The organism is Shewanella sp. 0m-6, assembly GCF_052977325.1.
In genome coordinates this window covers 1-44,575 of the sequence record NZ_JBRIMD010000032.1, presented here as the reverse complement: position 1 = coordinate 44,575, position 44,575 = coordinate 1, and the positions used below count along the sequence as shown (strand labels likewise).

General features: G+C 45.7%; 33 protein-coding genes and 1 tRNA gene. 14 read left to right on the top strand and 20 right to left on the bottom strand.

The features are described from left to right. Positions 1-130 precede the first annotated feature (130 nt). Positions 131-1,927, bottom strand: coding sequence for an AMP-dependent synthetase/ligase (locus tag ACVBJC_RS18095; protein WP_447162258.1), 1,797 nt, complete (start codon positions 1,925-1,927; stop codon positions 131-133). A gap of 492 nt (positions 1,928-2,419) precedes the next feature. Here ACVBJC_RS18095 and ACVBJC_RS18090 point away from each other — a divergent pair, with 492 nt between their 5' ends. From ACVBJC_RS18090 to ACVBJC_RS18070, 5 genes are all read left to right on the top strand, one after another. Further along, the gene (locus ACVBJC_RS18090; RefSeq protein ID WP_447162259.1) at positions 2,420-4,027 is read left to right on the top strand and encodes an alpha/beta hydrolase; all 1,608 of its coding nucleotides are present in this window, start codon (positions 2,420-2,422) and stop codon (positions 4,025-4,027) included. Positions 4,028-4,037: 10 nt separating this feature from the next. Next, complete coding sequence (locus ACVBJC_RS18085) at positions 4,038-4,772, top strand: ABC transporter ATP-binding protein (RefSeq protein ID WP_447162260.1); 735 nt, start codon at positions 4,038-4,040, stop codon at positions 4,770-4,772. A 24-nt stretch (positions 4,773-4,796) separates the two neighbouring features. Next, positions 4,797-5,933, top strand: a complete 1,137-nt coding sequence (locus ACVBJC_RS18080) for an ABC transporter permease (protein ID WP_447162261.1) — start codon at positions 4,797-4,799, stop codon at positions 5,931-5,933. 85 nt (positions 5,934-6,018) lie between these two features. Next, positions 6,019-6,270, top strand: a complete 252-nt coding sequence (locus ACVBJC_RS18075) for a superinfection immunity protein (RefSeq protein ID WP_447162262.1) — start codon at positions 6,019-6,021, stop codon at positions 6,268-6,270. Between the two features lie 43 nt (positions 6,271-6,313). Next, on the top strand, positions 6,314-6,544 hold the full coding sequence (locus ACVBJC_RS18070) for a hypothetical protein (RefSeq protein WP_447162263.1): 231 nt from the start codon (positions 6,314-6,316) through the stop codon (positions 6,542-6,544). Positions 6,545-6,632: 88 nt separating this feature from the next. On the opposite strand, the gene ACVBJC_RS18065 is transcribed toward ACVBJC_RS18070, so the two are convergent. Then, a complete protein-coding gene (locus ACVBJC_RS18065; RefSeq protein WP_447162264.1) occupies positions 6,633-7,640 on the bottom strand; it encodes a GlxA family transcriptional regulator in 1,008 nt (335 codons plus the stop codon). Between the two features lie 144 nt (positions 7,641-7,784). Here ACVBJC_RS18065 and ACVBJC_RS18060 point away from each other — a divergent pair, with 144 nt between their 5' ends. After that, entirely contained in the window at positions 7,785-8,078 is a 294-nt protein-coding gene (locus tag ACVBJC_RS18060; protein ID WP_447162265.1) for a hypothetical protein, read from the top strand. A 78-nt stretch (positions 8,079-8,156) separates the two neighbouring features. On the opposite strand, the gene ACVBJC_RS18055 is transcribed toward ACVBJC_RS18060, so the two are convergent. After that, positions 8,157-9,815: a methyl-accepting chemotaxis protein gene (locus ACVBJC_RS18055; protein WP_447162266.1), complete on the bottom strand. Its 1,659-nt coding sequence runs from the start codon at positions 9,813-9,815 to the stop codon at positions 8,157-8,159. Between the two features lie 301 nt (positions 9,816-10,116). Further along, positions 10,117-10,650 carry a molybdopterin adenylyltransferase gene (mog, locus tag ACVBJC_RS18050; RefSeq protein ID WP_439268080.1) on the bottom strand — a complete coding sequence of 178 codons (534 nt, stop codon included), beginning with the start codon at positions 10,648-10,650 and terminating at the stop codon, positions 10,117-10,119. A gap of 345 nt (positions 10,651-10,995) precedes the next feature. On the opposite strand from mog, the gene ACVBJC_RS18045 reads away from it, so the two are divergent. Then, positions 10,996-12,321: a BamA/TamA family outer membrane protein gene (locus tag ACVBJC_RS18045; RefSeq protein ID WP_447162267.1), complete on the top strand. Its 1,326-nt coding sequence runs from the start codon at positions 10,996-10,998 to the stop codon at positions 12,319-12,321. Between the two features lie 23 nt (positions 12,322-12,344). Further along, positions 12,345-13,271, top strand: coding sequence for a hypothetical protein (locus tag ACVBJC_RS18040; RefSeq protein ID WP_447162268.1), 927 nt, complete (start codon positions 12,345-12,347; stop codon positions 13,269-13,271). A gap of 61 nt (positions 13,272-13,332) precedes the next feature. Here ACVBJC_RS18040 and ACVBJC_RS18035 read toward each other — a convergent pair whose 3' ends face one another. Next, positions 13,333-13,803 carry an NlpC/P60 family protein gene (locus ACVBJC_RS18035; protein WP_447162269.1) on the bottom strand — a complete coding sequence of 157 codons (471 nt, stop codon included), beginning with the start codon at positions 13,801-13,803 and terminating at the stop codon, positions 13,333-13,335. Positions 13,804-13,965: 162 nt separating this feature from the next. Between ACVBJC_RS18035 and ACVBJC_RS18030 the strand changes: the two genes are divergently transcribed. After that, the gene (locus ACVBJC_RS18030; protein ID WP_447162270.1) at positions 13,966-14,127 is read left to right on the top strand and encodes a hypothetical protein; all 162 of its coding nucleotides are present in this window, start codon (positions 13,966-13,968) and stop codon (positions 14,125-14,127) included. Positions 14,128-14,514: 387 nt separating this feature from the next. Here the strand turns inward: ACVBJC_RS18030 and ACVBJC_RS18025 are convergent, their stop codons facing one another. The 9 genes from ACVBJC_RS18025 to ACVBJC_RS17985 all read right to left on the bottom strand — a co-directional run bounded on the left by ACVBJC_RS18025 (position 14,515) and on the right by ACVBJC_RS17985 (position 35,608). Continuing rightward, the gene (locus tag ACVBJC_RS18025; protein WP_447162271.1) at positions 14,515-15,660 is read right to left on the bottom strand and encodes an ABC transporter permease; all 1,146 of its coding nucleotides are present in this window, start codon (positions 15,658-15,660) and stop codon (positions 14,515-14,517) included. Beyond that, positions 15,657-16,580 carry an ATP-binding cassette domain-containing protein gene (locus ACVBJC_RS18020; protein WP_447162272.1) on the bottom strand — a complete coding sequence of 308 codons (924 nt, stop codon included), beginning with the start codon at positions 16,578-16,580 and terminating at the stop codon, positions 15,657-15,659. Before ACVBJC_RS18020 ends, ACVBJC_RS18025 begins: the two co-directional genes overlap by 4 nt. Beyond that, a complete protein-coding gene (locus ACVBJC_RS18015; RefSeq protein WP_447162273.1) occupies positions 16,577-17,527 on the bottom strand; it encodes an HlyD family secretion protein in 951 nt (316 codons plus the stop codon). The genes ACVBJC_RS18020 and ACVBJC_RS18015 overlap by 4 nt, the downstream gene beginning before the upstream one ends. Positions 17,528-17,696: 169 nt before the next feature. After that, positions 17,697-18,287, bottom strand: coding sequence for an OmpA family protein (locus tag ACVBJC_RS18010; protein ID WP_447162274.1), 591 nt, complete (start codon positions 18,285-18,287; stop codon positions 17,697-17,699). Between the two features lies 1 nt (position 18,288). After that, entirely contained in the window at positions 18,289-19,584 is a 1,296-nt protein-coding gene (locus ACVBJC_RS18005) for a TolC family outer membrane protein (protein WP_447162275.1), read from the bottom strand. Between the two features lie 12 nt (positions 19,585-19,596). Further along, positions 19,597-20,910 carry an HlyD family type I secretion periplasmic adaptor subunit gene (locus ACVBJC_RS18000; protein WP_447162276.1) on the bottom strand — a complete coding sequence of 438 codons (1,314 nt, stop codon included), beginning with the start codon at positions 20,908-20,910 and terminating at the stop codon, positions 19,597-19,599. After that, on the bottom strand, positions 20,907-23,030 hold the full coding sequence (locus ACVBJC_RS17995; RefSeq protein WP_447162277.1) for a type I secretion system permease/ATPase: 2,124 nt from the start codon (positions 23,028-23,030) through the stop codon (positions 20,907-20,909). The genes ACVBJC_RS18000 and ACVBJC_RS17995 overlap by 4 nt, the downstream gene beginning before the upstream one ends. Then, the gene (locus ACVBJC_RS17990; protein ID WP_447162278.1) at positions 23,027-33,943 is read right to left on the bottom strand and encodes a T1SS-143 repeat domain-containing protein; all 10,917 of its coding nucleotides are present in this window, start codon (positions 33,941-33,943) and stop codon (positions 23,027-23,029) included. Before ACVBJC_RS17990 ends, ACVBJC_RS17995 begins: the two co-directional genes overlap by 4 nt. A 480-nt stretch (positions 33,944-34,423) precedes the next feature. Continuing rightward, positions 34,424-35,608, bottom strand: coding sequence for an NAD(P)/FAD-dependent oxidoreductase (locus tag ACVBJC_RS17985; RefSeq protein WP_447162279.1), 1,185 nt, complete (start codon positions 35,606-35,608; stop codon positions 34,424-34,426). Between the two features lie 96 nt (positions 35,609-35,704). Here ACVBJC_RS17985 and ACVBJC_RS17980 point away from each other — a divergent pair, with 96 nt between their 5' ends. Next, entirely contained in the window at positions 35,705-35,893 is a 189-nt protein-coding gene (locus ACVBJC_RS17980) for a hypothetical protein (RefSeq protein ID WP_447162280.1), read from the top strand. An 83-nt stretch (positions 35,894-35,976) separates the two neighbouring features. Here ACVBJC_RS17980 and gpsA read toward each other — a convergent pair whose 3' ends face one another. The 3 genes from gpsA to ACVBJC_RS17965 form a co-directional block, all read right to left on the bottom strand. Continuing rightward, positions 35,977-36,996 carry an NAD(P)H-dependent glycerol-3-phosphate dehydrogenase gene (gpsA, locus tag ACVBJC_RS17975; protein WP_447162281.1) on the bottom strand — a complete coding sequence of 340 codons (1,020 nt, stop codon included), beginning with the start codon at positions 36,994-36,996 and terminating at the stop codon, positions 35,977-35,979. A gap of 4 nt (positions 36,997-37,000) precedes the next feature. Beyond that, positions 37,001-37,486, bottom strand: coding sequence for a protein-export chaperone SecB (secB, locus tag ACVBJC_RS17970; RefSeq protein ID WP_012157402.1), 486 nt, complete (start codon positions 37,484-37,486; stop codon positions 37,001-37,003). A 230-nt stretch (positions 37,487-37,716) separates the two neighbouring features. Next, on the bottom strand, positions 37,717-38,151 hold the full coding sequence (locus tag ACVBJC_RS17965; protein WP_447162282.1) for a rhodanese-like domain-containing protein: 435 nt from the start codon (positions 38,149-38,151) through the stop codon (positions 37,717-37,719). 241 nt (positions 38,152-38,392) lie between these two features. Between ACVBJC_RS17965 and gpmM the strand changes: the two genes are divergently transcribed. Genes gpmM through ACVBJC_RS17945 form a run of 4 tightly spaced genes read left to right on the top strand, consistent with a single transcriptional unit; the run spans position 38,393 to position 43,076 of the window. Then, positions 38,393-39,937 (top strand): 2,3-bisphosphoglycerate-independent phosphoglycerate mutase, encoded by a 1,545-nt coding sequence (gene gpmM / locus ACVBJC_RS17960; protein WP_447162283.1) that lies wholly within the window; start codon positions 38,393-38,395, stop codon positions 39,935-39,937. A 10-nt stretch (positions 39,938-39,947) separates the two neighbouring features. Then, positions 39,948-41,081 (top strand): murein hydrolase activator EnvC family protein, encoded by a 1,134-nt coding sequence (locus ACVBJC_RS17955; RefSeq protein ID WP_447162284.1) that lies wholly within the window; start codon positions 39,948-39,950, stop codon positions 41,079-41,081. Positions 41,082-41,114: 33 nt separating this feature from the next. Further along, positions 41,115-42,320 (top strand): S41 family peptidase, encoded by a 1,206-nt coding sequence (locus tag ACVBJC_RS17950; RefSeq protein ID WP_447162285.1) that lies wholly within the window; start codon positions 41,115-41,117, stop codon positions 42,318-42,320. A 6-nt stretch (positions 42,321-42,326) separates the two neighbouring features. Further along, complete coding sequence (locus ACVBJC_RS17945; protein ID WP_447162286.1) at positions 42,327-43,076, top strand: divergent polysaccharide deacetylase family protein; 750 nt, start codon at positions 42,327-42,329, stop codon at positions 43,074-43,076. On the opposite strand, the gene ACVBJC_RS17940 is transcribed toward ACVBJC_RS17945, so the two are convergent. The 3 genes from ACVBJC_RS17940 to ACVBJC_RS17930 all read right to left on the bottom strand — a co-directional run bounded on the left by ACVBJC_RS17940 (position 43,062) and on the right by ACVBJC_RS17930 (position 44,409). Continuing rightward, positions 43,062-43,511, bottom strand: coding sequence for an Rrf2 family transcriptional regulator (locus tag ACVBJC_RS17940; protein WP_447162287.1), 450 nt, complete (start codon positions 43,509-43,511; stop codon positions 43,062-43,064). The two genes, ACVBJC_RS17945 and ACVBJC_RS17940, sit on opposite strands and share 15 nt — an antisense overlap. A gap of 51 nt (positions 43,512-43,562) precedes the next feature. Further along, positions 43,563-43,814 carry a YkgJ family cysteine cluster protein gene (locus ACVBJC_RS17935; RefSeq protein WP_447162288.1) on the bottom strand — a complete coding sequence of 84 codons (252 nt, stop codon included), beginning with the start codon at positions 43,812-43,814 and terminating at the stop codon, positions 43,563-43,565. A 504-nt stretch (positions 43,815-44,318) separates the two neighbouring features. Continuing rightward, positions 44,319-44,409 (bottom strand) — tRNA-Asp (locus ACVBJC_RS17930). Positions 44,410-44,575 lie beyond the last annotated feature (166 nt).

Below are 44,575 nucleotides of genomic sequence, written 5' to 3'. Positions count from 1 at the left end.
TGTTGGCATAAATGTTCCAGACATAAATACCAACACTATCCGTCCATGGGTGTTGGCATAAATGTTCCAGACATAAAAAAGGCACGCTAATGCGTGCCTTTTCACTTAATGACGATGACTTAAGCCCGTATTAACGGCTGTACATCTTGTCGATTTCACGTGCGTATTTGTGATAAATCACTTTACGACGTAGCTTCATGGTTGGGGTAATTAAGCCCGCTTCCATCGAGAATGCATCGGGTAACAAGGTAAACTTCTTAATCTTTTCAAAGCCAGCTAGCTCGCTTTGTAATGTCTTAAGACGCTGCTCAAAATGCTCAACCACGTGACTATGACGCAATAGATCCAGCTGTGACTCGTAATTTACGCCTTTCTCTTTTGCCCAAGCCTCTAACGACTCAAATGCTGGCACAATTAACGCGGTTACGTAGTTGCGCGCATCGGCAACAATCGCTACCTGCTCGATGAATGGGCAACAACCTACTTTGCCTTCAACACGTTGCGGCGCAATATACTTACCGTTTGAAGTTTTCATGAGCTCTTTAATGCGGTCAGTGATAAACAAGTTACCGTTTTCATCGATACGACCCGCATCACCAGTTTTCAACCAGCCATCTTCAAATGTTTCGGCTGTTTCTTCTGGACGGTTGTAGTAACCACGCATCACAGTGTCGCCGCGTACTAAAATTTCGTTATCTTTACCGAGTTTAATCTCAACTTCTGGCAGTACCTGGCCGTTAGAACCGGGAACGCGGTTAGCCAAGGTATTACAGGTCGCCGTTGCCGTCGTTTCTGTCATGCCGTAACCACATAGCACAGGTACATCGATGCTTTGGAAGAAAGCACTGACGTTTGGATCTAGTGCTGCGCCGCCACAAGGCATAAACTTAAGACGACCACCTAACACCTGCTTTAACTTACTGAAAACCAGCTTATCGGCTAATTTCCATTGCAAGCTTAAGCCCAACGATGCTTTATGGCGACCTTGGCCCACTTCAGACTGTTTATGACCAACAGACATTGCCCAGGTAAACATTTTTTGGCGCATTTCAGGTGCTTTAATCACCTTATCTTGTACGGCGCTATACACTTTTTCTAAGAAGCGCGGCACCACACATAATGTGTGCGGACGAACTTGAACAATCGCCTCTTTTACCGCCATTGGATTAGACAGGTATACGTTACGGCCACCACGACACAATACATAGAAGCTCCAACCGCGCTCAAATACATGGCTAAGCGGTAAGAATGCTAACGACACATCACCAGGAGTAAAAGGTAATAATGTGTCATGCTGACGCACCATAGAGGCAATGTTGCGGTAATCAAGCATTACGCCTTTAGGGTCGCCCGTTGTGCCTGAGGTGTAGATTAACGTCAGTAGATCATCTAAATTCTTGTCGTTCAAACGCTTTTCAAGTTCGGCGTCTGCTGCCACATCAAGTTCACGCGCAAGCAGTTCATCCAAATAAAAATGGTTTTGCTTATCTTGTAACTCAACTGATTGGTCGAAAACCACCACACTTGTCAGGCTATCGCATTGGGCGGCTAGCTCACATGCCATTGCATACTGCGCCGCATCACCCACAAAAATCAGCTTTGCTGCTGCGTCGTTAACAATGTAAGCCGCTTGCTCCATTGTGCTGGTTGGGTAGATAGGCACAACGACAGCTTTGGCTTTGAGTAAGCCCAAATCGGCACAGGTCCACTGCGGGCAGTTCTGCGACAAAATAACTGCGCGGTCATGGGATTCAATACCAAACTGAATTAACACCCGTGCAATTTTAGAGGTGATGGTATCGAATTGAGTCCAACTCACTTGATGCCAAGGCGCTGCAGTTTCGAATCCTTCGAGCGCAATAGCGTCGCCAAGTGATTGGCTCTGTTGCTGTATTAATCGTACTACGTGATATTGCTCGAGCGACATAAAATAACTACCTTTTAGCTTACAAGTGTTCCGCTTTTCGGCAAGTCTACTAGAAGACGCTCTAAACACTAAGAGTTTTTGCTCTATTTTTGTTAACTCAAACACAAAAAAAGACCGTCCTGCGATGTGAGCGGCCTTTATTTAACAGCAAGTCTTTTAAGCTAAGCATCTAAATTAAAACAAAAATAATTTATTAACACCTGTAGCGATATTGTGCTATTCCCAGCGCAAGCAAATAGATTAAACTTTAACCATCTTGGTTGGTCGCTCGATTATCAGTGCTGTTTTAACATTAACACCGCAGTAGATCTCCCCGCCATAACCGTTGTTTTGCAAACCAAAGCGTCTACATGATTTGTAGCCCATTAACTCCCGTACTTGTTCAGTTAGAGCATTGAACTGAACAAAAGTAGTTAGCCACTGCATAAAGACATTGATACATTAACAAGGCTCTTATTTAGATACGCTAAATTGCAAAAAGGAATCAGTATCATGCTTCATGGAATGTACTCTCAAATTCGCGCTCGAGTAGCCCCCGCGCTATGGCATAAAAAACCTTTAGCTACGGCTATCTTACTCGGTGCTGGACTACTCATTCCTTCAGCTCAAGCGGACACATCAGCCAACACTGCACAACTAAAACCTAACAATCAACAAGCTTGCTATGTCGACGGATTATCGGAGCAGATGCAATGCGGCTCTATCTCGGTTCCTGAGAATTACGCCAAGCCAGATGGCAAACAGATCCAAATTCATTACGTGGTGATGCCAGCCATCAAGCCTGGTAGCAAGAACCAAGCCTTGCTCGCAATCGCTGGCGGGCCAGGGCAATCAGCCATCGAAAATGCCCGCGGTTTCGATCGCATGCTGACCAAGGTACGCCAAACCGAAGATGTCATCCTTATCGACCAGCGCGGCACCGGTCAGTCGAGCCCACTGCAATGTATTGGCGATGGCTTTGAAAGTGCTCTGGCGGTTAATGAAAGTGATTTTGATACCCGGGTTGAAACCCAAAAATGCCTAGATAGCCTTGATGCCGATGTCACTCAATACGGCAGCCTTAGCGCACTTAAAGATTTTGAAGCGGTTAGACAGCACTTAGGTTATCAAAAACTGCACCTATACGGCGTGTCTTACGGCACGCGTATGGCACAGCTGTATATGCGTCACTATCCGACAAGCCTAGCAACGGTCACCCTAGATGGTGTAGTGCCAATGCAGCAAAGTGTGCTCGCTATTGGCGATGCCATTGCCCGTGCATTCAATCTGCTTATCGAAGATTGCGCCAACAACAGTCTTTGTCATGCACAATTCCCTGAGCTTAGTGCCGATCTTGAAAAGGTCGATGCTGAGCTAACACAAGCGCCAAAAATAAGCCAAGTGCCCGACCCTCTTACCGGTGAAATGACCCAACTGACCCTCACTCGCGGTAAGTTTAAAGGCGCGTTGCGGATGGCGCTTTACAATCCCAGCACCCGCTCACTCATGCCCCATGCGATTCATCAAGCGGCTAAGGGTAACTATCAACCCATCACAGGACTCTATGCCATGGGCATAGACAATGCGGGTATCGCCATGGGCATGCATGCTTCTGTGGTATGTGGCGAAGATTGGCAACGCCTGACGCCTGAACTGCGCGAAAAAACAAACCAGAGCTACTTTGGTAAAGAGATGCTAAAAACTTTTGCCGACTCCTGCGCAGTGTGGAATATGCCTGCGGTCGATGCCAGCTTTAGCGACCCCATAGCCAGTGATATCCCAACCCTATTGCTCTCGGGTGAGTTAGACCCCGCTACGCCACCAAGCTGGGGAGCGCTTGCCATGGAAAAACTGACCAATGCTAAACACTTTATCGCCCCTTATGCGACACACGGCGTGGCATACCAGTCTTGTGGTAATGACCTTATTGCAGAGCTCGTTGAGCAAGGCTCTGTAGCAGAGCTAGATGCTAAGTGCTTACAGGAAGATATTCGCCGCAACTTCTATCTCAATGCCAGCACAGTAGAAGCCATTCCTAGTGACAGTACTAAGCAAAAAGATGAAAAAATAGACGAACAAACAATTAAACAAGCAGACAAACAAACAGCCCTGAATAAGTAAGGAAGCCACCATGATCAAAGTATCAAATTTATCAAAACGCATCGGAGATGTGCAGGCGCTAAATGATTTAAGCTTTTCAGCGCTAGATGGCCAGATCACTGGTCTACTCGGCCCAAATGGCGCGGGGAAAACCACCTGTTTACGCACCGTGTTTGGCCTTTTAAAGCCTGATAACGGCAATGCAGAAATTGATGGTATCGATATCGCGGTATCACCCGTTGCCGCCAAACAGCAATTGGGTTTATTTCCTGACCCATTTGGTTTGTATGAGCGCTTAACCCCGCGGGAATATATTAGCTACTTTGCCGAACTTAACGGCCTGTCTCGTAAAGAAGCAAAGCTAGCCACCAGCAAGGTTATCGATAGATTACACCTTGCTGATATCGCCGATAGACAGTGCAAAGGTTTTTCTCAGGGCCAAAGAATGAAAACGGCATTGGCACAAGCCATTGTCCACCAGCCAACCAATATCATTCTCGATGAACCCACTCGTGGCCTTGATGTTATGAGTACCCGTGTACTGCGCGACATCTTGCGTGATCTAAAAAACCAAGGCCATTGCGTGCTGTTTTCAAGCCATGTGATGCAAGAAGTCGCCGCACTTTGTGACCAGGTGATAGTGATGGCCGAAGGCCGAGTGGTTGCCATTGGTAGCCCAGAAGCATTGTGCCAGCAAACCGGTAAGGACTCGCTCGAAGATGCCTTTATTCAATTGATTGGTACTGATGAAGGCATAGCCGCTTAATACTGGCGATAAAAGGATTTCTCAATGAGTAACAAAATTATTTCAATGGTTCGCAAAGAGCTGATCGACGCGGCTCGCGATAAACGCTCGGTAATGGCAGGGCTTTATTACGCGATTGGCGCACCGCTGCTTATGTGCGGTATGTTTTTTCTGTTAATTGGTCAGCTGACTAGCCCTGAAGATCTTAATATAAAAATGACCAACGCACAGGGTGCACCGGATCTGGTTAAATTTCTATCGAGCCGTGGGATCTCTCAAGGTGATAACGAAGACACTAAGGACATTCAGCTCATCATCAGTGATGACTATGCAGCCAATATGGCCAAAGGGCTTAGCGCTGAGGTAACACTGGTTGCCGATGCGTCAAATGAAAAACTGCAGATCTCGATTCGTCGATTAGAAAAGAGCTTACAAGAATATAGTGGTGAAATGGGCAGCCTTCGCCTTATCGCCCGCGGTATCGATCCTAGAGTAATGCAACCCATTAAGCTCAATGTTGAAGATGAAGCCACGCCAGATTCAAAGGCCGGCATGATCTTAGGCCTAGCCACCATGACCATGATCTACGCGGTATTTATCTCAGGCATGAATTTGGCTATCGACACCAGTGCAGGAGAGCGTGAACGTAATTCATTAGCACTGCTACTCAGTCACCCAGTCTCTACCTGGGAAATTGTTATCGCCAAAATTATTGCGGTGACGATTTTTGCGATGGTGGGCTTAGTCCTCACGCTCATCGTCTCTAAATTCGCTTACGCCTTTGTACCTTGGCAAGAGTTAGGTTTTGCCGTCAGCTTAAACATTAACTTTATTCTGATGATGATTGTTGTTGGTGCGCCAGTCGCAATTATGGCAGCTTGTTTACAGCTATTTGTGTCCTTTATGGCTAAGAGCTTTAAGGAGGCGCAGTCGTACATCACTATCGTGTTGATGGTGCCTATGATGTTAGCCATGGCAGCTAGCTACAATATTGCACCAGAAACAATTCAGTGGTTACCGGTTTCAGGCCAGCTACAGGCACTAATTGAGTTTATTAAAGGCCGCGAGCTACCAATGATGCAGCTAGCAGTGTCATCCGCTCTAACCTTGGCTATCGCCCTAGGTCTTGCTGTAGGTATGCAAAAGTCGCTCAAGAGCGAGAAGATTGTATTTGGTTTATAACGAGCAATACGTAACTATCGGAGGGAGCACTCCTCCGATAGTTGCACTCATTTAGATAACTCTCTTATGGAATAAGGAAATAAAAATGGAATTTATCGACAACATCTTAGCCAGTGATAACTATGCTTTTATGGCCATGCTTGCTGTTGCAGTCATCGCTATCTGGTTTCTGCCCGCCATGCTGGCATTAGTATTTAACCGCAAACACTTCAAACTTATTTTACTCGCCTGTATCCCTGCGGGCTTTTCACTGATTGCATGGGGCGGGGTAATGGTGTGGGCGGTTACAGGAAAAGTCGTTGATAAATATGCGAATCGAACTAATGCTCAAAGCTAATGCTCAATAAAAGATTATAGATAACTGAATAAGGAGTACCACTATGGATCTACCCATGATCGTGTTAATTGTCGCTATCGTTGCTATCGCCACCGCAGGTGAGGCCTTTAAGTATTACCTGAAGTCTCGTAAGATCACTGGCTCAGAGATCACCAATAATGAGCTTGAGTTACTGCGTAAGCAAAACAGGCATTTAGAACAGCGAATAGAAGTACTTGAGAAAATCGTCACCGATAATAGCTATGATCTAAAGTCGACGATCAATTCACTGTAACCGGTAACATAAATATAGTCAGGTTCACACACTCATAGTGTTGATGGAATAAGCTTAACGCTCATTCAATTGCGACCAGCAATTACCATTAGCAGCAGTCATGAGTATTGAATTTCTGCCGATAGGCCCTAGGCGACAAACTGGTTGTTTGAATAAATAGCTTTCTAAATGAGCTAACATCCTCATAGCCAACCTGCTCTACTATCTGCTCAATCGCAAGCTCCGTTGTTTCTAATAATCGTTTAGCTTCATCCACCCTAAGCCGTTGAATATAACTGGCTGGTGTTTGATTAATAGCTTTTTTAAACCGCCTAATCAAGGTGCGTTTACCAACGGCAAATTTGTCAGCTATCTCATCAAGTAATAAGTTTTTATTAAGGTGCAACTGCATCCAGTCTTGAATACGATTAACCAACTCATCTTTATGCTGTAGATCTGCATCAAGGGTCATAAAAGCTTGTTGAGAGGTTCGGTTAGGATCGATCAATAAGACCTTGGCCATCTGAGTCGCAATTTGCTCTCCAGCCAGCCTTTGTATCAACTGCAAAGCTAAGCTCAGATTGGCACTGGTTGCCCCCGCCGTATAGAACTGCCCATCATTAAGCACTACATGCTCACTGCATAATTTCACACGAGGAAAGCTGCGTTTAAACAATTCAGCCAACCACCATACACATGTCGCCCTCTTATCATCGAGCAAGCCTGAAGCTGCTAGCATCAAGGTGCCTGAGCAGTAAGCGCCAATAGGTTTACCTGTATGAGAAAAGTCTCTCAACGTTGCAATATGAGGTTCAAAATCTGTTAGGTAGGCAGTAAGCTGTTGCCGGTTAGTGATCGTTGCCGAAGCCACAACTAAGGCATCGGCATGACTTAGATAATGCTCGGCATCCTCATGGGCTATGACAGGAAGCTTTACGTTATAATCACTTATTATTGGCTCACCATCAGGCGACATCACCGCACACTCAAACAATGCCTCATCAGCATCTGGATGAGTCACTTTCCAATAAGTATTACAAAAGCTGAAAACATCCATAAAACTAAGAATGCCACCAGCCACCGCATTATCGGCAGCTAATACAACTATTCGTTTCATAACCCTTCAACCTGTCACTTATCACCTTAATTCTGTCAATAATGACACTTAAAAGTGATTTGTCTAGTTTTTATACTGACAGTTATTGAAAGCTGTAGTCGCAGGAGCGCTGTTATGAAAAGCAATATGAATATGGATCAGAGAATGAGTAGAATGTTAAGCAAGCGAGTTACCGTTTCGTCAAACGACACCACCAAAAGCAATAACATGCTAAGTGATAGAGCAACTAGATATAAATCAGCAAGCAAAAAAGCACTCAAATATAAGCCGATTAGTCATAAAGTGTTAAGCCTGAGCTACTTACTCCCAAGCTGGGGCTTGTTGCTTTGGCTTAATTTCAGCACCGAACCGAACTTGTTTGCCCACTTCATTGCAATCCCTAGCCTACTGCTGCTAACGGGCTACAGCGCTTATATTATTGCCCGTAAAGGTGGCTAATATCGACAGTGCAGGTAATCATTTACCTACCCACGCCAGTAGGCCCCTCAGAAAAGAGAGACCGATACTGGATGACAGTTAGATTTTAAACTCTTGTACCAACACAGACAGGCGTTTAGCCATATGGGCTAAGTTTTCACTCTCCTGAGAGCTAATATTCGTGCCATTGGCAGTTTGCTCTGCCGCGTGGCTGATATTAACGATATTAGTATTTATCTCTTCAGATACCGTACTTTGCTCCTCGGCTGCTGTGGCAATTTGAGTATTCATATCGGTAATGGTCGCAATCGCACTGACGATACTTTGTAGTGCCTCACCCGCACCGCGGGCATGACTTACGCTATCATCGACATATTGACGACTATCGGACATCGCACTCGCTGCAAGCTTAGCGCCGCCTTGTAGCTTCTCTATCATGGCCTGGATCTCTTCTGTCGACTCTTGAGTACGACTCGCCAAGGTTCTCACTTCATCAGCAACGACCGCAAAGCCTCGCCCTTGCTCACCCGCTCTCGCCGCCTCAATCGCAGCATTGAGCGCTAACAAATTAGTTTGCTCGGCAATGCCTTTAATCACATCCAAAATAGAGCCGATTTGATGGCTATCATGCTCTAAATCTTTCACCACTTGCGATGCGCGCTCGATACCCACAGCTAAGCTCTCAATCGCCTCAACCGTACTATTCACAACGGCTAAGCCCGCCTGAGACTGGCCATCAGTTTGCGCCGCGGCATCAGCAGCATCATTGGCATTTTTAGCCACTTCAACCACGGTTGCCGTCATCTCATTCATGGCCGTTGCTACCATCTCTAGTTCGTCACGCTGAGTTTGTACCGAGTTAGCTGCATCAGCAGTTATCTCCGCCATACCTTGAGAGGATTCAGCGAGCGCTGATGAGGTCTCTGCCACCCCTTGTAAACTCGTTTGGAACTTATCTAGCATTAAGTTAAAAGAGCGAGATAGTTGACCGAGTTCATCTTGGGAAGTGATTTTAATTCGGCGAGTAAGATCCGACTCGGCCTCGATTGACGTAATAGAGAATTTCATATCTTCAATAGAACGCAAAATAGCACGCGAAACAAACAACAGAATGAGCCCTGCAATACCAAAACAACCTAGAGTGAAACCAATTAATTGCAATCGCATATTCGACATAGACGTCAATGCGGCATTTTGTATGTGATTGCGTGCATTTTCTACTGAGTCCGCTAAAGATTTAAAGGTCGTTCTGGCCTTATTCGCAAATGGACTTGCCCCTTTACGGTACTCTTGCCAAGCAACTTGTAATCGCTCTGGTGTGCGCTCAACAGATTGCAATGCCAACATACGTGCACGACCATCTTCAAGAAATGCCTCTGTAGCTTGCTTAGAGTTTTGAGCTAATTGACTGAGCTCTTGCCTATCTTCAGTGCTGCTCATTTTACTTAATGAAGATTCTAGATTTTCAAAATGACGGTAGATATCTTGAATACGGGTTTCAAGCAAATTGTAATTCTTATTGAAATCATCGCCGAGCATAATGCTACGAGATAAGCGAGAGACGTAATTCATATCGCGATTAATAGACAAGATGAACTCTTGGCTCTTAACTCCAGCTTGATCGTACTCATTAAATCGCTGTTCAACTTCTGCAGTACTGACTACCACATCAGTAAAAATTACAGCACCAGTTAACCCAAAGACCAGCATTACAGCCATCAATTTTCGTTTAATAGTCCACGAAACGAACACGCCCATCTTCACAACTCCTTATGATTTATCGCGCGCAGGCGAAATTAACTCCAGAGTAATGCAACTAAACTCAACTGACTGACCAAAAAACAGCCAAAGAAGCTAAAAGTTTGTGAAAAGATGTAAAAACCATGATAAGTCATAGCTCTACAAGTACGAATGATTAATAAAGATCTGTGTGATTAGTAGAAAGATGCTATATGCGTGTAGATAGTTGAGAGGGTAATGAGAATGCAGTTGGAATAGTAGGGGCGTGCATCGAAACACGCTCACTTAGCCCTACTTCCAACTAACCAGTGGCCTTGCTTTACTTAGCTTTAGGTCTGAACGGCTTAATAACCGACTCGTCACACTCTAAGAAAGGACCGTCCATTAGGTCGATGCAGTATGGAATCGCTGGGAACACGGCATCCAAACACTCGCGAATCGACTTTGGCTTACCCGGTAAGTTAACAATAAGCGAGTCACCACGTAGGCCTGCTGTTTGACGCGATAAAATGGCTGTTGGTACAAACTTAAGCGACTCGGCGCGCATTAGCTCACCAAAACCAGGCATCATACGATCACACACAGCTTCAGTCGCTTCAGGAGTCACATCGCGCTTAGCAGGTCCTGTGCCACCAGTGGTGACAATAAGGCTACAGTTTTGCTCATCAGCCATCTTAATCAGCGTCGCTGAAATCACATCTTGTTCATCAGGGATCACTTCATAAACAGGTTCCCACTCAGACGTGAGGTATTCGTTAAGAACATCGATAATTGCCTTACCAGAGATATCTTCATAGATCCCCGCACTGGCTCTATCACTTACCGTAACAATACCGATTTTAGCTTTGCTCATTCTCTGTTCCTTCAATCTGATCTTAGATAAACTTGGCTTAGTTTATCGTGAACGTTAGCGTCTCTATAGTCTGGCGTTAAAGTAGCACAAAGTTAACTAATTAAACTCGAAAAATATTGGGTTAAATGCAAAAACTGCGACGTCATGATTTATTGGCCATTCACCCTCCAACACCCCATGTCCGCTCACAATAGCAACACAATGAAAACCATTTACTGCAAACGAGATATGGGTCGCAATCTTTTTGATATTCCGCCCTGAGTAATACTTGTTTTCGATAAATTCTACCGTACTCTTGCGCCTACTCGAATTCAGCTGAATTCACACCATGTCAGGGGACACTATTTGAACACCACACAAGGCTTATTGCGCGCCTGTCTAGCGTTAGCAACTATCCTTCTTTGCAATCTCGCCAATGCCACTCAAACCCAGCTAGATCTACCGACTAAAAATAGCGAACTGCCATTTTTTCACAGTCAGGATGAAGCCGAGCAGCGCAGCCAAGCTTATGAACAAGCCATGGACGACCTCAACCATCAAGCTGATGAGTGCCAAAACGATCTAGCATGCGATGAAATCGACAAAGCACAAACCGATCTTGATTATGCCAAGCGTAGCCATATCGCTAAAAACGGCTTAGCCATGTTCGATGTTTTAGGTGGACCCGCATTCACACCGGAAAACGGCTTAATGCTCGCCCTCGGCGGTCTGTATTCCTTCAAAACTGAGCGAGAACAGAGTGACTTGCAGCGCTCAAGCGTGTCACTTTTTGGTATTGCCAATAAAGGCGATGGCGACCTCGGCTACAGCTTACGCTCAAGACAAAATCTGTTTTTTGATAACGATGATATTCGCTACAACGGACTATTTGTATTGGCCAGCCAAAGTGAAAACTTCTGGGGAGTGGGTTATGACGCAGGCAAACAGCAATCAGCATCTGACGATACCCTACTGAATAAAACTTCACTGACCTATCATGCCAACTTAGACTTTAAGAGCGATTACGGCTTTTACTTTGGCCCGGCGCTGCGAGTCAATTACTTCGAGCCAGACCAAAATAGCTCGCCGCCAACAGCAATTGCTGATGACAATTTTCAACAATTCAAAGATAAGCCTTTGTCGGTAGGCTTGGGTTTTTCAATCAATTATGACAGCCGTGATGTCACAGTAAACGCTTGGCAGGGTCAGTACCTGAATGTTGAATATATCAACTACAACTCTGGCTTTGGTAGCGATAACCAATATCAAAAAATCTTACTCGATCATCGCTATTACCTCACTGTAGCGTTAGGGCGAGTGCTGGCTTTTTACAATGCTTATCAGTGGAGTGAAGGCGATGTGCCTTACTATGATCTGCCATCTCTAGGTGGACAGTCTTCGCTACGTGGCCTCTACCAAGGGCGATACCGCGATAAGTCTGCTATCGAACACACCCTTGAATATCGCCACACCTTCTTGCGTGACAACGGCGAACTGTCAGCGCATGGCGCCACCCTTTGGGCGGGCGTAGGCTCCATTGCAGGAACAGACACCCAGCTATACGAAAAACTGCTATATAGCTATGGCTTTGGCTACCGCTATGAATTGCAACCTAGGATGAACGTACGTGTCGATCTCGGCTTTAGCGATGATGACAGCGGTTTCTACCTTACCTTTACCGAAGCCTTTTAAATAGATTTCTGAGATTGATAAAAATGAACAAACACCTTGTTATTGTGATGCTACTTAATGCCATCACCTTTAATGTGTGGGCCAACAGCGACACCACAGACATTGAACGCCAGCAGCCCGCGCACTGGAGCCATTTGCCTATCTGGGGCGATAAAGCTCGTGAGTTAGGTTATGAACTGCCCATCCCTGTCGGCTTCAATATCTACTACAACAAGCAGTCAGTTGCTTATGACGCCAAAGACAACTTCAACCTTGGCCTCGCAGGCAGCGGCTGGCTGAACAAGCTCAACGCCAATGTTGTGATCCCCGCTGACGATGTGATTATTACCGGGGAAGACGAAAGCATTCAGCTTAGAGCCGATGCCTGGGTACTGCCATTTCTTAACGTATATGGCCTTGCTGGTTATACCAAGGGGCACAAAAACATTCTGGCGGACTTAAGCAACGCCCAAGGTTTAGGTAATGGCGGCATCGATATGGTGCTACCTATCCCTATCGAATATACGGCTTATAACTTAGGTTTAGGTGCGGTGCTGGCAGGGCAAGCCGAAGTGATCCCGGGTATGCATCCGTTTATCTTTACCAGTGTGGCCGCCTTTACCAACTCTTGGACCACCACCACCGACAGCACGATTCAAACCTATATCGGCTCAGTGCGTATGGGGCAAAGATACGATGTCGGCGGCGATAAGCTCGCCTTCTTAGTCGGTTACAACTACCAGATGATTAACCAAAAAATTGGTGGAAGTTACGACTTCAACGTCCCGTTACTCGGCAGGCCTGGCGGGATTAACATAGATTATGACGTCCACCTAGTCAGCTCTGAAAGTCACAATATGTCGCTCAGTATGGTGTACGATTTTGGCCCTAAGGATGAGTGGAACGTGTTTATTGAATACGGATTTTTAAACTGGGATCAATTACTACTTTCTGTGGGACGTCGCTTCTAAAGCGCTAGATCTAAGCTTCCAAAGTGCTAGCTCATGCTGGTTAGCGCTTTGGAATAATCGATCACGGCCTTCTCGATAACCAATATTTTTGCTTCCAGTAACTGTTATTTAAACTAGAGATCATCACTCCCTGACTCGTGGACGCATGTAAGAATTGCGAGTCACCTATATAAATCCCCACATGGCGTGTACTCCAGCCCGTTTTGAAAAAAACCAGATCCCCCACACGCAACTGACTCTTACTGACGCTTTTACCGATATCTTTCTGCTTTTCTGTGGTTCTAGGTAGTTGCACGCCAAAGCGGCTCTGATATGTCTGCACCACAAATCCAGAGCAATCTATGCCCTTCTTACTCATACCACCTAAGCGATAAGGCACACCTTTCCATTCTCGATGCATTTGTATTAATTGGTTTTTTATCTGTTTTTCACTCGATAGCTGCTGAGCTTTACCCGAGGAGGCAGATTGAGGAGGAGCACTTGAGCAGGCACTTAATATCGCTGCTAACAATACAATTAATAAGGTTCTCATCTTGATCCAATTATTTAAACAATCATTTGAATAATAACTTAGTCATATAAATATAAAATTAAATTCTAACCAATACCCAATAATTTATTTATTAAAACTTTCAAATTGTTATTTTTAAACTATACATAGAGATACGCGCTAAATAACCCAGAGGATTTGATGATGGAAAAACACTTGTTTAACAAATATGTTCAAAATGAATTTATTCACTCTAAAACCAACGAAAAGGGTTCCGCTCTTGTCGAGGCGATGCTTGTCGAAGAAAGCATTCCTTCAGACGAACAGGAGGATGAAACCTCAAGCTACATTCTTGGCTACAACTGAACATAGCGCCGTGCTGAATGTCATTACCACTCATACTCTGGTGACTCTCGCGGCGACATTCCTTATTCCTGCAAATATCACCTCAAATTTCAATTTTAAAAGCCTCTGTATTAAAAGCTACCTTTCGTATTTGATTGCTATTTTTAGCCTAAAACATAATTAATATTTAAAAACAGCAGTCTCTCACATTAATTACCCCGCCAACTGTAAAACTAACAATAAACTCATTATCGAGACTAACAGTCAAAAATCACGTTCAAAACTAACTCTTAAAACTAGCGCTTAAAATAAGTAATCACGCTTTATTCACACATAGGCGAAAATTAACCGCTAATATGCATAGGTGGTAAATATCCATTCATACACATATTTAGCTTAAAGCTATTATTAGCCTAAATTCTTTTTAAACCTCATCGATGCAATAATCAGCCCTATCACGGTAAAAATCGCCAACCAAGTCACGTCATAAGTCATATCGATAATTTCAACATCTCGCAGTACCACGCCCCGAATAAGTCGCATAAAGTGGGTCGCCGGCAGCGCTTCAGCAATATACTGCGCCGCCACAGGCATGCCCTCATAAGGGAACATAAATCCGGATAAAAGAATCGACGGCAGAAGCACAAAAATGGTCATCTGCATCGATTGCAGCTGACTCTTAGCAATCGTCGAGATGACCAAGCCTAAGGTTAAGCTTGCCATAATAAACAGTAACGTAGCACTTGCTAGCTGTAATAGGCTGCCATTCATTGGCACATTAAAAATACTGTAACCTAGCCCGAGAATAATAATGACCTGCAAGATGCCAATAAACATGTAGGGAATGATTTTACCCAGCATCAGCTCTATAGGACGAATAGGTGTGGTGATCAACATCTCTAGATTGCCCCGTTCACGCTCGCGTACGATGGCGGCTGAAGTGAACATTATCATGGTCATCGTCAGAATGACCCCCACCAGCCCAGGTACAATATTCACCGCAGTGCGCTGCTCAGGGTTATAAAACAGCGCGACCTCAAAGGTTGGCGTTGTACGATTGGCCGGCTGCCCAAGCAGTTCGGTTAAGGGCATTGCACGCAAGCCCTTTATTGCAGCAGCGACCATGGTATCGGAGCCATCGACAATCCATTGTGCCACAGGGCGGCTGGTTTCCTCATCGCTTGAGGGCGGCGTGCCAAAGCCTACCGTTCGGTGACGCACTAAGCGTTGGCTAACATCGCTGGGGATCACTAATACTGCACGCACTTCACCCCGAGCAATTGCGGCCTGAGCGCTGTCTATATCATAAAAATGCTGAGTAAACTCCACCACTTGGGTAGCTCGTACGGTTTGAATTAACACACGACTTAAGGCGGTTTGACTGTGATCGACCACACCAACAGGGATATCACGAATATTGGTATTAATGGCGTAACCAAATAGCATCAACTGAATAAGTGGGATCATCACCACCATACCAAAGGTCATTCGGTCGCGTTTGAGCTGAGTCAGCTCTTTCATCACAATCGCCTGTAACCGATACAGGGTCTTCATTGGCGCCCCTGCCCCGTACAGGTAACAAATACATCTTCAAGACTAGGCCTGACAATATTCACAGCACTTAAAGAAAGTGAGCTCTGCTCAGACAATAAACCGATAGGGTCACTGCAGCTATCTTTAACTAAGACTCTTAATCTAGAGCCTAATTGCGCGGCGCTTATCACCTCTGGAAGCGCCATTAGCACTTGCTTTAACTGTCTCAAGTCGCTCGACTCAACCTCTACTACCTGTGCGCCCATATTGTGCATCAGCTCGTCGGGCGAGCCATCCGCGCGTTTCACGCCCGCTTCTAAGATCGCGAGCTTATGACAGCGCTCAGCTTCGTCCATATAGTGAGTCGACACCAAAATAGTAGTGCCCTGTTCACACAGATCGAACAGCTTCTCCCAAAAATCACGCCGATTCTCAGGATCGACTGCTGAGGTCGGCTCATCGAGGAACAGTAACTCCGGTTTATGCATGGTTGCAGCGGCTAAACCCAACCGCTGCTTTTGCCCGCCGCTCATGCTGCCAGCAAGTTGATCGACTTTTTCATTTAAGCCATAGGTATGCAGCAACTCTTGAATACGTGCGGTTTGCTCACGACGGGATAGGCCGTATATTTTGGCAATAAATTTCAGATTTTCTTTAACAGTTAGATCATCGTATAGAGAAAATTTCTGGGTCATATAGCCAATTTTTAACCGTAACTTTTCAGCATCTTGTGGCAACTTCAGCCCTAGCACTTCAATCTCACCGGAGGTCGGTAATAACAAGCCCGTTAACATGCGAATAGCCGTGGTCTTACCGCAACCATTGGGGCCTAGAAAGCCGTAGATCTGGCCTTTTTCAACCTCAAAATCAAGATTTTGAATCGCCTTTAAACTGCCAAAGTCACGGCACAGCTGAGTCGTTTTGATGACCGATATGCTCATGGCATCTCGACCTGAGCAGGAACACCACTGGGTAATAAGGCCGAGCTATCAGGAAGTTGTACCTCTGCAAGGTACATCAGCCGTGAGCGCTCTTCTTGGTTTAACGCATAGTAAGGAGTAAAGGCAGGCTCGTTAGCAATCCAGCGTACACGCCCCTCAATGGGATCATCAACACCATCAACATGGACTAATAGGCTGTCATTGATATTGATTTTGACTCGATATGGCTCGGGTACATAAATGCGAGCAAAAGGGGCTTTACCGGCTAACACCACAGCCAGTGGGCTCCCTAAAGTGACACGCTCGCCTAAGTTCCACGGCAGGTTATCAAGAATACCGTCACGGGTCGCCCTGATGGTTAAGTCTGATAGCTTTTTTTGCTCACCCAGTAATACGGCCTCAGCAGCTGCTAAATTTGCCTCGGCAGAACGAATATCTTCGACTCGCGAGCCTGCAAGCAGTTCTCGCAGATGCTCCTGTGCATTCTCAAGATTGGCATTACCTAAATCCCGATTTGCCAGTGCGCGGTCAAGGTTGGATTGACTGGCTAAGTTATCTTTTGCCATGCTAGCAATTCGGCGGTAATTGGCTTCACTCTCTTGCTGCGTTGCTTGCGCGCCAGACACATTCGCTCTAGCGGCTGCAATCTCCTCCTCACGGGCACCTTTAAGTAGCTTCTGATAGTTTGCATTGGCTTGTGCCACATCGGCAAGCGCCTTAGAGACCTGAGCTTTTTGTAATGTATCATCTAGCTGCACCAGCACAGCCCCTTTACTCACCATGCTGCCTTGCGCCACCGGAAGTGCCACGACCACTTCATTGGCTGTCGCCGTTAAGGCGATACGTTGCCGCTCAAGGCTGCCAAGCGCTACATTTTTGGCGCCGTTGTCACACGCCGTCAGCGTCAACAGCAAAGAAATCATCATCAGTATGCGCACAATTACCATCCTTAAGAATCTGCACCAAACTTAATACTTACCCATCCAAGATACGCGGAATTGATGACTAATCAAGTCATGTTAGTTGTGATTATTTAACTCTTTTTTATGCGGCTGTAGATAGCAAAAAAGAGCACCTAAGTGCTCTTTTTTGCCGTTATCGATGCCGGATTGAGTTTCACTTTGCGCGCTCAGATGTATAGATATTCCACATCTGAGCAGTCCCCGACTCTTGCCATGTCGCCACAGCAACGAGTCGATGCTCTCGCCCAGCAACAGTTTGAGGTATGTGGTTTTGCTTAAAATAGACCTCTTCTTTTATCGCACTGGCCGGAAAACCTTGCTCAATCGCAAGTTGGGTAATGTAATCCACTCGTCGTTTCGCCAGTGCGTGGTTATATTCTTCACTGCCTTCAACACTGGTATCACCGACTAAATAGAGCGATGGTGACTGCTTTTGAGCCAAACGAGCAATAATACCGCGCCATTTATTCGCCTGCGCACGGCTTAACGTGTCTTTATCAAAGCCAAACATAATGACTCTAACGTCTTCTTTTTCCGTCATAGTCGGGCTCGGGCAGCCTTCATTATTGATGACCGAACCTTTATCTGTAGCGGCACATTTATCACGAGCGTTGATTACGCCGTCTAAATCACTATCGAGCAGATCTCGGGTTTGCGGCTCAACATTAAAGGGCGCAGCGGTATCAGCGCAACCTTGAACTAAGAGTAAGCTCACTAACAATAATTGGGTCAGTAAAGTGCGCATATTACTTATCCTCCGTCCAAGCTTCTGGCGTGTCGACACGGAATGACTCCATTAAATAGCCTGTGGCATTAATAAGGCGATATGCGGCGATGTTGTAGTTGTAGTGCGCGGTAATGTAATGCTTACGCGCTAAAAAGACTTCTATTTGAGCATCTAACACATCAAGCAGTGAGCGGCGACCCAGCTCAAACTGCTTGGTATAACCCCGCTCAGCCTTTACCGATTGGTCGACATTTTCACGATAAAATCCCCGTTGTTGACCAATAAAATCGTACGCGTTCCATGCAAGACGAGTCCCCTCTTCGACCTGCTTTTGGGTATTCTTACGGATAGCCAAAGATTGTTGATAACGCCATGACGCGGCTTCAGTTCGGTCGGTAGTCGCCCCCCCGCTAAACAGGTCATAACTGAGCATCAGCATGGCCCTAGCATCTTCATCTGGACCTTCAATACCACCAATATTATCGTTTTTGTTTGCTTGCAACTCTAAGGATAATGTAGGCCAAAAGTCACTTTTCTCGCGCTCATACTGAGCATTAGCCGCTTGCGTGTCTAGCGTTGCAGCATCGATTTCAGGATGATTTTCTATCGCTAACCGAATCGCATCTGGCAAGCTAGTAGGCACAAAATCAAAATCGGGTTGCGGGTCGTGCAGATCTTTAGGCATTTGGCCAACTAAATCATAGTAACGTGCCTGCTTATCCATTTGATTATTACGTGCAGAAAGATAACCCGATTGACTGGTGGCTAAACGCGATCGCACTTGCGCAACATCAGAGTCACTACTGAGCCCCTTATCTTTGCGTGATTCGATGTTTTTTAGTATTTTTTGGTGATCGGTAATATTGCGCTCTGTCAGTTCAACAATTTTGTTCGCCATCAATAGCTCAAGGTAAACCCGACTAACCTCTAGGCTCAAATTTTCCGCATCAGAAAGCAACCCTAGACGCTCGGCTTCTTTCTCAAAATTGAGCCTGTCGATCTCCGATGTAGTACGAAAACCATCAAAAATGAGTTGTGATACACGCAGCCCAATTTCAGTTCGATCCAGTTCGGTATCGATACGTTGGCCACTGTTGTAACGCACGTTTTCATAACCTACGCCACCGTATAACTTCACTTGCGGTAAGTACTCTCCTACTGCGGCACGCTTATACCTTATCGCAGCTTCAAAGCTGGCATATTTTTCTAGAATCGTCGGGTGGTGATTGATCGCCTCTGCCACGGATTCCTCAAGCGTCAGCGCATTTACCTGGGCTGATAATGTTAGTATTGGTATGAGTATCAGTCGTCGCATCGTATCCTTACCTTATGGTTCGCGAAGTGCATTCGCTTTAGCGCGTAATAGTGGTTTGAGCCAATAATTTAGAACGGTTTTTTCACCCGTTAATATATCGGTACTGGCTTGCATTCCCGATATAATTGGCCAGCCATTAAGTACATTTTCTTCCGTTTTAATATGAGCTTCAAAATAAGTGGTGCCATCATCTAACTGCTGTGCATCAGAGCTGACGTATATCACCTCACCTTTGAGGCCGCCATAAATCACAAAATCATAAGCGGTAAACTTAACCGTAGCCTTAAGACCTGTATGCACAAAGGCGATATCTTTTGGGGCGATGCGAGTTTCAATAATGAGTGCTCCATCTTGAGGGACCACCCCCATAATCGACTCGCCCGGCTCTACTACCGCACCTATTGAGCGTACTAATATATTGGTTATATTGCCATTTATAGGCGAAACGATTTTAGTTCTGGCTAAACGGTCAGCCAGTGTTTTAATGCTCTCTGTTAGGGCATTGAGCTCATTCATTACCTCGTTGCGCTCAGCTTCTGCGCGCCCCAAAAAGTCTAAACCTACGGTCAAGTATTCTGCTTCAGCCTGATGCTGGGCAGCTTGTAACTGCCTGCTGTTGGCCCTCGATGCAGACAACTCCCCTTTGAGCCTTATCTCATCACGCTCTAGCTTTAGCAGCTCTAACTCGGCGACGGCTCCTTCGCTTACAGCTTCGCGCGTCATAACGATTTCCTGCTTCACCAACTTAAGCCCGCTTAGTTGAGCTTGAGTGGTAATTTGCACCTCTTCTATGGCCTGCACTTTTTGTTCAATCATCTGCGCCGATTGCTCTAATTGCGATGACAACTGAGACAACCTAGAACGGAATACCGCTTTCGAGCGAGAACTTACAGCAACATCGAGTGCGCTGATCGGTTGTCGATTAATCTGCACCTTATCGCGCCAATTACTGGCCGCATCATAGATCACAACACTGTCGATCTCTGCATCTAACCGCGCCTTTTGTCGCTGCAGTGCTGCCGCTTGCATATTGGCCTCATCGAAGGCCGAGGCAAAACGTAGCTCATCTAAAATCAATAACGGCTCCCCTGCGGTTACTGACTGGCCCTCTTTAACCAACACCTGCTTTAAGATACCGCCATCTAAGCTTTCAATCTGCTGCACAGCCAATGTTGGTACCACCATACCCTCACCCACTATGACCTCTTCGAGCTTAGCGAAGGAGGCCCAAATTAAGGTCGTGATAATAAGTGCGACCACCAGCAAAATTAATTGGTTGGCTCGCTTAGCACCTTCAAGATGTTTTATATGGAGACGGCCACTCATTTAACCTCTCCTTTTTGACGAACATTGACGGCCTTAATGCGGCTCTTGCCACGTTGGCGCATCTCTGCAGGCGTTTGCTCCTGGATGATTCTGCCTTTATCCACCACTAAAATACGGTCACACAGACCCAGCAACTTAGGGTTATGGGAGGCGATAACCATCGAGCGTTCTGTAACTTGCGACAGACAGGCAATAATTTGATTCTCTGAACGCTCATCCATCGCGCTGGTTGGCTCATCTAATAGCAGTAGCTTAGGCTGGCGCAGTAACACTCGGCCTAAGGCTATCGCTTGACGCTGCCCTCCCGAGAGCTGACGACCAAACTCGCCCACTTGGCTATCGAGCCCGCTGCCAAGTCGATCCATTAGCTTATCGATACCTGAACTGACAATCGTGTTGGCCAATAGGTTTTCATCCACTTTCTTTAAACCGAACAATAGGTTGTCCAGCACTGTGCCGTAAATCAGTACCGGCTGCTGCGACATCCAGCCAACCTGTTCACGAATATCACTAACCGACCACTGCCTTGTTTCTAAACGGTTATAAAATAGCTGCCCACTGCTGAGCTGGTATTGACCTGCGATAACAGCAAGCAAGCTCGACTTGCCCGCTCCTGCAGGCCCAAGCAAGCCTATTTTTTCGCCGGGTTTAATCTCAATGTTCACCTCTGTAAAGGCCGGTAAAGGTTGATCTGGATAGGTAAAGCTAGCATGACGTAGAGACACTGCGCCATTAAAACCTACCGCCGTACTGGGTTGGCTGGCTTTACGCTGCTCTTGTGGTAATTCGAGGATAGAGCTAACGGCAGTAATTGCCGACTGGGTCTGTTTAAACTTAAGCAGTAGCATAGAGATTTGGTTAATTGCATTAGCCGCACGGCCGCTTAGCATCACAATGGCAATCAAGCCCCCCATACTCAAATTACCCGCGTGGATCTGGTATACACCAGAAATAATCAACCCTATGGTGACCAATTGCTGGCTGTTCATCACGCTATGACTCAGGGTGTTAGAGGCGATTCGAGATTCATTTTGCCAATCAGCAAGGCTATTAACTGTATCGTCCCATATGCATTGCGCCTTGGCCTCGCCATTATTCTGCTTGGTTTCAACCAGTAGATTAAGGGTTTCAATCAGATGGGCTTGGCGTTGAGTCGACAGCTGTGACGTATGCTCTATGCTAGCCATAAGCTTTTTTTGCATCACAAAACTTATCATTAACAGCAGTAACATGCAGGCTAAAGGCACTAAGACCATATACCCTCCGAGCCAAGCTATCAGCACTAAAAACAGCAAGGTAAAAGGTAGATCCACTGCCGTGACTAAGGTCGCCGAAGTGATAAAGTCACGAATACTATCGAACTCTTGTAACTGCTTAGCAAATGCACCCGCCGATGCTGGACGATGCTCTAGTCGCATACCTAAGACTTTTGAAAACAAGATATTCGACATTTTTATATCGACCTGCTTACCTGCCACATCGGCTAGCCGTGTACGCGCTTGCTTTAAGAGCCAGTCGAATAAGATAGCAATACTCGCACCTGTCGCTAACACCCACAAGGTATCTATCGCTTGGTTAGGCACCACGCGGTCGTAAACATTCATCGTAAATAACGGTGTCACCAAGGCTAATATGTTGATCGCTAACGAGCCAAGCAAAAAACTACCGTAGAAAGGCTTAACTTCATCGAAAGCGGCCAGTAACCAGTGGCGCTTAACGCTGAGGTGGTGCTCCTCGCTGCGCGCATCGGTGACCATTTTCCGTTTTACATGCCAGCTATCTTGATAAAACTGGGCGTTAAATTCGCCAATCGATATCGGTGATTGGCAACCGTCGGCATTGGTGAGCAGTAGCTCATCGTTACTGTTTTTATTCAATAAAGCGGGTTGCCCCAGTTTAGAAACTACTAAAGCGGGCAGCGCCATTCTGCCAAGAGCAAGTTTTTGCTCTATCGCCTCAATGCCGACGTTATCGCAAGCCCTTACCAGTTCTGCCGGAGATAACCCAGCTTGAGTCATAAATAGGTGACTAAACAACATCTGCTCACAGCACTCTAGGCCTAGTTGTTGACACAACTGCGCAATCAGATTTGAGGTGACCTCTTGCTCAAACTGCATCATGGTTGCTGACTCAATAATGTCATTTCATCGACTAATCTTGATAGCGCATCATCTGCTACAGCGGCATATTCAAGATCTTGATCAAGGCTAGAATGTATATGCTGCGGCTCGCCACTGTGACTCACACTTTGCTTAATCGCCTGAGATAGCCGCGTCTCTTGCGCTGCAATACCGGCCTCCATCAATAACTCTGCACGCAGATCCTCTTCTATACTGCGATCGGCAAGTAAAGTACGTCGGTCCTCAAGCAAATCAAGAGCACTGGGGCCAGCCATAAAACTAGAGAAAATGGCCGGAGGAACATCGACACTGACAGTAATGGTTTCAACAACCCCCTCAGCCGTGTCGGTGCCGAGTACTGCGGTAGGATCTAAAGTTAGATTTAAAACGTCACCATCTTGTAAACCAATAATCGTTAGTGTGGCGACATCATCAAAATCCACCACCCACTTATCGCCGTTTTTATTACCAGACGATAGCGCCATGCCATCCGGTACACCGTATATGGTTAGCACTCCCGTCTCATTAATGGCTGGGTTTTGCAGCTCAAGCCCAAGATTTAATGCCACGTTATTGACGTCAGTGGCGATAACATCACCGACTTGAGTCCATATTGGTGCGTCAACCTCTGGCGTTATTTCAACTTCAAAATTAAGTACTTCAGCAGCACTTAAATCGGTTTGTAAGCTACCTAAAACCGTCGCACTATCGATAGATGAGAGCTCGAGTTGTACATCCAAGCTGCCAAAAGCCAGTTCGCCAGGGTACAGCGCTAATTGAGTTAACGGGCTTAAGGTTGAGATAAGCGCATAATAGCTGTCGTTACCGGCATCATAGTTAAAGGATACAAACTGTCCGCCAATTTTTACTCCTTCTAAGCCCACTAGCGCAGAGGCATCATTAGACGTCAGGATAACTTTTACCAAAATCGCTTCGGTAGCATCAAACTCGTTGATTTTGGCATTGAAATCGATAGTGATAACTTCATCTTCAATGCTGGTGTATTGGTTCTCTGGCGCTGTAATGATGTCGATACCATCGGCAACAGGTGATACCCCGACGACAATATCTGCACTTGTGGTCACAAAGTCTGTCGTACCTAATTCTTGAGTAATTGCTTGAATAGAGAGTGGAATATCCCCGCTGAAATCTAATGGCGGCTGCAATACAAGCCCAGCCAGCTGAGCTGGAGTCACCGACCAGGAGTAGGTTGGTGAACCGTTAAAACTCCCGCCATCAGTGCCTTCATTGGGCAGCTGTACTAAGTTAGCACCGTCTTGGTAATACAACACCGCACCACTGGGCACACCATGAACAGTAAGATAGATAGCCTCTGAACCATCTTGGTCAATTAAGCCAAGACTCGGCAAATCCAGCCCAGATAAATCAATCAGACTATCTTCTTGGCCTGTTAGGATCAGTGTATTACTGGGTAATTCTGCGGCATCTGTAACTGGGGTGACCTCAATGGTAACGGTATTTTCAAATGACGCTTGATCGATTACCTCTGCGCCATTAATGGTCGCGGTGTCGATACTGGTCGCCGAAAATTTCAGCCTAAAATCACCACTGAGGTGCTCTGTTGGCACAAACTCTAACAAGCCTAAAGACAAGTTCAGTAGCGCCATATTATTGCCTGTAAACTCCCAAGTATCTGTCGTTCCGCTCTTGAGCGACCATAAACCTGTACTATCAGAAATACTGCCCCCATCGAGTAGAGTTAGGGTGATCGGGTTGGCAGTGTCGCCAAACAAAATTTGTTCAGAACCACCGGTTGTTGGGCTTGGATCTGGGTCATCAAACAACAAGCTGATCCCAAGTGGAACTGGACTATCTTCAAGCATGACGCGATTGGCCACCTCGACACTCACACCATCAGCAACTGGGGTAATCTCAATATCAAGGCTTTGAGAATCATCAATTTTAGTATCACCACTCACTGTATCGGTGGCGATTATACGGATAGGAATATTCAGCTCACCGGCATAGTCTTCGCGAATATTGTGTAGCTTAAGACTGCTAAGCGAGGCGGTGGTAAACACATACTCAATCACGTTCTCACCAGTGGAGTCATACACCGCCTTGACATCACTACCACTAAAATAGCCGCCTTCAGGTAAATCTGAAGCTAAAATCCTAAAGCTAATCATGTCATTATTATCAGGGCTAAGCACTTGATTTAAATGACCGGAAAAGTCGATGGTCGTATCTTCTATGGCATCAACCGGCGTTAACTGTAACGATCCAACGGCTGTTGCCTGACTATCTGGCGCGCCTTGATCAAAGCGCACAAAAAAGTTAGTGCTGATGATTTCTGGGTCATCACGATCTAATACTCTCGCTTCTACAGTGACTTGCTCTAAACCGGTGGCAAACTCGCTAATAATCGTCGCACCAGCCAACACATCTAGCGCGTACTCTTGCACTGTATCGCTGGTCATGCCGCTAACAGGTATAATCCAGCGCCCATCACCATCATCAATCGCACCATTGGGGTGTGATACATACCAGCCGTCGCCACTTGGCACTATGATGACGACATAATCCAGCACCTCTGAACCATCGATATCACCATCGAAAAAGAGTGCCTGACCCGTTAAATTTATCGCCGAGCCATCGGTGCTCACTAGGGTTGGCAGCTCGCTCTGTAGGTGAGTCGTAAAATCAACAACAGCATCGACCAATACGATAACTTGAGAAGAAACATACTCGCTAACCTGTACGCCCGTTTGCGAGGTATCAGTGACTTGGTAGCTCACATCAAAAGAGAAACTACCATCGGCATCTTCTGGTGGTACAGCAGCGAGTCGCCCTGAGTTAAGTAAAGCGGCTAATGTTGGGCTAGTACTGTCGACTAAGGTGCTGACATCTAAACCTGAAACAGGAATCGTTACCTGTGAGCCATCTAAGGTTAAAATAAAGCCACCAGCCCCTTGAAAAGGAATAATCAAGCCAGTAATGGTTTCACTACCATCGATATCAACATTCAGATTTGGGGTAAAGTCTAGTGGAATAGCCTGATCTTCAAAGCCGTAACTCACCGTTGAAAGCGATCCTGCATTCTCATCGATCACCGGAGCTATCTCGATATTAAGCGTTAACTGGTAGTCGGCTGAATCACCATCTAACTCGGTGCTTTGTGCAAATATGGTCAAGCTCACTTGGCCACTAAAGTCTTCAACAGGTTTTAGACTCAAACTCGCTAGTAGCGCCGCAGAAACGCCATACACAGGTTGATTATTAATAAAGTCGACGACGGGTAGATTTACAGGCGTACCACTGGCATCAACGAATATAACCCCATCCGGTAAACCTGAAATTCGCAGATCTAACGACTCTGAGCCATCATCATCAGATGTCACGATTGTGAAATCTAACGGAATTAGCTGATCTTCATTGAAATCAACCACATTCGATATGACGCCAGTATTGTTATCTATGGTCCAAACATTGGGGTCGCCATTAATGACAGGCCTATCATTGGCAACACCCGTTAATGTAATCGTTATTTGTTCCACATCGCTATAGCGAGGGTTGGGATTAATAATGCCATCAGCGGGCTCGACACCATCTTGTAAGGTTTCAGTCGCAAAGCTTCTTACTGCTATTGAAAAATCCCCAAGATTTGCTGAACTCGCATCAGCAGCTGGCAGCAGCTTGGCCAGCCCGGAGTCAACTTCTGACGCCAATACCGTCCACACGTTGCCATTCATTGTGGCCGAGGGGGAGTCGATAGACCAACCGTCAGGCAGAGTGAACTCATAGCTTAAAATTTCAGAGCCTGAATTATCCGTTAGCGCGCCAGAGACCACCGATTTGAGCAATATCGGTGCATCTTCATCGCTACGAATATCTTCAGTGGTTAGCGTGGGTTTATCAGCAACAGGAGTCACATCAATAGTCACGGTCTCAAGTGTGCTCAGTGCTGTGTCTTTGTTGTCATTTTCTGTGGCTCTCGCCTGCACGGTAAAGCTAAATTCACCGGCTAGATTTTCACCCACGGTTGCCAGCAGGTTATCTAGCTGGAGCTGGCTAATTGACATTCCGTTAGTGATTGTCAGTCCAATCGCGACAAGCGTTAGCCCCGCGCTGATATTATCGATGACATACGTCACTGTTTCGGAGCCTTGAGCATCGGCCCCCATTTCATCTTTTGATGTCGCACTCAGTTTAATATTAAAGCTGGCTGCATCTTCATTGACCGAATAAATAAACTCGCTAGACGCGTCCCACAAAGGCACATCGGCAACTGACTCCACATTAATAGGAACGGTCGTAGTGATAGGCGGCTTGCCTGCGATATTAACGGTGATGACAAAAGAGGCATTGGCGGTCGCATCAGATCCATCCTCTACAGGTTGATAGCTTAAATCACCATTGGGTATGGCCACTCGAGTCAGTGGATCTTCCTGCAGCAAACCGTTCAGTATAGACAGGATGTAATTACCATCTGCATTTTTGGGTACCTCTACGCCGTTAAGCAGCAAAATACCGCCCTGGAGGGCTGCGGCATCAAATACCATGCTAAGAATAAACTCACTTTCGTCTATGTCACCGGGCTTGGCTTCGACACCAAAAACGGTATTAGTATCTTCAATAAAGTCGGTATTAAAGACGGTAATTGAGCCTTGTGCATCTTTAGCAATTAATGTCAGCGTATCGGTGGTGATATCACCATCGGTATCCGTAATTTCCAACAATACATCTTCACTAAACTGTAACTCATTGTAGGCAAACTCAAGCGTTGTTACCGTCGCTAAACCATTTTCATCAACCACCAGCTCACCGTATTTAACCGCATTGGGGTTAGCATCGGTAAATAGCTCTATCGTCGTTCCAACCGCGTAAGAAACCCCTTTATAGCTGATATCTGTCACCTTGGCGCCATCTGCTCCCTGCTCTACTTGAGAAAACATTTGCACGCTATACACTTCATTTACCGCTTCAAAAAACGCTAACGTTTTAGCGGTACTTTCTGGAATATCATCGGTAACGGTAACGGTTATTGTTTGGGCTGCTGACTTATCGTGGTCCGCATCAATCGCATTCACTTCAAATTGCAGGTCTAAGCGATTTTCGCCACTAGCATCTGCATGGTCAAAAGGCCTAAACTGTTTGAACTCCACTTTACCGTTGGCGTTAAAACGGATCTGAAATACCTCCTCTCCACCCGTTTCACGCGTCCCCACATACCAGCCATCACCATTAGCCGTGGTGTTGAGCAACACCTTTTCCCCACCACTATAGTAGGTAGCAAAACTGAAACTGTCGGTTAGGGTTATCTCGGTGATACTGTCACTTCCCGACGAGGTCGATAACACTTGTGAAGTCGAGATAGGGGTTGTGCTCGTTAGATTCCCCTCATTAATGTTGAGCTGCAGCGCATCAGGTAAAATTGCACTCTTGCCATCATAGATATCAACAGATACCTCAGCAGAGGAGAGAGTATTATCGCTATCTCGGATATCGACCGTCACCTTAAGCGTATCAAATAGATCTGCGGTTCCTAAATGGTCTATCGGTCCGAGTAAGTTAAAGTCTATCGTAACCGTGCCCGCCGTTTCGGGATCGATCACTATGTTGGCGGGTAATTGCATGGTGAAGACCAACTGGCCCTCTTCCGTCACTGCATCGATTGAAGCGCCACCATCTTTTACAACCCAAAAAAGCTTGGAGCCATTTTGGGTCAATGTGACACCCGATGCATTTTTCACTTCAGCGCCATCAACTAGGCTAAATGCGATATCGATAATGGGGTCTTTACTGGCGGTTATATTGAAAGAACCTACGGCAGTATTGTCATAAGCCGTGACCGAAGGCTGCTCACTCACGTTGAGACTAATATCATTAATGGATGCGGCATCAGCATCTTTTACGGTGACGGTCAACGTCGCTGTAGACACATCACCATCAAAGTCAGACACTAACAGGCTAAAATCAATATCTTCGCTTAGCGTCTGGTCGAAGGCTTGGTACAGGGTGAAGTCATAGTTTTGATTTAAGCTATCAGCATTTGAGCTCCAACTTTCACTCAGCTCAATCACAAATACCGGATCATTAGCGTTACCCAAGTGTGCCGTTAGCGTTAACCCGTCGGCACTTAAGCTGTACAGGAGTGCGATACCTCCCACCGTGAGTTTTGGCTGCTGAACCGTAGCTGAAAATGACACCGCCGACACGGCATCACTCCCGACCAACACATCAAATGTGCCGCTCTGTGTAACGGGGGCGCCCACCAGTAAATTCTCTTCAAACGTAAGCTGAGTAATATTAGTAAGCTCTGGTGAATGGCCGTCGCTCACATTCCAGGTTAATGCGCCTTGCTTAATTTCCGTGCCATCCAGATCCAGCGCTGTAATTTGAGTGATAATCTCAACCACATTGCTTCCAATATGGTCAAGAGGAGCAAACTGAGTGAAGTTGGCATCAACACTCAGATCATCAGCCACATTCGTTGCCGATAGCACCATAGTAAACACCGTGATAGGTACCGCTTCATCTGTGATGGCCGTTAACGTTTTACCATCATTGGACAGTACAAATTGAAGTGCGATGCCATTGCTTGTTAAGCCTTGGTTTTGTAACTGAAACGGTGTTAAAGCGGTAAATCGAATCGTGTTAGCTTGCAGCATGTCGGAGCCTGCACTAATGCTAAATGTTTTATAGGTTACCTGTGGACTCGCATCAATATCAGCCTCTTGATTAGCACCGATAACATCAAGCATTTCACCTTGTGCACCATCAACAACGGTAAAGGTGACATTTGCAGTGGCAACACTACCGTCAGAGTCCAATACTGTATATACCAGCTCCACGACTTGTGGCTGAGTGTTATCAAGGCTGCCTGCAACATCAAAACTCCAACTACCATTGGATTGAATCGTGAGATTTCCCTGCGACGTAGAAATCACGGTAGGTGTACCCGATATGACCGGGTAATCGGTACCGTCGAAATGGATAGACGTCAGCGTTAATGGCCCTTCTACTGTGTAATCATTACCTAAAAAAGAACCTACTGCTGTCGTATCTTCAATAACAAAATCTTGATCATCAAACGCAAAGGGACGAGCATCTAATATATTCAGCACTGCGTAGGTAATAATCTCTTCAGTGGTGCCATCGCTGTCAGTTTGTAAACCACTTAAGCGGATATAACTCAGTGCATTAGTATTGTTTAACTCATCCATTGGCTGAAACAAAGACACGTTTAAGTCGGTTCCGGATAAGCTTGCCGTCATCACCGTTTTACCATCACCTAAACGAGTGAGAATAAATGACTGCCCATCTGCAGCAACATTGATACTTAACGCTTGCCCCTCAGAGGTCAGGGTTAATAGCCTGCTCTGCTCTGCCGTTATCGCCAAAGCGGCGTCAAAGATCTCGATAGGAATAGTGGCGCTGTCACTGGGACTGATATTGAGGATTACTTCATATAACGAAGTGATTGGCGGAACCAGTAGTGTTGGCATCGCGTCATCAGCACTATTGCCTGATGCATCATCAACATTAACATTGAGCGCCCATGACCCCTGACGATCTAGCCCTGTCACATCTATCCCAGAAAACAACCAGCTACCATCCACCTCAACGAGGGTGGTAAAGGTTAAAGTGTTACTGCCATCAGTGAGGGTCAGCTCGACGGTTTGGCCAGCTTCTACACCCGTTGTGACACCACCGAGTGATTTCTCAACACCATAGATAAACAGCCCAGCATCAAAACCATCGACTCCGGTATCGATATCGATACTGATTTGAGTGTCGAGGGTGGCACTGTTTGTTCCAATAGCGGGGTTACCCGCTAAATCAGATGTCACCGCCTGTAAGGACAGCTGCCCATCGGCAAATATCGACAGGTCGACATTGGGAACTTGCCATTCACCATTGACCACTACGGCATTAAAGGTTGCGATTTTACCGTTAATATCAACCAGAGTTATGGTTACAGGTCGACCATCTTCGATATTAGTGACCGCTCCTGCGAGTGTGGCATTTGTCGACTCAAAGCTATTGATTAAGCCGTTATCATCAACAATTTCAACACTGATACTGGCTAGGCTATCTTTAGCGGCTGCGACATTAGCCGCCACTAAGTTACCCGCTATATCGGTAGCGCTAGCCACAAAGCTTAAATTACCATCGCTTAACGTAGAGATATCGGCATCGTCTATCTGCCAACGCCCATCAATAGCACTTGTGGTAAAAGATAACGTTTTACCGTTAATGTCAGTCACAGTAATCGTGACTTGCTGATTATCTTCGATATCAGTAACGACACCAGAGAGATCCAGCACTAACTGCTCACTGGCATTAATGACGTTATCAGCTCCGGTATTAACCTCGATGGTAATAGAGGCTAAAATATCCACCGCTATGGTATCGCTGGCCGTGGCTACGTTTCCTGCTAAATCTTCAACTGACACCGTAGCGCTTAGACTACCATCCTCAAAGCCAGATAGATCAACGCCAGTCAGCTCCCATCGACCCGCCATAACAACGGTATTGAAGCTGCGCTCGTTACCTAGGCCATCACTAAAAATAACACTCACAGTCTGGCCATCTTCGATATTACTAACGCTACCGCGCACATGAACGAGCTGCTGTTCATTGGCGTTAATCACATCATCGCTATCGACAAACGTTATCGTCACTTCACTTAATGTATCTTTGATGATGGTATTGCTATTGATGGCAATATTACCTTCAAAGTCTGAGGTCACTGCCCTTAGCGTTAACTCGCCTTCAGCAAGTGATGACAGGTCGATACCATCAAGCAGCCAAGTACCATTGCGGGTTACGCTACTAAAAACTAAGGTGTTACCATTACTATCTGTAACCGATACCTCAACTGGACGGCCATCTTCAACGTTGAACACTTCACCCGCTAAAGTGGATGTGTAAACTTCAATTTGATTCAGTAAGCCATTATCATCAACTGCCTCAATCGTGATCGCCGCTTGTGTTTCCTTATAGGCTCCATCAAATCCTGCAGCAGGGTTACCCGCAACATCGTAAGATAACGCAGTAAAGTTAAGCTCGCCGTCACTTAAGCTTGAAAGATCCACATCATCTAATTGCCACTTACCATCAACGACTGTAGTACGAAATATCAACCTATCGCCATTCACATCACGCACAATCACAACGACATTCTGGCCATCCTCGATATCAGTGACAGAGCCTGACATCGCGACTGACACTGCTTCACGCGTATTGATTACGGTATCGCTTCCGGTGTCGACCTCAATGGTAATCGTGGCTTGAGTATCGACATTGATACTGGTATTGGTCGTCGCCGGATTACCAGCTGAATCAACCACGTCAGCCGTGGCATAGAGTTGCCCATCGGCAAAATCGCTCAGCTCAATATCTTCTATGACCCACAGGCCACTAACAACAACAGCTTCTACCATCTCGCTGTGACCTTGACCATCAAAAAGAGTCACACTAACCACAGCACCATCTTCGACGTTATTAACAACACCTTGTACTTTTACGAACTGCAACTCAGCAGCATTAATCACATTATCGTCGTCGATAATACTGATCGTGATAGAGGCTTGAGTATCTTTGGTAACACTGCCAGTACCTACACCAATGTTGCCCTCTAAATCTGATGTTATCGCTCTTAGACTCAACTCACCATCTGCAAGAGATGACAAATCAACGCCTTCTAAACGCCATACTCCATTTAAAACCACACAGCTAAACAGTAATGTTTTGCCATTACTGTCGGTAACTGCAACTTCAACCGGGCGGCCATCTTCGACGTTGTGAACCAGACCAACAAGCACAGACTGCGGCGCCTCAAACTGATTCAAGACCCCATCATTATCTATCGCTTCGATGGTAATTGACGCTTGGCTCTCTTTATAGGCTTCACCTGTGGCGTTGGCAGGATTACCGGCAATGTCTGTCGCATCGACACTAAAGATGAGCGGACCATCAGCAAGACTAGAGAGATCTTTATCTTCTAATTGCCAGGCAGCATCGAGAATTGATGTCACAAATGAAAGTTGTTGGCCATTTATGTCGGTCACAACGACGGTGACGCTTTGACCCTCTTCAATATTTTTAGCGACACCAGTCATATCGACACGCAACATTTCGCGCTCATTAAGCACGGTATCGCGCCCGGTATCGACCTCTATCGAGATGTGCGCCTGGGTATCTTTAATACTGTTATCGACGCCATTGGTCACATCACCAGGGTAAGTAATGGCCGTAATGGTCGCGGTTAGGTCCCCTTCAGCAAAATGTTGAAAGTCAACGTTTTGTAACTGCCACCGTTGTTCCTGTGCGACCACCTCAAAACTTTGCTGCAAACCGAGACTATCAACAATTATTAGTTCTAGAACCTGTCCGTCTAACGCATTGGTCGCTTGACCCGATAAGCCGGTGCTGGGAGATTCGAATTGATTGATGTAACCATCAATATCGGCAAATTCAACCGTGAGAATGATAGGTACAAATGAGTCTTGTTGATTAGCATTAAACTGACTATCAGTGGATTTTACTAAGCTATCGCCCTGGGTATTAAAGCCTGAATCAGCAATTACAGCATCATTGCCTGATTTAACTACCTGATAGAAAAAATTTACACCTTGTTGCTCACTAGTTGATTCACTTTGATTATTGGTAGTAGATTGGTGCTCAGTTTGCGCATGTGTAGCATCACTTTCTTTACTGATATTGCTGCTGATACTTTGAGGAATTAATACCCTGGTTCCGTCGATGACACTGAAGAGTTCACCGTTGGCACTCACTTGCAATTGCTCAGGGCTGAGAGTGTAAATAGGCAGGTCCGACTGGAGCTGATGAGGTAAAACCATGACCCACTGGCCATCAGCCGTTACAGCCCATAAAGCTGAATCGAGCTGCACATAATAAATCACCTTGGCACTTAAAGTAGGCATCTGAAAATATCCTTTTCACATCAGTCACTACGAATATATCGGCAAAACATCATCACCAACACACTACCAGTTTTCGCAATCTGCTATAACAAGTTTGACACAAGATGGCGCTATTGATAACAACTGAGTGTTCAAAAATGCCATTACAACTAAGGTTCCAGCTCAGACGCACCACTTATTTTGTTAGCAGCAAATGAGCAGAAGAAAAATAAAACACTTAAACAATTGATTAAAATGAATAAAAATAACTAAGTGTAACCGAGAAAGCGAAGAGATTGATTGCTATGTGCCTAGCTAACGAGATAAGAAAGCCAGCGAATATAGAGGCTAAAAGGAGTGTTAATCGGTATCTAACCTACTAAGCTTAGATACCCTGAAGAGATAATGAAGAGATAGTGAAGAAACGACAACAACACTAGGATAGAAACGTTACGGCCTAAAAATGCCATTACGGGCCAACTTTATTGTCTCTGCACACAACTACACAGCCTGCCCTGCAGCCACGCCTGAGCTCCAGGCCCACTGAAAATTAAACCCGCCTAACCAACCACTTACATCCATTACTTCGCCAATAAAGTATAAACCAGAGACTGACTTTGCCTCCATGGTTTTAGATGATAGATCATTAGTATCGACGCCACCCAGGGTGACTTCTGCTGTGCGATAGCCTTCGGTGCCATTCATTACCAATGTCCAAGCCTCAAGATCGACAGCCAACTGCTCACGCTCGACATGTATCAGCTGATTGAGTGCTTTGTTAAGCAGCGCCTCTTCAAATAATACTTCAACCAAGCGCTTTGGTAGCCATTGCGACAAGGCATTACGTAGGCTCTGCTTTGGACTCGCTTCAAGCGCTTGCTCAATCTTGGCACGCACATCTTCGCCAGGAAGGAGGTTGATACTTATCGCCTCACCTGGGTTCCAGTAATTAGAGATTTGTAGAATCGCTGGGCCAGATAAGCCACGGTGGGTAAATAGCAGAGCTTCACTAAATTGAGTGCCATTTTTTGCGGTAATGGTGCAGGGTACGGCAATACCCGATAGCAGTTCAAAGCGCTGCTTTTGGTCACTATGCCAAGTAAAAGGCACGAGCCCGGCATGAGTCGACAACACCCTTAAGCCAAACTGCTCTGCAATATGGTAGCCGTACGGCGATGCACCTAGCTTTGGCATTGATAAGCCGCCCGTTGCCACAACCAGTGATTCACAGCTGTATTGCTCTTTATCGGTCTGCACTTCAAACAAGCCATCGGCATTTTTACTTATCGCGCTGATTTCAGTGCGTAGTTTAATCTGCGCGCCAGCCCACTCACACTCGGTAAGCAGCATGGTAACGATCTCTTTAGCAGAGTCATTACAAAACAGCTGACCATGATCGCGCTCATGATACTCAATGCCATGGCGCTCAACCAGTTCGATAAAATCACTTGAACGATATCGAGCTAATGCAGATTTTACAAAGTGGCCGTTACCGCAAATAAAGTTTGCAGGCTCAACTTTTTGATTGGTGAAGTTACAACGGCCACCACCACTAATCAGGATTTTGCGGCCCGCTTGTTTAGCGTTATCGAGCACTAATACATCACGGCCACGGTAACCTGCAGTAGCCGCACACATAAGCCCAGCAGCTCCAGCACCAATAATGATGACGTCATGATGTTTCACTCGAAAACTCCTAAAAAAACTTTGCCGAACGCTTGTAAACGCAAGGCATAAAATAGGGCGCTATTTTAGCATTGTTATTTGTACATGGAAGTATTTATGCCGCTATCAACATCTACACCATGGATGGCATCAAATGGTAGTTGTACATGGAAGTACTTATGCCATCTTCGCCATGGATGGCAAGAAGTGGTAGTTGTACATATAAGTACTTATGCCACTATCAACATCTACACCATGGGTGGCATTAAAGTGGCATCTGTAAAGAGAAGTACTTATGCCGACTAGAGAATACGCTAAAAACAAAAAACCGAAGCTAGGCTTCGGTTTTCAATCAACTGAACAAATTGTTCAACCTAATAACAGCAAAACTATTCTGCCGACGACGTCTCAGACTTTTGTTCACGGCTAAGTAGCTCTTTGGCTGCATCAACCGGAGACTTGCCCTTATAAAGGACTTGGTAAACCTGCTCGGTAATCGGCATTTCGACGCCTAAACGCTTAGCTAGCGTGTAAACCTCTTTTGTATTGCGATAACCTTCAACCACTTGGCCGATCTCTTTCTGAGCAGCTTCAACATCTGAGCCTTTGCCCAATGCTAAACCAAAGCGGCGGTTACGAGACTGGTTATCGGTACACGTTAGTACCAAATCACCAAGTCCTGCCATGCCCATAAAGGTAGAGGCTTGTGCCCCCATCGCTTCACCTAGTCGAGTCAACTCAACTAAACCACGGGTGATAAGCGCCGTTCTAGCATTCGCACCAAAACCGATACCGTCAGAAAGGCCTGCACCAATCGCGATAACGTTTTTAACTGCGCCGCCCAATTGCAGACCAATAAAGTCATCATTGGCGTAAACACGCAGACGTTTCGGGCTATGTAACAACTCAACTAAATCTTTAGTGAATTGTGGGTCGGTACCCGCAATCGAAATCGCAGTCGGCATGCCTGCTGCAAGTTCTTTAGCGAACGTCGGCCCCGATAACACAGCTAATGGATACTCATCGCCTAACACTTCACGGGCAACATCTTGTATTAAACGGCCAGTTTCAGGCTCTAAGCCTTTAGTTGCCCATACAATACGAGAGTCATTACGCAAAAGCGGCTTCGCCTGGCTAAGCACCAAACCAAATACATGGCTAGGAACGACCACTAGTACATTATTTGATGCAGCTAGCGCAGTAGCCAAGTCAGCTTCAGGGATCAGCAAGTCTGGTAGCGGAATACCCGGTAAAAACGCTTCGTTACACTTGTCGTTTTTCAGGTTTTCAATGTGCTCGGGTTCGTGGCCCCAAAGCATGGTTCTGTGGCCATTACTCGCTAAAGAAATGGCAAGGGCGGTCCCGTAAGAGCCCGCCCCCAGTACCGTAATGTCGGCAGTGTTTTTCATGCGATTAAGCGTTAGCTTCTTCTGCTGGTGCTTCAGCTGCAGCAGCTTGACGCTGTTGAACATACTGAGCAAATAGTGCGTCAAAGTTAACTGGCGCTAGGTTTAGTTGTGGGAAAGTACCACGGCTAACTAGGCTACCAATTGCTTCACGAGCATATGGGAAAAGAACGTTAGGGCAGTATGCACCTAGAGAGTGAGCTAGCTGCTGTTCAGTAAGACCAGCGATAGCGAAGATACCCGCTTGCTGAACTTCACATAGGAAAGCAGTTTCTTCACCGTTCTTAGCTGTAACAGTCAAAGACAGTACAACTTCATATACGTCATCAGATAGTTTGTTGCTGCGAGTATCTAGATCAAGCTTAACTTCTGGGTTCCACTCTTTTTGGAAAACAGCTGGGCTGTTTGGTGTTTCAAAAGAGATATCTTTTGTGTAAACACGTTGAATGTTGAATTGTGGACCTTGTTGTTCGTTGTTTGCTACTTCAGCCATACTATCCTACCTTTAAAATATGTTAATGAGGCTACTTCAAAAGAGCCAGTCTCAGGGCTTGGTAAGCTAGGTAAACACCTAATTTACTGTCCCAGTTTTTGATTTATTTAGTCAACAGACGCTTTTTTGGAGGGAACGCTCCCTCAGTTCAATGCCGGTAACCACAATAAGTTGAGAGCTAACACTCTAATCAATAACTCAACAAAAAAGCAATGGCTACACTAACACTTCTATCTTTTGCTTTTTGAAACAGGCAAATTATTTGACTGCCATTCACCCATACCACCTTTCAGGTTGTTCACGTTTTCAAAACCGTGCTTAACCATCAGCTGAGCAGCTTGAGACGAAGTCATGCCAGCGTTGCATACCATTATAATGGGACTCGCTTTTGAGTTTTCAAGGGCAGTCAGCTGATTATTTTTTATATCGGCTAGCGGCACGTTGATTGCGCCAACTATATGACCCTTCTTAAATTCTTCTTTTCCGCGCACGTCAACGACTTTCGCGTCTTGCTTATTCATCAGCAATGTTGCTTCTTGATGATTAACATTTTTAACTTTAGAAACGCTAGACTTAAACACTACAACGATAAGTCCGACGAACAAACCAACCCAAGCCAAACTTAACATCGGGTTCGCTTTAAAAAATTCCATATATTCTTGCATCGTTAACTGCCTACTATTTTTAGGGCCAAATATAATGAGGGCACAGAGTATACCATCGCTTGAGGCAGAATACAGAATGTTAGTCACGCTTGTGGCGACGCGTCTGCGTACTTATATGGCAGCAATAGCGCAATCCGATAACGGCAATCTAGGTAAATTTCTTTATGCGTGACCGTAATTGGTAGTAATATTTAACCAATTTCGATTTAAATCTTATTTTTTTAAACTTAAAGGTACTACCATGACGACACGCAAGCGCCCACTGGCACTGCTGATCCTCGATGGCTGGGGTTACCGTGAAAACACACAGAAAAATGCTGTTTTTCATGCTAAGACACCGGTTCTAGACCAGTTAAATGCCAAATATCCACACAGTTTAATCTCAGGTTCGGGTCTCGATGTTGGCTTACCTGACGGCCAAATGGGTAATTCAGAAGTCGGACATATCAATATTGGCTCTGGTCGCATTGTTTACCAAGAACTCACTCGTATCGGCAAATCAATTGATGATGGTGAGTTTGATAACAATCCCGCACTGACAGAAGCCGTCGATGCAGCAATCAAAGCTGATGGTGCAGTGCATATAATGGGACTCTTGTCTCCAGGTGGCGTTCACAGTCACCAAAATCACATCGAAGCTATGTGCCGTCTAGCGGTAAAACGTGGTGCCAAGAATGTTTACTTACATGCATTCTTAGATGGTCGCGATACTCCACCTCGCAGCGCCAAGTCTGGCCTGGCTCACTTTGAAGAACTATTCAACACATTAGGCACAGGTCAGGTGGCTTCACTTATTGGCCGTTACTACGCCATGGATAGAGATAATCGCTGGGATCGCGTTTCACAAGCTTATGAGCTCATTACCGAAGGCAAAGGCTTGCACCAAGCAGCAACTGCCGTTGAGGGGCTTGAAGCCGCTTATGCCCGTGATGAAAATGATGAGTTTGTTGCTAGCACCGTTATTCCTGATGCTCAAGGCAACATTGCCACGCTTGCCGACAACGACTCGTTGATTTTCATGAATTTCCGCGCCGATCGTGCCCGTCAAATTACTCGCAGCTTTGTAGATGCTGACTTTGATGGTTTCGAGCGAGCCGTGACGCCAAAAATCAACTTCGTTATGCTGACAGAATATGCTGGCGACATTAAGGCTGCAATCGCTTACCCATCAAGTGACCTGGTTAATACCTTAGGCGAGACATTGCAACAGCGAGATCTCACTCAGCTACGTATTTCCGAAACGGAGAAGTATGCCCATGTGACCTTCTTCTTTAACGGTGGTAAAGAGGAGCCGTTTGAGGGAGAAGATCGCATTTTGATCCAGTCACCCAAAGTCGCGACTTATGATTTACAGCCAGAGATGAGTTCTACTGAGTTAACCGACAAGCTAGTAGCGGCCATTGAGTCAACTCAATATGACGTCATCATCTGTAACTATCCCAACGGTGATATGGTCGGCCATACTGGTAACTTCGATGCTGCAGTTAAAGCCTGTGAAGCGGTAGATAGCTGTATTGGTCGTGTTGTAGAAGCACTGCATAAAGTTGGTGGAGAATGCTTGATTACCGCCGATCACGGCAATGCAGAACAGATGACCGATGAGTCAACTGGCCAAGCTCATACTGCACACACCAGCGAGTTAGTGCCATTAATTTATGTAGGGCGTGACGCAGAGATAGAAAAAGGCGGACGTTTGAGTGATTTAGCGCCGACTATGTTAACCTTGATGGGACAAGAAGTGCCTGAAGAGATGACAGGCCGCGCGATAATAAAAATCAAAGAGTAAAAACTAACACGTGAACATTCGATTTTTTATAAAAGCCAGCATCATTGCTGGCTTTCTATCACTTCCTTTAACGGTTAACGCCACTGATCTAGAGCGTCGTCAGTCTGAGCTTAAATCGATTCAAGCGCAGATCAACAAGCAACAGTCCGCGGTTCAAAACACCAGTAAACAAAGAGAGCGATTAATTTCTTTATTAAAAGAGGATGAAAAAGCGATTGCTCAAGCGGCAAAAAAAGTCAACACCACCAAGCAAGATCTTGGCAAAACCGATAAGAAAATTGCAGCACTAGACAGCAAACAGGTTCAATTAGAAAAATTAAAAACAGCACAGCAAAAGTCGCTTTCAAATCAACTTGCTAGCGCCTATTTGGCCGGTAATCACGATTACAGTAAAATGCTGTTAAATCAGCAGTCACCAGCCAGCATTGAACGACTACTGGCGTATTATCAATATTTGAATAACGCGCGCATTGACTCAATTAATCAGTTACAGACAACCTTAAAAGAGTTAGACCAAATTCAAGCTGATCAGCAAGAGCAACAAAACCGGCTTAATAAACTGGTGCTTGAACAACAGCAACAAGCTCAAAAGCTCAACCAAGAGCAGTCTCAACGGCAAAATACGCTAACCCAACTGCAAAGAACCCTAAGCAATAGCGGTGCGAAACTCGAACAACTACAGATCGAGGAGGCCAGCCTTAAGAGGGTGGTCGAGCAAGCTCTGCTCGCAATGAAGAACAACCCTTCATATGAAGGGCTATCTAGCCGTAACAAATTAAAGTGGCCCACTCAAGGCCGCATAAAATCAGCTTTTGGCAGTAGGCGCTCCGGTCAGGTCAAATGGAAAGGTGTCACCATTGCTGCAGCAGAGGGACAAAATGTCACCGCGATTGCTGGCGGTAAGGTCATTTATGCCGACTGGTTACGCGGTTTTGGTATGGTTTTAGTTGTGGATCATGGCAAAGGTTACATGAGCTTATATGGCCATGCGCAGGCATTATTAAAGAATGCTGGAGACTCGGTAAGCAAGGGAGAGTCGATTGCTTTGGTCGGACGATCGGGTGGACAGACAGAGGCTGGCCTATACTTTGAAATAAGACACAAGGGGCAAGCTGTCGATCCTGCAAGGTATTGCAAACGTTAGACCATATAACCCCTTACGATATAAGGGGTTTGTATGTCTCAATTAATTCGTTACTTTTGTTGCGTTACCGCTGGCTTAGCGCTGGGCTTATCCATAACCTTATCCGGACAGGAACACACTCAACAATATAACTCCCGTGTAAATTACCCTGTGCTGCTCGATGTTATCGACACCATAGAAACCTACTATGTACAAAAACTCACTGAAGAGGAGCTTATCGAAGCGGCCATTGAGGGGATTTTTAATAAACTGGATCCTTATTCAAGCTTTCTAGATAAACAAACCTTCAGCAATATGCAAGACACCAATAATGGTGAGTACTTTGGGTTTGGCGTCGAAATCGCCACTGACAATGATCAAATAACCATAGTCACCCCCTTTGCAGAGTCCCCAGCAGAAGCAGCAGGGATAAAACCGGGTGACCGTGTTATCAAGCTCAATAAACAGCTGGTTACCGCTGACAAATTAGAAAGTATTCTCAAAGAAATCAAACAGCATAGTGTCGACAAACGCCCCATTGAGCTTGAGATGATACGCGCCAACTCAGATGCTCACTACACCGTCACCATCAGTCCAAGTCTTATCGCAATAAACTCTGTTGAAGCAGAGATCCTAGACAACCAGATTGGCTATATTCGTCTTTCAAGCTTTCAAGAAAATACCACTCCAGAACTGGTCAAACAGCTGTCAGCATGGCAATCAGAAAAACTAAACGGCATTATTCTCGATCTTCGAAACAATCCAGGTGGGCTGCTCGATCAAGCGATAACAATCGCCGATATCTTTCTCGACAAAGGGCGGATAGTTGCTACTGAGGGGCGATTTTTTGATGCGAACTCAGACTACTACGCCTCACCACAAACTATGGCGACCAATATTCCACTGTCAGTATTAATCAATAAAGGCTCCGCCTCCGCCTCTGAAGTGCTAGCAGCTGCATTACAAGAAAATGGTCGCGCCAAGTTAATAGGCCAGACGAGTTTCGGTAAGGGCACGATACAAAGTCTGATCCCCACCCTAATGGATGGCAATGCAATTAAGCTGACTATTGCCAAATACACGACGCCAAATGGTAAAGACATTAACTCTAAAGGTATTGAACCTGATATAAAAATCGAGTTAGAGGCTGTATCGGATGGGGAAAGTATGCCTATAATCGAGTCAAATTCACTCCGTGAGTCTGTTGCTCAAGATAAATTGGTCAACTCGGCTATTGCATGGATTCAAGCAGAAAAATAATAACCAGTGCGCTACCTTCTATTATTCATTTTTTTATTGTTACCAAGTTCAAGCGTATTCGCTAGCAAAATGGCCATCATCATTGACGATATTGGATATCGTCAATCTGATAAAGCGGTGTTGAGCCTACCCGCCAATATTACACTTTCAATTTTGCCACACACACCGCTAGGAAAAAGTCTCGCCCTTGAGGCACATCAGCAAGGAAATGAGATTTTAGTCCACCTACCTATGCAAGCGCTTAATGGTAAAGCGATTGGTCCGGGCGCTTTGACGAACACCATGACCGAAACAGAGCTAAAGGCCCAGATAAGCGCTTCAATTCATAGTGTGCCTAATGCCAGTGGCGCCAATAATCATATGGGAAGTTTGCTGACCCAGCTAAATAGCCCTATGCGCTGGGTCATGGAGTCATTACAGCTGCACAATTTATATTTTATCGATAGCATGACGACCAAATATACCCGAGCAGGTGCGGTGGCGGAATCAATGGGCGTACCACTGCTAAGAAGGGAGATTTTTCTAGATAACGATAAAACGCCAGCTGGATTAGAAAAGCAATTTAACCATGCAATATCCTTGGCACATGCTAAACGCAATATAGTGGTCATAGCCCACCCCTATCCAGAAACGGTCGAGTTTCTCAATAAGAACCTGCATCGTTTACAGAGCGCTAATATTGATTTGGTGCACACCTCGCAGTTATTACCGCAACGTGTCGCCACCAAATCAAGGGATGTTCTACTGCAAGATTGAGATAGAGAGGTCTGGTAGTAACGACTTAAGCTCTGGCTTATTTGTTACTATCATATCTAGAGTATAAGCATCTAGCACAGCCAAATAAGCATTTACAGCATCACCTAATACGCCCTTAAGCTTACAAGCTGGGGTAAACAAGCAATACGGCTTACTACAGTCGATAGGCGCCAAAGAGTTTTCTAAAGCACGTACCACTTGGCCTATATTGATATCTGTAGCTGGCTTAGCAAGCTTAAAACCACCACTCTTGCCGCGAACCGTTTGCAAATAACCTAACTTACCTAAATGATGTACAACTTTAGAAATATGGTTGGCAGACAGGTCAAATACTTCTGTGATCTCTGAGATACGGAAAAGCGTCTCGCGCTCGGAGTGCAGCGCCAAATACATCAGCGTTCTTAAGCCATAATCGGTGTAACGAGTTAACTGCATTGATTAACGATCCGTAAATAAATATTTGAACGACGATTTTTAAAGGTTTAGTTAGCTGGTAGCCGCCTCTAAAGAGCTAATTAACCACAGAGCCTCAGTATCGGTTTTTCCACAAACATCTTCGGTTGCCGCAAACAATCCACATACGGCAGGCCTTTGTTGCTGGCCGAACAATTTACATAAGTTACTATCATCTAACTGTATGCATCTAACACCTGCGGGTTTTCCATCTGGCATACCAGGAATAGGGGTGGAAATAGACGGCGCTATGCAACATGCACCACAGCCTAAACGACAATTCATCTTATAACCATCTTATAACCTTAGTTCTTGCGGCACCTATTATAGCCCTATCAACTGATAGAGGGTTGTGCCACTTCACATAGTATACAGTAAGGCGTTAATCAGTTTGTAGATCCGTGATCAGTGTATTGAATTTATACTGGTTGGAATTGGTTTATAAATGAGTATGGCGGTAATCATTAATTTACTAACGCGAAATGGGGCCGGACTATCTTCTTTTAAAAGAATCTGTGACGTTTAACTAAAAAAGCCTCTGCATTTTTTCAATAAGAAGTGCAGAGGATTTCATCTTAATTTCTTCAAATCGCAGAGACGAAAAAGCCCTGCTATTACTAGCAGGGCTTATCGTAATGTTTGTGGGTGAGTACAGCGATAGCTGTGAGCTTACGAACGCGAAGCGTAGCGTAGCTGGGGCGGATTCATCCGCGACGTCACGGCTAAATTAACAAATATTACAAAACGAAAAAAGCCTCTGCATTACTGCAGAGGCTTTCGTCTTAATGTTGGCGGAGCGGACGGGACTCGAACCCGCGCCCCCCGGCGTGACAGGCCGCTTATTTCTAGTCAAGAGTCTAACCAACTGAACTATCGCTCCTTTAGCAAAGTGCTTACGCATTTCGCTTTAATTTTTCTTTGAAATACGCATACGAAAAAGCCCTGCTATCTCTAGCAGGGCTTATCGTAATGTTGGCGGAGCGGACGGGACTCGAACCCGCGACCCCCGGCGTGACAGGCCGGTATTCTAACCAACTGAACTACCG

Excerpts from the sequence above, each read along its gene's own strand:
- ACVBJC_RS18005 (WP_447162275.1), bottom strand. The coding sequence starts at position 19,584 with ATGCGACGACTGATACTCATACCAATACTAACATTATCAGCCCAGGTA.
- ACVBJC_RS18015 (WP_447162273.1), bottom strand. The coding sequence starts at position 17,527 with ATGGTAATTGTGCGCATACTGATGATGATTTCTTTGCTGTTGACGCTG.
- ACVBJC_RS18065 (WP_447162264.1), bottom strand. The coding sequence starts at position 7,640 with ATGAAACGAATAGTTGTATTAGCTGCCGATAATGCGGTGGCTGGTGGC.
- gpmM (WP_447162283.1), top strand. The coding sequence starts at position 38,393 with ATGACGACACGCAAGCGCCCACTGGCACTGCTGATCCTCGATGGCTGG.
- ACVBJC_RS18085 (WP_447162260.1), top strand. The coding sequence starts at position 4,038 with ATGATCAAAGTATCAAATTTATCAAAACGCATCGGAGATGTGCAGGCG.
- ACVBJC_RS17990 (WP_447162278.1), bottom strand. The coding sequence starts at position 33,943 with ATGCCTACTTTAAGTGCCAAGGTGATTTATTATGTGCAGCTCGATTCA.
- gpsA (WP_447162281.1), bottom strand. The coding sequence starts at position 36,996 with ATGAAAAACACTGCCGACATTACGGTACTGGGGGCGGGCTCTTACGGG.
- ACVBJC_RS18060 (WP_447162265.1), top strand. The coding sequence starts at position 7,785 with ATGAGTAGAATGTTAAGCAAGCGAGTTACCGTTTCGTCAAACGACACC.
- ACVBJC_RS17940 (WP_447162287.1), bottom strand. The coding sequence starts at position 43,511 with ATGCAGTTAACTCGTTACACCGATTATGGCTTAAGAACGCTGATGTAT.
- ACVBJC_RS18025 (WP_447162271.1), bottom strand. The coding sequence starts at position 15,660 with ATGAAGACCCTGTATCGGTTACAGGCGATTGTGATGAAAGAGCTGACT.
- ACVBJC_RS18035 (WP_447162269.1), bottom strand. The coding sequence starts at position 13,803 with ATGAGAACCTTATTAATTGTATTGTTAGCAGCGATATTAAGTGCCTGC.
- ACVBJC_RS18070 (WP_447162263.1), top strand. The coding sequence starts at position 6,314 with ATGGATCTACCCATGATCGTGTTAATTGTCGCTATCGTTGCTATCGCC.
- ACVBJC_RS17995 (WP_447162277.1), bottom strand. The coding sequence starts at position 23,030 with ATGATGCAGTTTGAGCAAGAGGTCACCTCAAATCTGATTGCGCAGTTG.
- ACVBJC_RS18055 (WP_447162266.1), bottom strand. The coding sequence starts at position 9,815 with ATGGGCGTGTTCGTTTCGTGGACTATTAAACGAAAATTGATGGCTGTA.
- ACVBJC_RS17980 (WP_447162280.1), top strand. The coding sequence starts at position 35,705 with ATGCCGCTATCAACATCTACACCATGGATGGCATCAAATGGTAGTTGT.
- ACVBJC_RS18090 (WP_447162259.1), top strand. The coding sequence starts at position 2,420 with ATGCTTCATGGAATGTACTCTCAAATTCGCGCTCGAGTAGCCCCCGCG.
- ACVBJC_RS18010 (WP_447162274.1), bottom strand. The coding sequence starts at position 18,287 with ATGCGCACTTTACTGACCCAATTATTGTTAGTGAGCTTACTCTTAGTT.
- ACVBJC_RS18095 (WP_447162258.1), bottom strand. The coding sequence starts at position 1,927 with ATGTCGCTCGAGCAATATCACGTAGTACGATTAATACAGCAACAGAGC.
- ACVBJC_RS17965 (WP_447162282.1), bottom strand. The coding sequence starts at position 38,151 with ATGCAAGAATATATGGAATTTTTTAAAGCGAACCCGATGTTAAGTTTG.
- ACVBJC_RS18030 (WP_447162270.1), top strand. The coding sequence starts at position 13,966 with ATGGAAAAACACTTGTTTAACAAATATGTTCAAAATGAATTTATTCAC.
- ACVBJC_RS18075 (WP_447162262.1), top strand. The coding sequence starts at position 6,019 with ATGGAATTTATCGACAACATCTTAGCCAGTGATAACTATGCTTTTATG.
- ACVBJC_RS18020 (WP_447162272.1), bottom strand. The coding sequence starts at position 16,580 with ATGAGCATATCGGTCATCAAAACGACTCAGCTGTGCCGTGACTTTGGC.
- secB (WP_012157402.1), bottom strand. The coding sequence starts at position 37,486 with ATGGCTGAAGTAGCAAACAACGAACAACAAGGTCCACAATTCAACATT.
- ACVBJC_RS17935 (WP_447162288.1), bottom strand. The coding sequence starts at position 43,814 with ATGAATTGTCGTTTAGGCTGTGGTGCATGTTGCATAGCGCCGTCTATT.
- ACVBJC_RS18040 (WP_447162268.1), top strand. The coding sequence starts at position 12,345 with ATGAACAAACACCTTGTTATTGTGATGCTACTTAATGCCATCACCTTT.
- mog (WP_439268080.1), bottom strand. The coding sequence starts at position 10,650 with ATGAGCAAAGCTAAAATCGGTATTGTTACGGTAAGTGATAGAGCCAGT.
- ACVBJC_RS18080 (WP_447162261.1), top strand. The coding sequence starts at position 4,797 with ATGAGTAACAAAATTATTTCAATGGTTCGCAAAGAGCTGATCGACGCG.
- ACVBJC_RS17950 (WP_447162285.1), top strand. The coding sequence starts at position 41,115 with ATGTCTCAATTAATTCGTTACTTTTGTTGCGTTACCGCTGGCTTAGCG.
- ACVBJC_RS18000 (WP_447162276.1), bottom strand. The coding sequence starts at position 20,910 with ATGAGTGGCCGTCTCCATATAAAACATCTTGAAGGTGCTAAGCGAGCC.